The sequence below is a fragment of the Burkholderiales bacterium genome, from assembly GCA_035543335.1.
Classification (GTDB): Bacteria; Pseudomonadota; Gammaproteobacteria; order Burkholderiales; family JAHFRG01; genus JAHFRG01.
Genome location: DASZZH010000026.1, coordinates 1 through 54,291, shown reverse-complemented (window position 1 = coordinate 54,291; position 54,291 = coordinate 1). Strand labels below are relative to the sequence as shown.

Below are 54,291 nucleotides of genomic sequence, written 5' to 3'. Positions count from 1 at the left end.
CAGCAACTGGAAGGCCACCATGCTCATCGAATATCCGGATGTTGAGCAGCGCAAGAACATGCTGGCGCGCTTGAAAGGCATTGAGCGCAAAGTGTGGGTGAAAATCGCGGGACATGTCCCCGTCTATGCGATTGCCGATGAGGACCTGGAGCGCGATGACGGGGAAAAAACCGCGGCAGTACATTTTCTGCGCTTCGAACTTACGCCGCAAATGGCGCAGGCGCTTAAGAACGGGGCGGGGCTGGCCATGGGTATCGATCATGCTGCCTATCAAGTGGTCGTCGAAAGCGTTGATCCTGCAGTGCGCGGCTCGCTCCTCAAGGATTTGCGCCTGTCTTAGAGCTCATTTCAGAATTAAACACGCTATGCGACGGCAGGCACTGCTATGGCTGCGGCCTCGCGCCTTGCATCCATCCCGTTTTGACCAGCAACGCATACGCGGCTAATTTTGAAATGAGCTCTTAAGATGGTAAGCTTGGGTCATCCCCCCGTGCCCCATGCGTTGCCTCTATGCTGGAAAATCGAGTAAAACAATGGCTGGAACAGCGCATTGCCGCGCTTAACCTGCCATTAAGCATTTGCCTTCCTGACCAGCAGCTTATTACTCCTGCCGGTTCGCCCAAGGTCACAATAATGCTGCGCACGCCGCGCGCCTTGCTCACCCTGGCGAATCCCACCCTCGGCAAGCTCGCCAAGGCCTATGTGGAGCAGGAGCTCGATATCCGCGGCAACTTGCGCGATGTCATGGAAATCGTCGTCGGGCTTTGTGATGCTGGCGCCGAGATGGGCAGAAAAAAAATCAACCATGTTTGGAAATGGCGGCGCCATACCCTCAGCGCCGACCGCAGGGCAATCACTCATCACTACGATGTGTCGAACGATTTTTACGCCTTATGGCTGGATCGCTGGCGCGTCTATTCCTGCGCCTACTTCAAAACTCCCGGGGACAGCCTCGATCTGGCTCAGGAGCAAAAGCTCGATTTGATTTGCCGCAAGCTCGATTTGCAGCAAGACGAGTGCTTTCTCGATATCGGCTGCGGCTGGGGCGGCCTGATTCTGTGGGCGGCGCAGCGCTACCGTGCCAAGGCCACCGGTATTACCTTAAGCCGTAACCAGTTCGAATACGTCGGACAAAAAATCAAGGAACTGGGTTTGCAAGATTGCTGCCAAGTGATGCTGTGCGATTACCGCGAGCTCGACGAGCGCGAACCGTTCGACAAGATTGCCAGCGTGGGCATGTTCGAGCATGTCGGCAGGCGTAATCTTCCGCTTTATTTCGGCAAGATCTACCGCCTGCTCAAGCCCGGCGGGCTGGTGATGAATCACGGCATCACGCTCACCTCCCCCGAAAGCTCAGAGCTGGGCAGCGATATGGGAAAGTTCATCGAAGACTATGTGTTTCCCGGCGGGGAACTGGTGCATGTGTCGGTGGTGATGGAGACGATGGCGCAGCAGAAGCTGGAATGCCTCGATGCCGAGAATTTGCGCGCGCATTATGCGAAAACGCTGTGGCACTGGGTGGAGCGCCTGGACGCGAAGCAGGACCAGGCGCGGAGAATTGCCGGAGAAAAAATCTTCCGCACCTGGCAGGTTTACATGGCGGGATCGGCGGACGCCTTCGAGCGCGGCTGGATTTCCATTTACCAGCTGCTGGCGGGCAGGCCGCTGGCGGATGGCAGGCTGGTTTATCCTTTGACCCGCGAGTTTGTTTACAAGACGATCTAGAGCAGAACCAAGTTGTCCCTGTGAATGAGCTCGGGCTCGTCCACATAACCCAGCACCGATTCGATTTCCTGGCTGGGCAGCTGCAGGATGCGCCGTGTTTCTTGAGCGTTGTAATTGACCAGGCCGCGCGCGATTTCCCGGCCATGCGGGTCCACGCAAGTCACCACCTCGCCGCGCTCGAAGTCCCCGCTCAAATCGTATACGCCTATCGGCAGCAAGCTTTTACCGCTTGCGCATAAGGCTTGCACGGCGCCGGCATCGAGCATGAGTTTGCCGCGCACCTGCAGATGATCGGCAAGCCACTGTTTGCGCGCAGCCAAAGTCACCGTTTCGGCGAAAAGCAGGCTGCCCAGCGCTTCGCCTTGCGCGAGCCGCAGCAGCACATTGGCTTCGCGGCCGGGAGCAATCACGGTATGCGCGCCGCTGCGCGCCGCGCGTTTGGCGGCGAACACTTTGGTAAGCATGCCGCCGCTGCCGATGTGCGTACCGCTGCTTCCTGCCATTTTTTCGAGATTCTCGTCGCCGGCGCGTGCTTCGGTGACGAGGGTTGCTCGCGGGCTCTGGCGCGGATCGGCCGTGTAAAGACCCGCCTGATCGGTAAGGATGATAAGTGCATCAGCTTCGATGAGATTGGTCACCAGCGCGCCCAGCGTGTCGTTGTCGCCGAAGCGGATTTCGTCGGTCACCACCGTGTCGTTTTCATTGATGACGGGAATGACGTTGAGCGCCAGCAGCGAGCGCAGGGTGGAGCGGGCGTTGAGATAGCGCTTGCGGTCCGACAGGTCCTCATGGGTCAGAAGAATTTGCGCGGTATGCAGGCCGAATTTGCGGAAACAGCTCTCGTAGGCCTGAATCAACCCCATCTGCCCCACTGCGGCGGCGGCCTGCAGCTCATGCATGCTGTGCGGGCGCTTTTGCCAGCCGAGCCGTTGCATCCCTTCGGCAATCGCGCCGGAGGAAACCAGCAGTACTTCCTTGCCGAGTTTCTTCAATGCCGCGATCTGTTCCGCCCAGCGCGCCAGCGCGGCATGATCCAAACCTTGCCCCTCATTGGTGACCAGGCTGCTGCCGACTTTGATCACCAGTCGTTTGGCGTTTTTTAAGGCTTCACGCATGCTTTACTCTTCCGCTTCGTAGTTTTGTTCCAGATATTGCATGACGGCAAAAGTCAGTTCTTTGCAGCCTTCGCCGGTGAGCGCTGAAATAATAAAGCTTTTTCCTTTCCAGCCCAAATCGCGCAGGAACCGGCGGTATTTTTTTTTACGTTCGGAAACATCCAGCAAATCCAGCTTGTTCAACACCAGCCAGCGCGGCTTGCGGTAAAGCGCCTCATCGTATTTTTTGAGTTCCTTGATGATGGCGCGCGCTTCCCGCACCGCATCGGTTGTTTCGTCGAAAGACGCGATGTCCACGATGTGCAGAAGCAGGCGCGTGCGCGCGAGGTGCTTGAGGAATTGGTGGCCCAGCCCCGCGCCTTCGGCCGCACCTTCGATCAGCCCGGGAATGTCGGCGATCACGAAGCTGCGCAATTCGCCTACGCGCACCACCCCCAGATGCGGATGCAAAGTGGTGAAAGGATAATCCGCGACCTTGGGGCGTGCCGCCGACACGGCGCGAATGAAAGTCGACTTCCCGGCGTTGGGCATGCCAAGCAAACCGACGTCGGCAAGCACCCTGAGTTCGAGCTTGAGCTCAAGTGCTTCCCTCGGCTGGCCCGGAGTGCACTTGCGCGGCGCGCGGTTGGTGCTGGATTTGAAGTGCAGATTGCCCAAGCCGCCGCCGCCGCCTTTGGCCAGCAGGGTTTTTTGCCCGTGCTGATCGAGGTCGGCGATGAGTTCGCCGGTCTGGTTGTCGGTGATGACCGTGCCCACCGGCACGCGCAATATCACGTCCTCCGCACTTTTGCCGTAGCAATCCGAGCCTCGCCCGTTCTCGCCATTTTTGGCGCGGTGAATGCGTGCGTAGCGGTAATCAATCAGCGTATTGATGTTACGGTCGGCAATCGCGTAAACGCTGCCACCGCGCCCGCCGTCGCCGCCATCCGGTCCGCCGCGCGGTATGAATTTTTCACGCCTAAAGCTGGCCACGCCATCGCCGCCTTTACCGGCGCTGACCTGTATGATGGCTTCGTCAATAAATTTCATCGTGTCTGCTTTCGTGCCAGCTTCGCTGGAGGTTTACTTCCGCAAGGCTAGAAATAAAAAAGCCCTATCGTCCGATAGGGCTGTTGGAATGACACGACCCTTAGACCGGGATCACGCTTACGGTTTTGTGCTGCTCCGGGCCTTTGACCTTGAATTGAACTTTTCCCGTAACCTTGGCGAACAGGGTGTGGTCCTTGCCGATGCCGACGTTGTCGCCAGGATGAACCTGGGTGCCGCGCTGGCGCACGATGATGCTGCCCGCTGGCACCCGTTCGCCGCCGAAACATTTCACGCCGAGGCGCTTGGACTGCGAATCGCGGCCGTTGCGGGAACTGCCGCCCGCTTTTTTATGTGCCATGTTGGATTTTCCTTATGCCGAAATCGTATCGATACGGATTTCAGTGAAATTCTGGCGATGGCCCTGCGTCCGGCGGTACATCTTGCGACGGCGCATTTTGAAAATCCGCACCTTGTCGCCCCGCCCTTGGGCAACCACGGTTGCCTTGACTTTGGCGCCCGCCACCAGCGGGTTTCCGGCGGCTATTTTGTCGCCGTTAGCCACCAGCAGCACCTGGTCGAGCACGATTTCAGTGCCGACGGCCTGGGGTATTTGTTCAATCTTGAGTTTTTCGCCGGAAGCCACGCGATACTGCTTGCCTCCGGTTTTGATGACTGCGTACATTTTCGCTCCAGATGCCGTTTCTTTGCAAACGTGTAATTTTACATAAAGCCTGCTCACCAGTCAAAATAAAGTCTGACTCGTTGATCCGGGGTTTCTGTCCCGGTTGCGGCCGGGTTCGCTGCCCCCTAAAAATGCCGCGTTCTGCTATCCTAAGAGTTTATTCTTGCGACGCTACTTATCTTGGGCACCTCCTTGTCAATCGAAGCCATCCGTGACGCCATCGAGCCGGAAATGCGTGCCGTGGACCAGGTCATCCGCCAGCGCCTGTATTCCGATGTGGCGCTGATTCGCCAGGTGGCCGAGTACATCATCAACAGCGGGGGGAAACGCCTGCGCCCGGCGCTGGTGATTCTTTCCGCCGGTGCCTTCGGTTATCGCGGCAACCATCATTACGAGCTCGCGGCGGTAGTGGAGTTCATTCATACCGCCACGCTGCTGCACGATGATGTGGTGGATGGTTCCGCGCTCCGCCGGGGCAGTCCGACGGTGAACGCTCTGTTCGGCAACGCTGCCAGCGTATTAGTGGGCGATTTCGTCTACTCGCGCGCTTTCCAGATGATGGTGGAAGTGGACAACATGCGGGTGATGCGGGTGCTGGCGGACGCCACCAACGTGATTGCCGAGGGAGAAGTGCTGCAGTTGCTGAACTGCCATAACGCCAACATCGACGAGCAACGCTATCTGCAAGTAATACGCTGCAAGACCGCCAAGCTGTTCGAAGCAGCCACCCGTCTTGGCGCGATACTGGGCGATGCCGGCAGCGCCGAGGAGGAGGCGATGGCGAGTTACGGCATGCATTTGGGCATCGCGTTTCAGCTCATCGATGATGTGCTCGATTATTCCGGTGACCTAAGCCAGACCGGGAAGAATATCGGCGACGATCTGGCGGAAGGCAAACCCACCTTGCCCCTCATTTACGCCATGAAATACGGCAACCCCGAGCAGGCGGCTCTCATCCGCAAGGCCATTGAGCAGGGCGGCCGCGAGGAATTTGCTACGGTGCTTGACACGATTCACCAGACTCGTGCCCTGGAGTATGCACGGACGCAGGCCAAGACCGAAGCGCAAGCCGCATGTGCCGCCTGCGCTATGCTGCCGCGTTCAAATTACCGTGATTCTTTGCTACAATTAGCGGACTTTGCGGTCAGCAGAAGTTATTAGATTTAAAATCTAGAACCCATCTCAAACCGGGTTTGTTGGTATCCCGGATTGCTTCAATACTTCGGGGTGTAGCTCAGCCTGGTAGAGTACTGCGTTCGGGACGCAGGAGTCGCTGGTTCGAATCCAGTCACCCCGACCAACCTTATCTTTCTGGAGCGCTGTTAATTCTGCTGGAGAATGAGCTTGAGCAGGTTGCTGTTAGTGATAATTGGCGCGTTGCTGGTTTACTGGGTTCTCAGGAGTTATCGCAAAGGCCTGCTGAAGTCACAGCAGCATCGGGACGCCACGGGCGAAGACATGGTGCGCTGCGCGCATTGCGGTGTGAACTTGCCGAAAAGCGAAAGCTTTACCAGCCACGGTGATTATTTCTGCTCCCAAGAACATCAGCGCGCGCACCCGAATAAAAAATAATCCGACCCGCTGGTGATGATTTGATGCAAGTTCCAGATTCGCAGACACCTGGCTCGAGCAAGCCCGGGGACGCCACCCGGGCGGATCTTGGCGGTGGAGATATTGGAATTTTGGGCCGCTCTGGATCCTTCCTTAGGGGGCTTCAGCGTACGCTGTGGCAGGAGCTGACCGCGTTGTCGCAGGTGCTGAGCGCACAGCAATCCGAGCAACCCGCTTCCTTCTGGCGCTCCCTCTTCTATTTCAATCTTTATCGGCTGGCGGTTGCCTGCTCGTTTATTTTCACCGCCTTCTTCTTTGGCCAGTCTCTGTTTGGCACGATGGACCGGCCGCTTTTCTTGTGGGGCAGTTTTGTTTATGGGTTTTTTGCCGTGTTCTTTCACTTCACCATCACGGCGCAACGCCCTTACTTTACCCTGCAGCTGACCTGCCAGGTTCTCGCCGACATCGTGTTCCTCGTCATTCTGATGGACGCGAGTGGCGGCATCACCAGTGGGCTCGGCTTATTGCCCCTGGCCTCGCTTGCCGCAGCGGGGCTGATCAGCCGCGGACGGCTCACCTTGTTTTATGCCGCGCTGGCAAGCATCGCTGTGCTGATGGAACAAACCTTTCAGGTGCTGCGCAACCTGGCGGATACGGTCCAGTATATCCAGGCCGGGATGTTGAGCGTAGGCTACTTTGCTACCGCCTGGCTTGCGCACACCCTTGCAAAATACACCCAGGCCAGCGAACGGCTTGCATTGCAGCGCGGCATTGACCTTGCCAACTTGGCGCAAGTCAATCAACTGGTGATTCAGGATATGCAGGATGGCGTGCTGGTGGTGGATGAAAAAGGCACGATCCGGCAACATAATTCGCAGGCGGAAAGGCTGTTGGGAACGTTACCTCGTGAGCGCAAAGGCATGCTATTGCACGAGTACGCCCCGGCGCTGGCGCAGCAGCTCGAACGCTGGCGTAATCAGCCCAACGCCGCGATCGAGCCGCTGGCGGTTTCACGCGCACGCTTGATCGGAGCGCGCTTCCTGGCGGTGGGCGACAGCTATCCTCTCGGCACTGTTATTTTTCTTGAAGATTTGAGCCGGGTTCAGGCGCAAGCCCAGCAGCTCAAGCTCGCTGCTTTAGGCAGGCTTACCGCTAATATCGCGCACGAAATCCGAAATCCATTGAGTTCGATCAGCCATGCCGCCGAGCTGCTTCAAGAAGAATCCGAGCATACTGAAACACAAGCCCGCCTGCTGAAAATTATCAGCGACAACGCGCAACGGTTGGACCGCATGGTGCAGGATGTGCTCAAGCTCAACCGCCGCGACCGGGCGTTGCGCGAGAATATAAAGCTGGTGAATTTCCTGCGGACCTTTGTCGAAGAGTTCTGCCGGAACGAGAAGATTCCGGCCCATATTTTCAAGCTGGAGAGCCACACTCAACGTGGCGTGTTTTTTGACCGCAGTCATTTAAATCAAGTGATGTGGAATCTGTGCCGAAACGCTTTGCGCCATTGCCAGCGGCGGGAGGGCAGCATTCGGCTGGTGGCGGCGGGCGGCGGCACCAGCAAGGATGCGGTAAGATTGGATATTATCGACGACGGGCCGGGAGTCCCGCCTGCGCTACGCAGCCAGTTGTTTGAGCCGTTTTTTACCACGGCGACGGGCGGCACCGGCTTGGGGCTATACATCGCGCGCGAAATCTGTGATGCCAACGGTGCCACTTTGGATTACGTGGAAGCCACAAGCGGAGGCCATTTCACCGTAATTTGCAAGGCAAAAGCATGACCAAGCGCAAACAGTCGAAGCTTGAAGGTGCAGCAACGGGACTCAGCGTTCTCATCGTGGACGATGAGGCCGATATCCTGGAGCTGCTGGAACTTACTTTGTTGCGCATGGGACTGGAAGTGGAGCGCGCCGAAAATCTTGCTTCCGCACTCAAACTTTTACAAGCCCGGAATTATGATTTATGTCTCACCGACATGCGTCTGCCTGACGGCGATGGACTGGAACTAGTCAAGTACATCGATACGCACTGTGCCGATTTGCCGGTGGCGGTGATTACCGCCCATGGCAGCGCCGAGAACGCGGTTGCCGCTTTGAAGGCCGGCGCCTTCGATTACATTGCCAAACCGGTTTCCTTGGAACAGTTGCGCACCCTGGTGAAGTCTGCATTAAGCCTCGCCCGGCCTGCCGCCGATAAATCCGGCGAAGACCTGCTGCTGGGTGAGTCCGAAGCCATGAGCCAGGTGCGCCGCTTGATTGAAAAACTCTCGCGCAGCGAGGCGCCGGTTTATATCAGCGGCGAATCGGGGAGCGGCAAGGAGCTTGCGGCAAGGTTGATCCATCAAAAAAGCGCACGCCGCAACGGCCCGTTCGTGCCGGTAAACTGCGGCGCGATACCTGAAAACCTGATGGAAAGCGAGTTTTTCGGTTACAAAAAAGGTGCCTTTACCGGCGCCGAGCAGGACCGCGACGGTTTTTTCCAGGCGGCAAACGGCGGCACCCTGTTTCTCGATGAAGTAGCGGACCTGCCCTTGTTGATGCAGGTCAAACTGTTGCGCGCGATCCAGGAGAAAAAAGTGCGCAAGGTAGGCTCCACCCAGGAGGAAAACGCCGATGTGCGCATCATCAGCGCTACCCACCAGAACCTTGCGGATGGCGTGGAAAACGGTAAATTCCGCCAGGATCTTTATTACCGGCTTAACGTGATTGAGCTAAAGATGCCTTCGCTGCGCGACATGCGTGAGGATATTCCTTTGATTGCCAAGGCCGTTTTACCCCGCTTGGCCAAACAGCACGGGGCAACCGCAAGCGAGCTCGATGAAGACGCGTTGCAAGCGCTTGTCCAGTACGATTTCCCAGGCAATGTCCGCGAGCTTGAAAATATCCTGGAACGGGCGCTGGCGCTTTGCGCAGGAGCCAAAATCATACGTGAGGACTTGCAGCTCACTCCGCAGCAGCCGGTGGAACGCGCGAGCGTTGCCGACGATAAATGGCCGCTGCAGGAATACCTTGACCGGCTGGAAAAGGAAGCCATCCTCGAAGCCTTGGGAAAAACCCGCTTCAACCGCACTGCCGCAGCAAGGCTCTTGGGCATTACTTTCCGCTCCTTGCGCTACCGCATGGAACGCCTCGGCATCAATTGAGCCGGTCTCCTCCAACTGATGCAATTCGATCACAAGGGAATCCTGCAGGCGGTGCGCTATATTGCCTCTTCCAATTGCGACGAGCGCCCCGCGGATTGCGCGATCGAGCTTCTCGTCGTCCATAACATCAGCCTGCCGCCGCATGAATTCGGCGGCCAAGGCGTGATTGAGCTCTTTACCAACAGCCTGAACCCGGCCGCTCATCCCTATTTTCAGTCGGTTTGCGACCTTAAAGTGTCCGCCCATTTTTTCATTCGCCGTGACGGGGAAATCCTGCAGTTCGTTCCCTGCTTGAAGCGCGCCTGGCATGCCGGGGTGTCGCAGTGGTGTGGGCGGCTGTGCTGCAACGATTTTTCCATTGGCGTCGAGTTGGAAGGCAGCGATTTATTGCCGTTTCGCGATGCTCAGTATGCGGCACTCGTTTCCCTCACCCGGGCGCTAAAAAAGGCCTATCCCGTCAAAGACATAGCCGGTCACGCGGCGATTGCTCCCGGCCGCAAGACTGATCCAGGCCCGTTTTTCGATTGGGACCGGTATTTCGCCGCCCTCGGCGTTTAGTTCTGTTCCCTGCCACAACCGGTAGTATCTCGGACCGGGACTCGCCACAAAAAGTAGTTGCGCTCCCCCAATTAGGCTACTAGAATTAGTCGGTGTAAACGCGTTTGACACTATATATAGTGTTTGTAGGGCAGCCGCCAGGTTACCCTAAGTGCCTAGATTATAAAAACATTAGGAGACTTCAATATGCAGCAGGTTGTTGCGACTGGTAGCGCTTCTCCCGCTTCTGCGTCGAGCGTTAATTTTTCTGACATCGCACCGGTTCCCAATCAGGACCCCCGTTACGCGCAGTACAAGGTGATTCGCCGCAACGGCAGCGTAGTGGGATTTGAGCCTTCCAAGATTTCGCTGGCCATGACCAAGGCCTATATTGCGGTCAATGGCGGTCAGGGTGCGGCGTCCGCACGCATCCGTGAGATGGTGGTAAAGCTCACCGAAACCGTGGTGAACGCGCTGATGCGCCGCCAGCCCCACGGCGGCACCTTCCATATCGAGGACATACAGGATCAGGTGGAGCTTACCCTGATGCGTTCAGGCGAGCACGAAGTGGCGCGCTCCTACGTGCTCTACCGCGAGGAGCGGGCGCGCAACCGCGCCAAGCAAAAGACGGTCATGGAAGCAGCGGTGCCTTCCGTGACCATCCATGTTCTGGAAAACGGCCAGAAGATCGCGCTCGACATGGATCGGCTGGCCGCGCTCATCCAATCCGCCTGTGTGGGACTGGGCGAAGCCGTAGAGCCGGCGTTGATTCTCAAATCCACCCTGAAGGACTTATACGATGGCGTGCCGGCGGCGGAAGTGCGCAAGTCAGCCATTCTTTCGGCGCGCTCGCTGATTGAAAAAGACCCGGCCTACACCTTTGTTACCGCGCGCCTGCTTTTGCACTCCATCTGCTTCGAGGCGCTGGGCGAGGAAGTGACCCAGGAGCGGATGCAGACGACTTACGCTGAATATTTTCCGTGCTTTATTCAGAACGGCATCGACGCCGAGCTTCTGGATCCGCGCTTGGCGCGCTTTGATCTACGGCGTCTGGCGGAAGCGCTGGAAGCGAACCGCGACCTTAAGTTCGGCTATCTCGGCCTGCAAACCCTGTATGACCGCTATTTCCTGCACGTGCACGAGCGCCATATAGAGCTGCCGCAGGCGTTTTTCATGCGTGTGGCGATGGGGCTGGCGTTGAACGAGATCAACCGTGAAGAGCGGGCAATCGAGTTTTACAACGTGCTCTCCAACTTCGATTTCATGAGTTCGACGCCGACGCTGTTCAACTCCGGCACGGTGCGCCCGCAGCTTTCCTCCTGCTATCTCACCACGGTGAGCGACGATTTGGAGGGCATCTACGACGCCATCAAGGAAAACGCGCTCCTCGCCAAATACGCCGGGGGGCTGGGCAACGACTGGACGCCGGTGCGCGCGCTGGGTTCGCACATCAAGGGCACCAACGGCAAGTCACAGGGCGTGGTGCCGTTCCTAAAGGTGGTGAACGACACCGCCGTGGCGGTGAATCAGGGGGGGAAACGCAAGGGCGCGGTGTGCTCGTATCTGGAAACCTGGCACCTCGACATCGAGGAATTCCTCGAGCTGCGGAAAAACACCGGCGATGACCGCCGCCGTACCCATGACATGAACACCGCTAACTGGATTCCCGATTTGTTCATGAAGCGGGTGATGGAAGGGGGCGAGTGGACGCTGTTCTCGCCGGCCGACGTGCCGGACCTGCATGACAAGTACGGGAAAGCGTTCGGACAAGCCTATCTTGCCTACGAGGAAAAGGCGGCAAGGGGCGAATTGAAGCTCTTTAAGAAAATCCCGGCGCTTTCCCTGTGGCGCAAGATGCTTACCATGCTGTTTGAGACCGGCCATCCGTGGATTACCTTCAAGGATGTATGCAACATCCGCTCGCCGCAGCAGCATGCGGGCGTGGTGCACAGTTCCAACCTGTGCACCGAAATCACGCTCAACACCGGCAAGGACGAGATTGCGGTGTGCAATCTGGGCTCGATCAACCTGGTGGCGCACATGCAGGACGGCAGGCTCGATCACGGAAAACTCAAGCTCACCATCGCCACCGCCATGCGTATGCTGGATAACGTGATTGACATCAACTTCTACGCCGTCAACAAGGCGCGCAATTCCAACATGAAGCACCGGCCGGTGGGGTTGGGTATCATGGGCTTCCAGGATTGCCTGCATGAATTGCGCGTGCCTTACGCTTCCGAGGCTGCGATTGAGTTCGCCGATCGTTCGATGGAGGCGGTTGCCTATTGCGCCTATTGGGCGTCCACCGAGCTTGCTGCCGAGCGCGGGCGCTACCCTTCGTACCGCGGCTCGCTGTGGGATCGCGGTATCCTGCCGCAGGACACCCTGAGATTGCTTGCCGATGAGCGTGGCGGCCATGTCGAGGTGGATCAATCCTCGACCCTGGACTGGAACGTGCTGCGCGCACGCATCAGGGAATTCGGCATGCGCAATTCCAACTGTCTGGCGATCGCGCCCACCGCCACCATTGCCAACATCATCGGCGTGTCGGCTTCTATCGAGCCCACCTACCAGAACCTGTATGTGAAGTCGAATCTTTCCGGCGAGTTCACGGTGGTCAACCAGTACCTGGTGCAGGACCTGAAAAAACTCGGCATGTGGGACGAGGTGATGATTTCCGACCTCAAGTATTTCGACGGCGGCCTCGCCAAAATCGACCGCATTCCCGCTGATATCCGCAGTCTTTACGCCACGGCATTTGAAGTCGATCCGTTGTATCTGGTCGAGGCCGCCTCGCGCCGCCAGAAATGGATAGACCAGGCGCAGTCGCTCAACATTTACATGGCGGGAGCGAGCGGCAAGAAGCTCGACGAAGTTTACAAGCTGGCGTGGAAACGGGGTCTCAAGACTACCTACTATCTGCGAACCCTGGGGGCGACCTCAGCGGAGAAATCCACCGCCCGCGGCGGACAGTTGAACGCCGTGCCGGTGGGGGAAGCCGCCGACGAGAAAATGTGTTCGATCGACAATTCCGAGTGCGAATCTTGTCAGTGATAAGTATCCACCTATAACGACATAAAGGAGGCAAGCATGCTGCAATTTGAAGATGATTTGGGAACGGTGCCGGGGCTTAAGCTCCAACCGATGACCGGTTTTGTGCCGGCGGCGCCGGCGCTCGCGCGCCAGGCTGCGGAAGAACCCAGCGCAGAGGCCGGGGCCTTTCGACGCATCCGTGTCGAGGACAAGCGCATCATCAATGGCCAGACCGACGTGAACCAGCTGGTGCCGTTCAAATACAAATGGGCCTGGGAGAAATATCTCTCGGGCTGCGCCAACCACTGGATGCCGCAGGAAATCAACATGAGCCGCGACATCGCGTTGTGGAAGGACCCGAATGGTTTGACCGAAGACGAGCGACGCATTGTCAAGCGCAATCTCGGTTTCTTCGTCACCGCCGATTCGTTGGCGGCGAACAACATCGTGCTCGGCACCTACCGCCATATCTCGGCGCCGGAGTGCCGGCAGTATCTGCTGCGCCAGGCCTTCGAGGAGGCGATTCACACTCATGCCTACCAATACATCGTGGAAAGCCTGGGCCTGGACGAAGGCGAGATCTTCAACGCCTACCACGAGGTTTCCAGCATCCGCGACAAGAACGAGTTCCTGATCCCGTTTATCGATACGTTGACCAATCCCTCGTTCAAGACCGGCACGCGGGAGAACGACCAGGGGCTCCTGAAGAGCCTGATTGTCTTTTCCTGCATCATGGAAGGGCTGTTCTTCTATGTGGGTTTTGTACAAATCCTGGCGCTGGGACGGCAGAACAAGATGACCGGCTCGGCCGAGCAGTACCAATACATCCTGCGCGACGAGTCCATGCACTGCAATTTCGGCATCGACCTTGTCAACCAGATCAAGCTGGAAAACCCGCATTTGTGGACGCCGGAATTCCGCGAGGATATCCAGGGACTGATGAAGAAGGCGGTGGATCTCGAGTACCGCTACGCCGAGGACACCATGCCGCGCGGCGTGCTGGGGCTGAACGCGCCGATGTTCAAGGAATATCTGCGCTTCATTGCCAACCGCCGCTGCCAGCAGATCGGCCTGGATGCGCTGTTCCTGGGAGCGAACAATCCCTTCCCGTGGATGAGCGAATTGATTGACCTCAAGAAAGAGAAAAACTTTTTTGAAACCCGCGTCATTGAGTACCAGACCGGCGGGGCGTTGAACTGGGATTAAGAGGTCAAGGACACCCAGGCATGGCGGCAGGAGCGCGCAAAAACAAAACGCACCGGCTTACGGTGTGTCGCGCAGACAGCGATTACACGTTGTGGCTGCGTTTTGACGATGGCCTGGAAGGCCGGGTTTATCTGGGCAATCTGGTCGGCGTGGGCCTGTTTAAGGCGTGGGAAGACGTGGAGAAGTTCAAGCAAGTCAGCATAGAAGCGGGCGCGTTATGCTGGGAAGGAGGAATTGATCTGGATCCTGAGATGTTGTACCGGGATCTGGTGAGCAAGGCCAGACGACATGTTGTGCATTAAGGAACTGCTGCAAGGCCGTGAAATGCGCCGGTGCGCGTGGCTCGGACCGCGGCGAGTGTGGTAGTGGTAGGAAGCAGTACCCTGTTAATTTTCATATAGGAGGTTGCAATGGCAGCGAAACGTAAAGCCCAGAAGAAACCAGCTAAGAAGAAAAAAGCATCGAGGAAGAAAAAGAAAGCGACGAAGAAAAAAACGGCAAAAAGAAAGGCCGCGGCAAGGATATCTGCCAAAAGAAAAGCGGCCAAAAAGAAGTCAGCAAAAAAGTCGGCAAAGAAGAAGGCGGCCAAGAAAAGACCCGCCCGGAAAAAAGCGGCGGCCAGGAAACCGGTGGCACGGATGGCAGCGCCGGTAACCACGACAGCTCCCGCCCCAGCGCCGGCACCAAGGCCGACGACGTCAATACCTGCGCCTTCGGCTTGGCCTTTTGCCCCGACAGGCTCAAGGCCGGTGTAGCACATTCAGCCGCGACTGCGGACCGCATGCGCCGGGTTAGGCGCAAGCCGACCTGCAGTCGCGTAGCTGGATTGATTCACCGAGTCCGATTCTTTAATCGGAGGCGGGAAAGGTATGTTACCACTAATTCTCAGCTCAGGCGACGTGGAAAACGGTTTTTTACCCCGCCTCGTCCCCAATAAGCGGAGTGAGAGGGTTTTTTTGCTTCGGTCAAATCACCGGGACTTGCAAAATAGGTTTTGAGGATATCATATTGATGTAAAACATGAAAACCTCAGCGATGAAGAGAAAGTGAAAGCCCATGGAAGCGGGCGATGTAAAAATCTTCCGTATTTTTTGTGGCTGTGGCTAAATATAACCGCCCCTGAAGTCTCTAGCATTAAATTGAAACCATGGAACTATTGTTGCGATGCAGCATCAAACTTCGATTATAAGCAATTAAAAATTTATTTTAATTATAATAAACAATATAATAGTGTTACTTTTGCGGCGCAATATTAACTTGTATGGGCTGTTTTTTTAAGGCAGTTTGCCGTGAGCAGACGATGAGGGGGTTAATCATGGAAAACACTCAGTTTGAAATAAGCAATGGTAGGACGCTTGCTGACAAGAGCCGAAGTACCTTGCTGCTGTCTGCGTTTGTCATGAGCCTGATTTCGCTCATGGTAAGCCTGTATTCGCAAATCACACTGCAAAGCGAGTCGGCGGTGCTTCCCGCTGCGACCCAGCCACCGCAGGTTGTGGAAAGAGAAGAGACTGAAAAAGTCCTGGAGCCAAACGTACTCGAGCAGAAAGCTCCGTTGGATGGCAGGATCATGATGCTAGCGGAATACGTATCGAAGCGCTACCGCGTGTCCATGGATGCAACCGTGGAACTGGTAAGTGCTGCCTATGCCGCCGGCGAGCAGACCGGCCTCGATCCGCTTTTGATTCTCGCTGTAATGGCGGTGGAATCGCGCTTCAATCCCATTGCGGAAAGCGTGGCGGGCGCCAAGGGCCTGATGCAGGTGATTCCGAAATACCACATGGAAAAAATCATGGCTTCCGGCGGCGAAAAAGCCGTGCTGGAACCTGAGACGAACATCCTGGTGGGCGCGAAAATCCTGCGCGAATACATTGCGCGTAGCGGGGACCTGACTATCGGCTTGCAAATGTACAATGGCGCGACGGACGGCACCAGCAGTCAGTACGCGGGCAAGGTCATCAACGAAAAACTGCGCCTGCAGCAGATGCTGAAAGATCCCCACCGGGTCTGATCCCCGGCGTCAAGGTACTTCCCTAGAGCGCCAAGCCTAAGCACGGGATCAACGATACAAAGCCGAGTCTGATGGCGGGCGTGCCTCTCACCAGTAATGACGGTGATGATAGAACGAAGGATCGTAGTACTGGGGCGGGTAGCAAAACGGGTCATATCGGGGCAACAAGTATTGGTGTGACAGCAGTTCCAGAAAGGCGCCGGCAATCACCGGATAAGCGTAGACCTGGCCACCGATCCGGCGCGGGACAGCTGCCCCGAGATTTCCTGTTACATTTAGCTCGCGCCCCGGAGCGTAAGTACCCACTTCGAAAATGCCGGGATTACAGGCGATAAAACACTTATGTAAAGCAAAGAATTTCTCCCGCCCATTCCACCCGTGGTCCGTGCAAGTCTTGATCCAGCGTTTCATCTCGGGTATAAACCGGCCCGGCCGCTGCAGCACCTGCCCAGACAAGAAGCCCGAACAATAAAAATCGTTTCATATCTAAGTTATAGACTTGGTTTGTCCTACAGGGTTGCGCGTCCGAAGTGCTGGTATGGACGCTTCTGGCATCGCCCAGGCTCTGGGTGTATCGTGAGAACAGCAAGTATTATCCCGAATCAACTCCCGCAAAACTCATCATTCTGGCCAGATTATGAAATAATTTAAGTTTTACTGAGTCTTAATTGAATCGTTAATCCGCCCACGTTGAGCGGCGGCCATTACTGTAGAGGATAATATCGTGAGCATAGTTTTTTACTACGGCTCGGGCTCGCCTTATGCTTGGCGGGTCTGGCTCGCCCTTGAATACAAGCGGCTTGCTTACGAGATGAAAGCCATATCATTCTCGGCGGGCGATATGCACAAGCCGGAGTTCCTCAAACTTAATCCCCGCCATAAGGTACCGGTACTGGTGGATGACGGCTTCGCACTCTATGAATCTTCCGCGATTGTGGAGTACATCGAAGACAAATACCCCAAGTCGGGCAATGGCGCGCTATTTCCGCAAGCCCCGGCCGAGCGCGCTAGCGCGCGGCGCTTGATTCTGGAAGTGGACAATTATCTGCGTACGGCCGTGGATCCAATGCTGCGGCAGATTTTTTTTAAGCCGGAAGCGGAGTGGGACGCACAGGTTATTACCGGGAGCCGGGAGGAATTTTTAGCCGAGCTCCAGCATTTCGAGGGCCAAGTGCGTGGCGAATATCTGCTGGACAAGCTCAGCGCGGCGGATTTCGGACTTTATCCGATGCTGGCGCTGGCACTGCGGCTGGAAAAGAAAAAAACTGATTTGGGCCTGCGTGCCGCCGTCGGGCCCAAGCTTTCCGCGTGGATGAAGCGCATCGAGGCGCTGCCCTATTTCCAGAAAACCTGGCCGCCGCACTGGAAATGAAACTGTGCATCAGCTTTTGCGCAGGAAAGCCTCAAGACGGCGCACACCCTCTCGCAGATTTTCCAGTGAAGTAGTGTAGGCAAAGCGCACATGGCGCGACGCTTGGTGGCTGCCGAAATCGATTCCCGGCGTAACCGCCACGCCCGCGTGTACCAGCAGCTTGCGCGCGAAGGTTTCGCTGTCCGCGCTGAAGCGGCTGCAGTCCGCGTAGAGATAAAAAGCGCCTTGCGCTGTAGCTGGAATCACGAAACCCAGATTGCGCAAGGCGGGCAGCAAATAATCGCGGCGGCGCCGGAATTCGGCGCGGCGCTCCTCCAGGATACGTAGGGTTTCGGGCGCAAACGCAGCCAGCGCCGCATATTGCGCCGGAGTGGACGCGGCGAGAAAAACGTTCTGTGCCAGCTTGTCCGCTTCACGCACATAGGCTTCCGGCGCCACCAGCCAGCCCAGGCGCCACCCGGTCATGCCGAAATATTTGGAAAAGCTGTTGATGACAAACACTTCATCGGATAGTGACAAGGCGGTGGTTGTTTCACTCTCATAAACCAATCCGTGATAAATCTCATCCACAATCAACCGGCCACGGAGCGCATGCGTTTTTTCCATGATGGCATGCAATTGTTCGCGGCTTACCAGCGTGCCGGTGGGATTGGCAGGCGAGGCAATCATGACTGCGGTTGTTGCACGGTCCCAATATTGGGCAATCAGTTCATGGGTGAGCTGATAACCGGTTGTGGCATCAGTGCCTATGCCTGCGGGAACTCCTTCCAGCAGTCGCACGATATGCCGGTTGCAGGGGTAACCCGGATCGCTCATCAACACCTTGTCGCCGGGATTGATCAGGATGCCGAGTGTGAGCAACAGCGCCCCGGATGCGCCGGGGGTGACGACGATGCGCGAGGGTGAAACCCGCAGGCTATGGCGTTGCATATAAAAACCGGCAATGGCTTCGCGCAATTGCGGCAGTCCCAGCGCCGGAGAGTAATGGATGTTGCCGCGCTTCAACGCTTCCATTCCCGCGGCGATGACCGGCTGCGGAGAAGGAAAATCCGGCTCGCCGATTTCCATGTGGACGATGGAACGGCCCTGAGCTTCCAGTGCGCGTGCCCGCGCCAGCAATTCCATCACATGAAAGGGTTGGATGTCCGACATCCGGAGCGCGATGCGGACGTTTTCCCGCAGCCTCTCCTGCTTCACAGCTTGTGTTCTCCTATCATCAGCCGCTTGAATACCTGGTAGTGTTCGTCAAATCCTTCGCCGTCGGTCTTGGACGTGCGCTTTACCGTAATCCATACCTCGGTATTGAAGCTTTCACACAGATCCGCGGTGTAGGCTACTTCTTCTTCCGCGACTTTCCGCGCCGCTTCTTCCGAAGGCGCGTTCAAGTCTTCGAGAAAATGCCGGATCAGGGTTTCGATGTGTTCCCGGTAAGTTGCCTCGTCGATTTCCACCACTTCGGCGAGGGTGCAGCGACCATGTGTTTTAACACCGACGAAAGAGGTATCGCAATGGCAGTTGGGGCGCAAGTGCGTACCGCTCGCCAGATCGCACACGGCGTAGCCGCCGGAAACCAGCCATTCGCCGTCTTCCGCTGCGCCCTCCTGCGCATAGACACGGCTGTCGGAAGCATCGAGGCGCACGGCTTTTAGGAATTTCATCGCCAATCTCGGATAAAGGAGGAAAAGCTTACCGTAAACCCGGCGGCTTCCCAAGCGCAAAAAAACGGTTTTTTGCGGCAACATCCCGGCTTAAATCCAAATAAGGAGCCCCATGAAAGAAACTTTACAGCCCGGCCTCACGTTTGAATTCAAATTCAAGATACCCGAAACCAAGACCGTACCGCATCTTTATTCGGAATCGCAGATGTTCCGCGAGATGCCGTCGGTGCTCGCCACCGGCTTCATGGTGGGCTTGATGGAATGGGCCTGCATCGAGGCCCTCCGTCCCCATCTGGATTGGCCGCGCGAGCAGACGCTGGGGGCGCATGTGAATTTCAGCCACACTGCGCCTACGCCGCCGGGATTTACGGTCACGGTGAGCATCAGGCTGAAGAAGATCGAGGGCAGGAAACTCACATTTTCGGTGAATGCGCATGACGGTGTAGATGCCATTTCTGTCGGTACCCACGAACGCTTCGTCATCGATGCGGCCAAGTTTAAGGAAAATATTGCTGAAAAATCAAAGTATTATAATAAATAACGCCCGCTTGCGAAAAATGCATTCCCAGGATTGTTATTTGCATCAAACCTTGCTTAAGAATAAATTACTAGTAGTGGCAATTGTGCCGCAAGATGGAAGGAGGTCAAATGTCTGATACCACTCGCAAAGTCGAGTACTTTACCGCCAGCGTGCCCAACAAGTCGGGCGAAGGAGTGCGGGCGCTCAAGGCGCTGCGCGATGCCAACGTCAACCTGCTGGCTTTTTCGGGTTTTCCGCGCGCCGGCCGGGCGCAAATCGATTTCATTCCCGAGGATTCCGCGGCGCTCAAAGCCGCGGCGAAAAAGGCCAAGCTTAAATTAAGCAGCAAGAAAACCGGTTTCCTGACTCAAGGCAGCGACCGGGTGGGCGCGCTTTTGGATATGCTCGACCGGCTGGCGGCAGCCAAAATCAACGTCACGGCGCTGGACGCGGTTACCGTGGGCGAAGGGCGCTATGGCGCGATTTTCTGGGTGAAGCCAAAGGATGTGGCGAAAACCGCGAAGCTCTTGGGTGTAAGCTCAGGAAAGCAGGCGAGTTCAGCCGCCTATCCGGTTTTGTAAGCGCCCGATTCCCTCAATTTCGGTTTCCAGCAGGTCGCCTGGTTTTAAAAACTCGGGCGGCTTGCGGGCAAACCCCACTCCGGGCGGCGTGCCGGTGGAAATAATGTCGCCGGCTTCCAGCGTCATGCCGAGTGAAAGCTCTGAAATTAGCCGCGGGATTTTGAAATACAAATAGCGGGTATTCGAGTCCTGCTTGGTTATGCCGTTGACGCGGGTGAGGACGCGCAGATTGTCGGGGTTGATTTCATCCGCAGTCACAATCCACGGCCCCATCGGGCAGGCGCCGTCCAGGCTTTTGCCCTTGAGCCATTGTCCGCCGTGGCGCCGCTGCAAGTCGCGCGCCGAAATATCATTCACCACCGTGTAGCCGAAGATGTATTCATACGCCTGGCTTTCAGGAATGTTTTTTCCATTTTTGCCGACGATGACGCCCAGCTCTACCTCCCAATCGATTTCCGCCGACACTTGTGCATCGTATGGAATCGTCTCGTAAGGGCCAGTCACTGCAGTCGGGGTTTTGCTGAAAAACACCGGGTGCGCCGGTAATTCCTGCCCGCTCTGGCGGATGGCTTCGCCTTCGGCGTAATGCTCGAGATAATTCCAGCCCACGCAAAACACGTTCTTGCGCGGGCGCGGAATCGGCGCGAGCAACTTGAGTTCGGCCAGCGGCAAATCTTCTGCCGGCGTTTGCAGCAATTTGCGCACTGCGTTAAGGCCGGCTTGGCCCGATGCAATCAGCGAAACCAGGTCGCAAGCGTCCACAGGCAGTTGTTCGCCCAACCACTTGGCCTGAGTGGTGATATCCAACACGCGCTCGCCGCGCAATACGCCGACCCGCGCCTCGCCGTCACGGAAGAAAGTCAGGAAGCGCACTGCGCTTCCTGACGACGATGATACGCCACGATCACTTCTTGTTGGGTTGCGGCGTCATTCTCAGATAGGGGCGAAGCTCCTTCCAGCCTCTGGGAAATTTCGCCTTGAGCACCGCCGGGTCGGTGAGCGAAGGCACAATCACGCAATCCTCGCCGTTCTTCCAGTTGACCGGCGTGGCCATGCTGTAGTTGTCGGTCAGCTGCAGCGAGTCGATCACCCGCAGGATTTCGTCGAAATTGCGGCCGGTGCTCGCCGGGTAGGTGATGGTGGCGCGGATCTTCTTGTTTGGATCGATGATGAACACCGAGCGCACCGTAAGCGTGTCGTTGGCATTCGGATGAATCATGTCGTAAAGGTCCGACACCTTGCGGTCGGCGTCGCCGAGAATCGGGAAGTTGACCCTGGTGTGCTGGGTTTCGTTGATGTCGTTGATCCATTTGAGGTGCGAATCCACCGGATCGACACTCACTGCAATCACTTTCGCGTTGCGTTTTTCAAACTCGGCCTTGATTTTGGCCGTGGCGCCGAGCTCGGTGGTGCATACCGGAGTAAAATCCCTGGGGTGGGAGAACAGCACCGCCCATTTGCCTTCAATTCATTGGTGAAAATGTACCGTGCCCTCGGTGGATTCCTGCGTGAAATCCGGGGCGATATCGCCTAGTCTGAGTGCAATGATGAGCTCCTCCTGGAAAACTTAATCTAAGGTTCCGAAGGCTTTGCAGCCTTTCTATAAGAGGAAATATAGCAGGCGGCACGCTGCTATCAAAGTAACGCTTTGCGCTATGATTAGAAGTGATGGTTCTATGCGGCCTTGAACGCATTCCCGGCGCGGGGCGCGGAGGAGAATGATGGACAGGAAGATTGCGGTGGTGACCGGCGCCAACCGCGGCATCGGCTTCGAAATTTGCCGCCAGCTGGCGCGGAAAGAAATCACGGTGGTGCTTACTAGCCGCGATGAAGTAAAGGGCCGGATGGCGGTTGCGCAACTGCGCAGCGAGGGGCTGGAAGCCGAGTTCCATCAGCTTGAGGTGACCGATGGCCCGGGCATTCGGCGCCTGACTCATTATCTCGAGCGCAAATACGGCGCCGCCGATATCCTAGTGAACAACGCCGGCATCATGATTGACCCCAAAGGCTCAAACCTCTTGGACGCGGAATTGAAAGTCGTCCGGCAAACCCTGGAAATCAATGTCTACGGGCCGCTGTTGCTCTGCCAAGCACTGATTCCACTGATGAGGCGGAAGAATTATGGACGCATCGTCAATCTCTCGAGCGGGCTCGGGCAATTGAGCGAGATGGGCGCCGGCACGCCGGCTTACCGCTTGTCGAAAGTCGCTTTGAATGCGGTCACCCGCATGCTGGCCGCCGAGCTTAAAGGCACCAATATTCTCGTCAACTCGATGTGCCCGGGCTGGGTCAGAACCGAAATGGGCGGGTCGAAAGCGCCACGCGAGGCGGAACAAGGGGCGGACACGGCGGTCTGGCTCGCCACGCTTCCCCACGGCAGCGCGTCCGGCGGTTTTTATCGCGACAGAAAAACCATTCCCTGGTGACGACCTCATCCACCAGCAAGCCGATGCTTGATCGTGATTGGCTGGTCTCGCGGCTGGCCAAGGCGCTTGATCTGCCTCAAGAGCAGGGAAGGCCGGAGCAGGCTGTTATCGAACCCGAACAGGCGATTGCGGCCGCGGTGCTGGTGCCGCTGATCAGGCGCGATGTGGGACTCAACGTGCTGTTTACCCGGCGCACGACGCATCTTGCCGACCATGCCGGGCAAATCAGTTTTCCCGGCGGCCGCGTAGAATCCGCCGATGTGAGCAGAAAAGAGACGGCGCTTCGCGAGGCGGAGGAGGAAATTGGCCTGCCGCGGGACAAAGTGGATGTTTTGGGCGTATTGCCGGATTACTTTGTGGTCACCGGTTTCCGCATCACGCCGGTGGTGGGCTGGATTGAAGCGCCATTTCCGGTGCGGCTTGACAGTTTTGAAGTGGCGGACGTTTTCGAAGTGCCACTCGAATTTTTTCTTGATCCCGCCAATCATCAAATTCACAGCACGATTTACAAAGGCGAACCCAGGCAATACTACTCCATGCCCTATGCAGGGCACTACATCTGGGGCGCCACCGCCGGAATACTGTTGAATCTTTGCCAGGCGCTGCGTGATTGAGTGGCTGCTCAGAATCTTTAACGCCTTGGTCAGTGTGGCCATCGATCCCTGGTGCGTGTCGGCCTGGTGCAGCACTTCGCCTTCAACGCGCAGCTTTTTCATTTTCACCAATTGTTGCGCGGTGGGGTATTCGAGAAATCTTTCAACAACTGGCGATGCGCTCGCAAGCTGTGGCAATATAGAAGCCGAAACTTAAGCAGCGGGACAACAATGCCTATTAAACGCAAAGACCAGGAAATCTCGATGCTGCGCCAGGAAATCGAGATGCTGATGGGTGAGCGGCAGAATCTGCTTCGGGTGACCGGCGCCGCCGCGGTGTTCGTGGCCAACATGGACAGCAAGAGCCTGCCGGAGGAAACCTACGAGGCGGCAGAGCAGTTGGCGGAAGGATTGAACGCGCTTCGCGAGGATACGCTGCGCGACGCGCTGGAATTAGTAAAAGCGCGAGCGGGGCCGGCCGCAGTCAAGAAGTAGACGGGTAACGGGAGATAAGGTGGACGCCCAGATTGCAAAGCCCAAAGTGGGCCTAATTCTGACCGGAGGCGGCGCCCGCGCCGCTTACCAGGTGGGCGTGCTGAGGGCGATTTCCAACCTGCTGCCAAAAAACGCAGCCAATCCTTTTCCCATCATTTGCGGCTCCTCCGCCGGCGCCATCAACGCCGCGGCGCTGGCGATCAATGCCGGTAATTTCCGCGCCGGCATCGGACGCCTGGTGGCGGTCTGGCGCAATTTTCACGCGCACCAAGTCTATCGTTCTGACCCGGTTGGAGTAATGAATTCCGGCGCGCGCTGGCTGGCGGCGCTGATGGTAGGCGGCTTGGGCAAACACAACCCGACCTCGCTGCTCGACAACAGCCCGCTCGCAGAACTGCTAAGACACAAACTCGAATTCAAAGGCATCCAGGAGAGCATTGACCGCGGCGCACTGTACGCTTTGAGCATCACCGCTTCAGGCTATGCATCCGGCGAGTCGGTGACGTTTTACCAGGCGGTGCCGACCATGTCGCCGTGGCGGCGCGCGCGTCGCTTGGGCATTCCCACGCAAATCGGCCTCGAGCATCTGCTGGCATCCTCGGCGATTCCCTTCATGTTTTCCGCGGTGAAAATCAACCGTGAATACTTCGGCGACGGCTCGATGCGGCAGGTCGCACCCATCAGCCCCGCCTTGCATCTCGGCGCCGAACGAGTGCTGGTGGTGGGAGTAACGCAGGCCGAGCAGCCGAATCGGGTCAAGGGCGGGGATTATCCTTCGCTCGCCGAAATTGCTGGCCATGCGCTGAACAGCATTTTTCTCGATGGCCTGGAAGTGGATTTGGAGCGGCTGCAGCGCATCAACAAGACCATCCAGCTGGTTCCCTCCCATGCGCTCGAGAAAAGCGGACTTTCTTTGCGTCACGTAGACGTGCTGGTGATTTCGCCGAGCGAATCGATCGAAAGCATCGCGCAGAAGCATGTGCGTGCGTTGCCGCGCAGCATCCGCTTCCTGCTGCATGGAGTCGGCGCGACCCGCCGCAGTGGCGCGAACCTGTTGAGTTATCTGCTGTTCGAAAAGCCGTTTTGCCGCGAGCTGATTGATCTGGGCTACAAGGACGCAATGGGCCGCAAGCAGGAAATCCTGGAGTTTCTGAGGGAGGCTGCGACGGCGGTCAATGTCTGAGAAGTTATTTAACTGGCTTAAGACCTGCAGCACCGACTGGCGGGTGGCGGTGATGGCTTGGGTCACCCGCTCACGCTTTTCTCGTCGCTCTCTATTTTTTCAAATTTCGCTCCCCAAACCCGGTAGAGCTCTTCAGTGGTCTTGGTCGCGGGATCGGGAATCACCCGGGCCAGATCCTTGATGAGCAGCACTCTGCCCCAGCCCGTGATAGTGTTGCCGAGCTGCTTGTTTTTCTGGTAATGCGCGTAATCCACCATCAGCTGCAGCTCGCCCAGGTTTTTTAGCAACTCGAATGAAGCGATGCGAACGCTGCGATTTTCTTCAATCACTTGTCCGCGCCAGGTGTGGTAGAGGAAGCCGCTGAGCGCCACTACCAGGCTGATGATGGCTACCAGATTGGAGTGGAACTGTTGCGAAACGGTTTGCGGTTTTTCGCCCATTATGGCTTCGCGGGTTGGTTTGCGGTATATTCAGGTACAGGTTTTATTGTTCTAAACTATAGTGGAAACAGGTAGCGCGTCAAGACAGCGCAAACGCAGATGAACAAACCGCCACTAGGCGCCTCAACCGATGCCGCCGCGAACACCGGCGCGGCCGCCTGCGCCTAATTTTTCCCAATTTTCAACATTTACGCGAAGTCTTGCCATGAGCCGAGCATTCGTCAAGGAACAGGATGACAAACCGGCAATCGACGAGTTGCCGGAACGGCCGCAAAGCCCGCATCCGAATTACGTGACGCCCAAAGGCCGCGCCTTGTTGCAGGCGCGCTGCCAGGAATTGCTGCAACAGCGCGCGATGCTCGCCGCGGATAGCGAGGACTCGCTGGCGGCGCAGCAGCTTATGCAAGTCGAGCGCGATTTGCGCTATTTCCAGGCGCGGCTCGAGCGCGCCATCGTGGTGGACCCGGCGGCGCAGCCCGCGGACGAGGTGCATTTCGGCGCCGTGGTGAGCTTGCTGGACCAGCACGGGAAAAAGCACGAGTTTGCCATCCTCGGCGAGGACGAGGCGGACGCCGCCAAGGGCCGGATAAGCTGGGTGTCACCGCTGGCCCACGCGATGATAGGCTTACGGGTCGGAGATAACGTGGTGTGGAAGCGCCCTGTGGGCGACCTAGAGCTGGAAATCACCGCCATCCGTTACCCGCACGGCTGAAATGAGTCTGATTGCTCTGATTGCCGCGCTTTTAATCGAGCAATTCCGTCCGCTGGGTCCGCGCAACCGCTTTTACGCTTGGTTTGCCCGCTACGCCAATTTTCTGGAGCGTCATTTCAATGCCGGCGCCAGCCAACATGGCATGATTGCCTGGCTGCTGGCGCTGCTGCCACCCCTATTGGCGGCTGGCGTGGTCTATTATTTTCTGCAACGGATTCATCCCGTTCTGGGTTGGCTGTGGAATATCGGGGTGCTGTATCTCACCATGGGCTTCCGCCAGTTCAGCCATACCTTTACCCTGATTCACCAGGCGCTGCGCGCCGGCGATTTGGAAAAGGCGCGCGAGCTGCTCGGCCAATGGCGCGGCAGCAGCGCCGCCGAGTTTCCCATCAACGAAATCGTACGGGTGGTGATCGAGGAGGGGCTCGTCTGCTCGCATCGTTACGTGTTCGGCGTGATTTTCTGGTTTGCGCTGTTGCCAGGCCCCTTGGGAGCGGTCTTGTACCGCTTCGCCGCCAGCCTCAGCCAGAAATGGGAGAGTCGTGAAGACCGGGAGTTCGCCACGTTCGGCCGCTTTGCCGAGCGCGCTTTTGAGTTCATTGACTGGCTGCCGCTGCGGCTCACCGCGGTGAGCTTTGCCATCGTCGGCGATTTTGAAGACGCGGTGTACTGCTGGCGCGCGCAGGCATTCACCTGGCTCAAGCCGCAACTCGGCATCCTCCTTGCCAGCGGCGCCGGCGCCATCGGCGTGCGGCTTGGCGAGGCGCTGCACCAGTATGGCGATCTGTACCATCGTCCGGAACTGGGCGTCGGCGATGAAGCCGACGTGGAGCACTTGGAGAGCACCATCAGCCTGGTGTGGCGCGCGCTGCTGCTATGGCTGCTAGTGCTCTTGATGCTCAATTTTGCCAGCTGGGTCGGCGGCTAAGGAACTTTTGCCGCTACCGATTGGTGGTCTTCCTTCAGACGGGAAACGGGGGAGCTACTTGAACTTGTAATATTGCTGATTAAGATACGCCGCGATGTGCTCTTCCTCTTCCGGAAACAGCCCGGCGTTGGTGTTGGCGTTGCAGACACTTACGCGCGCGAGCAACTGCTGCGGCGTTTTGACGATGCGGTTGGAACGGTTGTAAAGCTTGGCGTCGCCGCCGAACATCGCGGCATGGCAGGCGCTGCAGGATTTTTCATGGAGACTTTTGCCGATTTTCGGATCGGCATTCGGGAAAAGGTCGGCGGCGGCCGGAAAAACCGCAAGCAGTGCCAGCAGGATGAGCCCGTGTTTCATGACGAGATTCGCTTAGCCGGAGCTGCTAGCCGCCTGCAGTCTTGCAATACGGGTCGCGGCAGGCGGGTGCGAATCGTAAAATGCCGAATGCAGCGGATCAGGCGTGAGCGTGGAGGCGTTGTCCTTGTAGAGCTTCACCAGCGCCCGCACCAGAACGGGAGCGGAAGAATACCGCACTGCATATTGGTCGGCCTCGAATTCGTGCAGGCGCGAATACCGGGCTAGCAGCGGCTGCAGCAGGAAGGTGAAAATCGGCGTAATCATAAAAAACAGCAGGAGCGCCATGGCAGTGGAAGGCGTGGCAACGTTGAGCCCCGCGTAAAACCATGTTTTGTCCATCAGCACGCCCAGGAGCCACAGGAAGGCGAGGCTTACCGCGAACGTCCATAACATGCGCTTGATGACATGATGGCGCCTGTAATGGCCGAGCTCGTGCGCCAACACCGCTTCGATTTCCGGGGGCTCGAGGCGCGCGAGCAGGGTGTCGAAAAACACGATGCGCTTGGCTGTGCCGAAACCGGTGAAGTAGGCGTTGCCGTGGTTGCTGCGCTTGGAGCCGTCCATCACGAACAGGCCCTGCGACTTGAAGCCGCACTTTTCCAGCAGGCGCTCGACCCGTCTTTTCAATTCCGGGTCTTCCATCGGCGAGAATTTGTTGAAGAGCGGGGCAATGTAGTTGGGATAAATTGCCAGCACCAGAATGTTGAAGGCGACCCAGGTGAGCCATACGTAGAGCCACCAGTACTCGCCCATTTTCGCCATCAGCCACAGCACGCAGAACAAGAGCGGAATGCCGAACGCGGCGGCGAGCAGCGCTTGTTTTAGCAAATCCATTACAAACAGTGCGGGCGTCATCTGGTTGAAGCCGAAGCGCGCCTCGATTACAAAAGTGCGATAAATGTTGAGTGGAGTTTCCACCACGCCGACGATGATGGCGACGCTCACGATGAGCGCCATACCGAAAACGAGTCCGTCGCCGAACAGGCTGGCCCAAAGCCCGCTCAATACCTGCAGTCCGCCGCCCAGGGTGAGGACCAGCAGCAACACCGCGTCGAGAACCGCGTGTGCCATGTGCAGCCGCGCTTTGGCGCTGCTGTAATCCGCCGCTTTCTGGTGCGCCGGCAGGTTGATTTGCGCGGCGAATTCCGCCGGCACGCGCTCGCGGTTGGCCTGGATATGACGAATATGCCGCGACGCCAGCCACAGCCGGGTGGCGGTGGTGGCAAGCAGTGCAGCCAGGAACACGACGGTAAAAGTGTGCATGCCTTTTCGGCTCAGGTGATGGAAGTCAAGAGCCTCTAACTTGATGAAACGTGTGACGCATCTTTATGGCCGGCAACGCAAACTCGTTAGTGTTAGAAGCTCTCAGGATATGACACAATAAGCACTCTCGAGTTGCGAAACATATTATGCCACAAGACGACAATCACCTCATCTGGATTGACCTGGAAATGAGCGGGCTCAATCCGGACATCGACAGAGTCCTCGAGGTCGCGCTGGTGGTCACCGATTCCAATCTCAACACCGTGGCGGAGGCGCCGGTGCTGGTGGTGCGCCAGCCGGATGCAGTGCTGGACTCGATGGACGACTGGAACAAATCCACCCATGCCAAATCCGGTCTGATTGACAAGGTCAAGGCGTCGAATCTTTCGGAAGCCGATGTCGAAGCGCAGATGATTGCGTTTTTGAGCCAGTATGTGCCTGCCAAGGGTTCGCCCATGTGCGGCAATTCGATATGTCAGGACCGGCGCTTTCTGGCGCGGTACATGCCGCAACTGGAAGCGTATTTTCACTATCGCAACCTCGACGTCAGCACACTCAAGGAGCTGATGAAGCGCTGGAAGCCGGAGCTTGCAGTAGGCTTGACCAAGCACGGCAAGCACGAAGCGCTGGCGGACATTTGCGAATCCATCGAGGAAATGAAATATTACCGCGAGCATTTCATAAAGCTTTAAACTCTATTGAACCGCGGAGACGCTGAGTCACAGAGGAAAAAAGTCTTGCCGGACTGGATTCTTTAGCTTTTTCCTTACTTTTGCGCTAAAACATCTCTGCGCCTCTGCGGTAAGAATAAATGGAACAAGATCAAAATCCGCACCGCCGCAGCGGCATCACATTCCTGATTATCGCCTGGACGCTGGTTTTCGGACTGGTATTTTGGTATTTCAACGGCTGGGAACGGCGCCAGTACAATCCCAATCCACAAGTTCTGCTGCAGAAGCAAAGCGACGAGCTGGTGTTGAAGCGCAATCGCGAAGGACACTATGTGGCGGAGGGAGAAATCAACGGTGCCCGGGTTACTTTTCTGCTCGACACCGGGGCAACTCAGGTCGCACTTCCGGCGCAGTTCGCGCGTCGGCTTGATTTAAAGCGCGGCCAGGACATTGTACTCAACACCGCCAACGGCAGGGTGATCGGCTACGAAACGCGGCTGCAAAGTGTGCGTGTCGGGCCGATTGAAATGCGTGACGTCAGCGCCGTGGCGACAGAAGGCATGGAGGGCGAAACTGTGCTGCTTGGCATGAATTTTCTCAAGCGTCTGGAATTCACTCAGCGTGAGGACCGCCTGATTCTGAGGCAGCCCAAAACTACGCCGGGGAGTTAAATCGCAGGAGGACGGGGTGCCGGAAAACGCAGTGATTGGCCTGGGCGGAGAAGCGCAAGGCATGGTGAGCCGCCTGCGCTCGGCCAGCCTTGCCGTGGCGGCCTGGGATGCGGGCGCCCATTTTGAACCCGGCATTAAAACCTTTGCGACTTTGCCTGAGCTCATGCAAGCGGTCGCAATGCCGCGAACGATTTGGCTCGCGCCAGTCGTGGATTCCCGGCTTACCCTTGCGCTGCTTCAGCCTCTGCTTGGCTCGGGCGATATCATAGTAGACTGTGGACCCGCGCATTACCGGGCGGCTCAAGACCGGGCTCGGATGCTTGCCGGGAAGGGGATATTTCTCGTCGATGCGGGAATGGCAGGCGGCAATGAAGAGCACGGTTATGCGCTGACGCTGGGCGGCGAAGCGCAAGCAATAGAACAAATCAAGCCTGAACTTGAAGCAATTGCCCGCGGGCGCTGGCTGCACTGCGGTCCCAGTGGTTCGGGTTATTTCGTGAGGCAGATGCAAAACCTGATGCAGGTGGGAATGGCGCAAACTTGGACCAGCGGCCTTGCGACGCTGAAAAAAAACGAAGCAATCAGCGTTGATTTACAGGCGATGGCGCAAATCTGGCAGGGTAGCGGTTCGCTTTACGGCGGCGCGCAGGGGCTCGCCTTGGAATTTTTGAACGATGCGAACGTGCCGGCGCGGATTGCAACAGGCAATCCTCAAGAACTCGCGGTGTTGCGACAGGAATTGACCCCGGCGCTCAATCTCGCGCTTGCGGTGCACTACGCCGGGCAAGGCATGAGCTTGTTCCAGCGTCAAATCGCGGCCATGCTGAGTGGAATCCCGCCGCGCGGCTAGGGCGGTTTTCCACCAACTACTTGAGATTGATTTCGCCGTCGAACCTGACGTCAAGCTTGAGCTCGCCAATCCGCAAGTTCATGCTGGCCGGAAAGCTTTCCTTGCCGGAGATTTTTCCCTGCGTGATCGCCTTGGTGACCGCCTGCTCGATTTCGTGCTGCGAGCGGACGCCGACCGTTTTCAGGAATTTGCGGATGCTTAGGTTAAAAACTTCTTCGTTCATGATGTCCTCCTTTGAATCAATCTCCTATTGCTTATTTCCCCTCACCCTGACCTTCCCGCCGCGTTCACGGGGAGAGGGCGGGGGTGAGGACTTAGTGGCCTCTTTAAAGTAGTTGATAAGCCCGTTGGTCGAAGAGTCGTGCGAATCGGTTTTGCCGCTCATAAAAAGCTCGCGGAGGATTTTTTTCGCCAGCGTCTTCCCCAGCTCCACCCCCCACTGGTCGAAGGGGTTCACGTTCCAGATTACGCTTTCGACAAATACCTTGTGCTCGTAGAGCGCAATCAGCGCGCCCAGGGTTTTCGGATCGAGTTTCCTGAACAGAATCGAGTTACTGGGCTGATTGCCGGGGAACGCTTTATGCCGTGCGGGTTCGCCATCCACTTCGCTTTCCGTTTGTCCTTGCATCAACCCTTCGCTCTGCGCAAAAAAGTTCGCGAGTAACAGCGCATGATGTTCGGCAAACGTGTGCTGCGCCTCGCACGCGGCGAGAAAGTCCATCGGCACGAAGCGCGTGCCCTGAGCGATAAGCTGGTAGAAGGAGTGCTGGCCATTGGTGCCGGCCTCTCCCCAGATGATCGGCGCGGTGGCATAGTTTACGGCCTCGCCGTCGCGGGTCACGCGCTTGCCGTTGCTTTCCATTTCCAGTTGCTGCAAATAAGCCGGCAGGTAGCGCAAAAGCTGGTCGTAAGGCAGCACCGCATGGGTTTCGGCACCGAAGAAATTAGTGTACCAGATGGAAAGCAGGCCGAGTATTACCGGCATGTTTTTCTCCAACGGCGCATCGATGAAATGCTCATCCATCTGATACGCGCCACCGAGGAGTTCGCTGAAATTGTCCATGCCGATGCTGATGGCGATGGAAAGCCCGACCGCGGACCACAGCGAATAGCGGCCGCCCACCCAGTCCCAGAATTCGAAAACGTGATTTGCCAGAATGCCGAATTCTTTCGCTGCATCCGGGTTGGCGGAAACAGCGGCGAAATGCTTGGTGACGGCTTCTTCAGGGAGCTTGTCAAGCAGCCACTTGCGCGCGGAGCGCGCATTGGCGAGCGTCTCTGCAGTGGTGAAGGTTTTGGAGACAACCAGGAACAGCGTGGTTTCCGGGTTAAGCCCGCGCAGTGCATCGGCAAGATCGCTGCCATCCACGTTCGAGACGAAGTGCAGGCGCAAATGCGGGCTGGCATAGGGCTTGAGCGCTTTCGTCACCATCAGCGGACCGAGGTGCGAGCCGCCGATGCCGAGATTTACTACGTCGGTAAAAGCTTTGTGGGTGTGTCCCCTAGTGGTGCCGCTGCGCACCGCGTCGGAAAAGCGGCGCATGTGTTCGAGGCTCTTTTCCACTTGCGGCATGAGGTCACGGCCGTCCACCTGGATGTCGCGCCCTGATCGATTGCGCAGCGCCATGTGCAGCGCGGCGCGGTTTTCGGTGTTGTTGATTTTTTCCCCGCTTAGTATTTTTTTGATCCAGCGCTTGAGTTCAGCCTGCTTGGCTAGCGCGATGAGCAGGCGCAGCGTTTCTTTGTTGATGCGGTTTTTCGAATAGTCGAGCAGAATGTCATTAAATTGCAGCGAAAATTGGTCGAAACGGCGCGGGTCTGCGGCAAACAATTCACGCAGGTGCCGTTTGGCGAGGGTCTTATGATGCGCTTTCAGGGCTTTCCAGGCGGGAGATCGGGTGAGCGCGGGCATGTTATTGGCGCCGGTAAGAAAATGAGTGCTCCGGATGAAACCGGTTACCGCGTCATTTTACGTGCTTTGGATGTTTTACCCAACAGGCTGATGCGCAAAAATAAAAAACCCCCGGTATTGCCGGGGGTTTGAAGGCTTAAGGAAGTATTGTCTAAAAGGACCGGAAATTAAGCCGCTTTCTTTTTGCTGGCATTCACTGCTTGCGTCGTGGCAGCAGCAACGCTGGCTTCGGTCAGTTCCGCAACTTGCTTGGCAGCCTTGGAAATAGTGTCATAAGCGGAGTTGGCGGCGGCCATCGCGGATTTCACCGCGGCAACCGCGACATCGGAACCGGCGGGGGCGGTTTTCACAGCCTTGTCCAGAGCAGCAACGACGATCTTGTTGAAATCGGCGACGCGTGCTTCCACCAGCTTGGTGATTTCAGCCTGGGTTTGGCTCGCTACTTCATAGACGCTGCGCGAGTAGGCCAGCGCTTTTTCAAAGCCGGGTTCAACAACCGTGGACTGCAGGGCAATTACTTCCTGCGCATCTTTGGCGTCCAGCAGCGCCTTGGCGTACTTGGTGCCTTCGGCCAGCGCGGCTTTGGCGGTGGTAAGCTGCAGGTCGATCAGGTGCCCGGCGCCTTCCAGCGCAACGGTGGTCAAACCAACTGCGGTTTCCAGGTTGGCCTTCTTGGCCGCAACGAATTGCTCAGGTACGTTAAACATGAATTTCTCCTAAAGTATAAAGTTTCAAAGCTTTTGCAATGGCACCTCCGTATGGCTAATGCTGCACTGCAATAATTAACCATTGTACTGATTTAATTGAATGTGTCAACACTTTATTTAAAAAAATTTTGCTGTGCATCATAAATAATGGTGGTTTTAATGTATATATCAATATTTATCAATGAGTTATAACTTTGAAAATGTGTTCAGAGCGCTGGCAAATGCTCTGGCCAGCCTGTTACACCCCAAGATGCTGGCGCTGGTGTTATGGCCGGTACTTTTGGCCTTGGTCATCTGGGGCGGGCTCGTCTTCTGGTTCTGGCACGACTGGGTCAACAGCGCGAGCGCATTTCTCGCCTCAACTTCAGTGGATAGTTTCCTGCTGCGTTTCGAAATCCACGGACTCGCTGCCTATCTGGCGGTGATTTTGGCTTTGCTGCTGCTCTTTCCTTGCATTCTGATTACCGCGCTGCTGGTGGCCTTCAGTCATCGCCATGCCCATCATGGTGAAGCATGTGACGGCACACGACTTTCCCGAGCTGGAAAGGAAGGCAGGCGGGACGGCGATGGGCAGTATTATGGAATGCGCTGGTGGCGGTGGTGGTGTTTGTAGTGCTGTGGCTGGTGACCTTGCCGCTGTGGGTTTTCGGTTTACCGGCAGTGGTGCTGCCGATCCTGCTCGCAGCGTATTTAAACCAGCGGCTGTTCCGCTACGATGCGCTTGCCGAACACGCAAGCCGCGATGAATTCGAGCAGATTCTGGAACGCTCCAGTGGCCGGCTTTATGTTCTAGGGGCGATATTGGGACTAACCCAGTTTGTGCCGGTGGTAAATCTGCTTTCGCCGATTTACATTGGCCTTTGCTTTACCCATTTCTGTCTGGAAGAGCTAAAGCAGCTTAGGGCCGGTCAGGTAGTTTAGTGAGCAATCACTTCGTTTGTTTGCTTCAAGAATTCTTCCGCCAGACGGCTATCAAGTTTAACCAGAGATTGATGGGCTTCCTCCAAGCCTTTTTTATTTGCGCGGCGGCGTAGGCAAGGCCGAACGGGTGCCCGGCGTTGACATCATCAGAACGCTTGCGCGCCCCATGGTTTTTCGCAAACTCTTTTTTTATATTCGCTCGTATACCGCGGCGATGCCCTGGCCGCCGCCGATGCACATGGTCACCAGGCCGTAACGCCCGCTGGTGCGGTGCAGCTCGTACATGGCCTTGATGGTGAGAATGCAGCCGGTCGCGCCAATCGGATGTCCGAGGGCAATCGCGCCGCCATTGGGGTTTACTTTCTGCGGGTGCATGCCGAGTTCCTTGGAAACTCCCATCGCCTGCGCGGCAAACGCTTCATTGGATTCGATCACGTCCATCTGCTCGAGCTTGAGCCCGGATTTTTCCAGCACTTTCTTTACCGCTGGCACCGGGCCGATGCCCATGATTTTCGGGTCCACGCCGGAATGCGCGTAAGCTAGGAGCCGCAGCATCGGCTTCAGGCCTTTTTTCTCCGCGGCCTTTCTTTCCATCAACACCACCGCTGCGGCGGCGTCGTTGATGCCGGAGGCGTTGCCCGCGGTCACCGTGCCGTCTTTCTGGAACGCTGCTCTGAGTTTGGCCATACCTTCAACGCTCGCATCTTCACGGATATGCTCGTCGCTGACGAAAAAGATCGGACCTTTTTTGGATTTGATTTCGATGGGCAGGATTTGGTCCTTGAAATAGCCTTTGGCGCGCGCGGCTGCTGCACGCTTGTGGCTTTCCACTGCGAACGCATCCTGTTCTTCACGCGAAAGTTTGCAGCGCGCCGCGACGTTTTCGGCGGTGATGCCCATGTGAATGGTGTCGAACGGGTCGGTGAGCGCGCCCACCATCATGTCCACCACGCCGCCGTCGTTCATGCGCTGGCCCCAGCGCATGTTGGGCAGCAGATAGCCGCCGCGGCTCATGCTTTCGACGCCGCCCGCAACCGCCGTGTCGATGTCGCCGAGCAGAATATGCTGTGAAGCGCTGACAATCGCCTGCAGGCCGCTGCCGCACAGGCGGTTTAAGGTGAGAGCCGGGGTTTCCTGCGGCAGCCCGCCCTTGATGCAGGCAACGCGCGCGAGATACATATCTTTTGCTTCGCTGTGAATTACATTGCCGAATACGCAATGGCCGACTTCCTTGGGGTCAACCTTGGCGCGGCTTACCGCTTCCTTCACCACTCGCGCTGCCAGTTCGCTGGGCGCAAAATCCTTGAGACTGCCGCCATAATCACCGATTGCCGTACGCACGCCGCTCAACACCACCACTTCACGCGAATTGCTCATCCCATCACCCATTAAAATTTATTTAAAAACAATATCTCACATTAATTAAAAAAAATGATGCGCCGCACAATGCCAGTTTACCCTGACAACTTGCACCTGTCGAGGCGCTTTGCCATCAGCCTTAGGGCAGGTTAATGCGCTCCTGCCTCTGGTAGAGGCGGTAACGCTCGTTGTGGTCACCAGGACGGCTGCCTTCCCAGATTTTTTCCCAACCCGGACTGACCGAGGGAGTCTCTTGCGATCTGCTTTGAATCAACAGCAAGTCGCAGTCGGCGGTACCGGAAAGTTCCATGCGCTGGGTAAGGATGCCGGTGTAATACTCAAGCATGGAACGCTGCGGCTCACCCAATCCGCGGCTGGATATGCACAGGAATTTCGCCGGCAGCGACTGCTGCAGCGAAGCCATCATCCAGCGGTAGTTCTTGCTTACATCCAGCCAGGGTAGCCACAAGGTCATCGCCAGCATCCACACCATGGTGATGCCGCCGGCCCAGTTGATGACAGCGCGGCGGTTGGAGCGCCCGATGCGGCTGATCAACGCCAGCCATCCAAGGGTAAACGCAACCGCGATTAAAAAATGGAAAAGATTAAACGGCAGGTTGTATCCCGGCAGATACTCGTTAAGCCGGATGGCGATGCCGGCGGGGGAACCTGTCATCAACGCCAGCCAGCCCAGCCATAAACCGAGCGTGAGCAAGCCGAAAGTCATGATGCCGAACCAGTCGAGCGCGTTGGCCGCGCTGCGCTGCAGAGTTCCCAGTGCGGGCGTGGCGAGCAGCACAATCGGCAAAAGCAGTGGCAGCGCATCCAGATCGTGAGTGTCGGTATCGAGGCTTAGCGCGGCATACAGCACGACCAACAGCACCAGCGGCAATTGAATTTCCGCATGGTTAAAAATTTTGCGCCGCCTGTGCCACAAGGCCCACAGTGCGAGCGGCAGCGCTGGCCAGGCAAACCACGGCAGGGTTTTCAGAAAATACCAAGCCGAAGCTTCCTTACCGGTCGGAGCCAGACCAATTAGGCGTCCCAAGTCCTGAACCCACAGCCACTGGTGGTAAAGCTCCGGAGAGCGCTGGTAGAGGGCATAAGGCCAGATAATCAGCCACGGCGCGCTTGCAATTGCCGTGATGAAAATGGTCAAGGCATAACGGCGGTCGCGCCATTCACGAAACAGCAGCGGCAACAGCAGGCAAGTGAGCGCCATCACCATCGGCGCAAGCGTTCCGCGGCACATGAAGCCGAGACCCACGCCGGTTCCGGTAATCAACCCCGCCCGCAGCGGGCGTTCGCGATTTAAGGCCAGGCCGTAGAGGCAGAGCGCAAAACCGGCGAGCAGGCCAATATCGGAAACGAGCTGGTGCGCACGCACCAGCAGACCCAGACAGCCCAGCAAAAGCAACGCGCTCATCGTGCCTTGGCCGCGCCCATAGAGCGCGCGCGCGGCGAGACCGATGCAAACGAGCGTCGCCGCCATGTAAAAACCGCTGGCGAGCCGCACTGCATCGTGCAGCGGCAAAAACGGGGAGAAAAGCCGGCCGAAGAAAGCGGCGCTCAAATAAAAAAACGGTGGTTTTTCCATGTAAGGCTCGCCAGCCAATGTGGGCACCACCCAATCGCCGTGATTAAGGATGTGAAACACCAGCCCAAAGCTGTGCGCCTCGTCGGGCTTCCACGGCTCATGGCCGATCAATCCGGGAAGAATCCAGGCCAGGCAAAGCAGGCAGGTGGCGGTGATATGCGAGAGCTTTATCGCGGGAGCGCGTTCCGTTTGAAAAAGATTGTCGGAAAAATACATCATCAGGCCAATTCCCGGTGGTAGAGGCGCTCGAGGATATGCAGCGGCGAGCGGCCGTCATCCTGCATCGCGGCGACCGGCAGATAAAAAGTTTGCTCCAGCAAATACTGGCCGGAAAGCGCCGCGTGCAGCACCCGGTCGCTGAACATCACCCAGCTCGAGCCCGGCGGGAAGCTGAACGTGAGCTTGTCCGCGTTTTGCTGGTAGCACTCGTCGAGTTTCGCCCGGTCGTGCAGTTGCAGCATGACGTGATCGTAGGGGCTGCGCCGGCCCTTGGTGAGGTGAAGATGCTCCAGGAGCCAGGCGGAGCCGGGCAGGGGCAGTGAAATCTGCGGCACATACTTTGGCGCGAAACGCTCGAACGGTTCGCCGATGTTCCATACCCGCGGTTCGCCGTCGGGGTTGATGTTGGTGAACACCCGTAGAATTCTTTTGCCCCGGTTGGGACGCGAAGCAAAGGCGTCCACATGCAGCCGCGAATCGTCCTTGCGCCGGGAAAGCGTGCGGCTCTCCACCTGCATCGGCCGGTAGCTGGCGAGCGCTTGCTCGAGACGCGCCGAATAACCCGGCAGCAGGGATTCGATGAGCATGCGCGCTTGCTTGGCAAAGCGCCCAATCATCGCGGCGAGCTCTGCGCGGTCATTGCCCGCCAGGCCCGTGCCTTGCATTGTGTGGTTGCGGCAATCGTAGCTGATGTTCTTGGCTTTGCCGTCCGAGCAAGCGGGCGAAAGAAAGCGCCGTTCGTTTTGTTCAAGAGTAAAAGCCAGCCTGGGGGAAAACAGCACTTTGCCTGCTTCAACCGCCCGGGCAGTTTGCATCGCGGCATCGCCCGCGAGCGTAAAGCGCCATTCGCGGTTATTCAGCACTTCAATAATCTCGCTTTGCGCCAGCATGTCGTTCCTTAGTGTGAGCGCGTTACGCCGTCATTCTACGATTTTCAGAGCCTGGCCGCGCAGCGGTTCCCCGGAAGGGTATTGTGCATTAAGCAGGCGCAGATGGTTTTCGGCGTTTTTTCCCAGCGGCGAATTTTTTGCAAGCCCCGCATAAGTGAGCCCGTCTCCGGCGCTGATGATTTTGATTTTGAGCGGCTTGGCGAGCCTGCGCTCGGCATCGGTGATGGCGTGAAAGCTTGAGGCGGTGGCGTTGAAGTTTTCCTGATAACGCTCGAAGGCGGATTTGGAAGCCGCGCCGCCGACAATCAGGAAGGCGTGGTTATTGAAATAAATGACCGTGACCCTGACCGGCTTGTCCTGGCTGGAAAGCGTCGCCGCGGCGGCGGGGAAGCCGTTGAGGGTGAGTGACTGGATTTCCACTCCGAAGGTAAGCCGCAGAAGTTTACGCAGGTAATCGGCGGGCGTGCCTTCCGGTTTGTTTTCGCCCAGACGCAAATCGACGCTTGCATCATTGCTCGGACTTTGCGCCTGCACCCGGTCGGGCAGGTTATGAATGCGCCAGCCCTCCGGAAATTTCAACGCCAGTCCCAATTCGCCGTGGTAAAAATTGCCGTTGCGGACGATGCCTTGTTGCGGACTGTCGCCGAAAATCATGCCGTCAATGTGCTTGAGAAACGCGTCGCGGTTTTCCACGGCATCAGGCCTGGTTACGCTTTGGGCCTCGGCCACCACCTGCTGCAAGCGCGTGTCGCTGTCCGGATGCGTGGCAAACAGCCCGTGGTAAGCGCGCGGCTCGCGGTCTTCCTGCTTGGCGACCTCGGCGTCGAATAATTCCTGGTTTTTCAGCACGCCGATCACTTTCACCATCGCTTGCGGATCGTAACCGGCGCGGCCCAGGTATTCGGCGCCCAGGCGGTCCGCCTCCAATTCATGCTCGCGCCCGTAGCCGGAGAGCAGGGCGTTGCCGAGCAAATTGGTGAGGTTGCTGCCCACCGCGCTGCGCATCCCCGGCAGGAACACCGAGACGATTTGCACGCCGACATTGGCGGCGGTCGCCGCGCTGATTTGCTGCACGCTGTGACGCGCCGTGACGTGGCCGGTTTCGTGGCCGAGCACGGCGCCCAGTTCCGCTTCGGAATTAAGATAGGCCACAATGCCGCGGGTAATATAAATGTAGCCGCCGGGCAGGGCGAAGGCGTTGACTTCGGTGGAATCAAGAACGGTGAAATGGTAGCTCAGATTAGGCCGATGGCTGTTGTGCGCGAGCTTCTGGCCGACTTGATTGACGTAGTCCTGCAGCGCCGGCACGTCATAAACGCGGTACTGCTTCCTGACATCGGCATCGGCGCTGCGGCCGGTGCTGATTTCCTGCGCTTCCGTCATCACTACGAAATTCGGGTTGCCGGTAACTGGGTTGGTCGCGCAGCTGGCGAGGCCAAGTATCAGGGGGATAAGGCTAAAACTGAACACGGATAATTGCTTCATGCGAGTATTCTAGCCGCTGACTGAAACGGAATAAAGTCTGGTCGCGCGTGGCGGGAGCAAACCGTTTTGTATAAACAAAAGGCAGCCGCAGCTACCTTCAATTTAACACGCGTGACAATTAAGACACGGTTTTTTTGCGGCTGTATTTTTGGCGGAATTTTTCGATGCGACCTGCGGTGTCCACGATTTTCTGCTTGCCGGTGTAGAACGGATGGCACACCGAGCATACCTCGATATGCAGCGCCCGGCCCAGCGTGGAGCGGGTCTTGAACTTGTTGCCGCAACTGCAGGTTACGGCGATTTCGTCGTATTTCGGATGGATGTCCGGTTTCATGGTGATGTCTCTGGAGGAACCTCCGCGGTTCCCGGTTTTGCGAAAGGCGGCAATTATGCGTCAAATCACATGCTGTTGCAAGCCGGATCAGGCAACCGTGGGACAGGCTACCGGAAAGCGGGAGCGAATTAAATTAAACTCAACCCCGTTTCATGGAGTCGAAGAAGTCCGCGTTATTCTTGGTCCCTCGCAGCTTCTCCAACAGGAATTCGGTTGCTTCCAGATCGTCCATCGGGTAGAGGAGCTTGCGCAGTACCCAGATTTTCTGCAGCACCTCGGGCTTGATGAGCAACTCCTCCTTGCGGGTGCCGGAGCGGTTGACGTTGATCGCCGGATAGGTGCGCTTCTCGTGCATGCGCCGGTCGAGGTGGATTTCCATGTTGCCGGTGCCCTTGAATTCTTCGTAAATCACGTCGTCCATTCGCGAGCCGGTATCGATCAGCGCGGTGGCGATAATGGTAAGCGAGCCGCCTTCCTCGATATTGCGCGCCGCGCCGAAGAAGCGTTTGGGCCGCTGCAGGGCGTTGGCGTCCACGCCGCCGGTCAGCACCTTGCCGGAAGCCGGCACCACGGTGTTGTAGGCGCGCGCGAGGCGCGTTATCGAATCCAGCAGGATCACCACGTCCTTTTTGTGCTCGATCAGGCGCTTCGCCTTTTCCAGTACCATCTCCGCCACCTGCACGTGGCGGGTGGCCGGCTCATCGAAAGTGGATGACACCACTTCGCCCTTGACCGATCTTTGCATTTCCGTCACTTCCTCCGGCCGCTCGTCAATCAACAACACGATCAGCACGACCTCGGGAAAATTCGCCGCGATCGAGTGCGCAATGTGCTGGAGCATCACGGTCTTGCCGGCCTTGGGCGGCGATACGATCAGCCCGCGCTGGCCCTTGCCGATCGGCGCAATCATGTCGATGACCCGCCCCGTGATATTTTCCTCGGCCTTGATGTCGCGCTCCAAGACGAAGTGTTCGGTGGGGAAGAGCGGCGTCAGGTTTTCAAACAGGATTTTGTGCTTGGAATTTTCCGGCGGCTCAAGATTGACTTTGTCCACCTTGACCAGCGCGAAATAGCGCTCGCCGTCCTTGGGCGTGCGGATTTCCCCTTCGATCGAATCCCCGGTGTGCAGGTTGAAGCGCCGGATCTGTGAGGGGCTCACATAAATGTCGTCAGGCCCGGCGAGATAAGACGTATCGGGCGAGCGCAGGAAGCCGAAGCCGTCGGGCAGCACTTCCAGCGTGCCTTCGCCAAAGATGCTTTCGCCCTTGCGCGCCTGGTTCTTGAGCAGGGCGAAAATCAGCTCCTGCTTGCGCAGGCGGTTGGCGCCGTCGATTTCATTGGTGATGGCCATGTCGACGAGTTCGGTGACATGGCGGGTTTTCAGGTCGGATAAATGCATAGTGGAGAATGCTCGATGAGAGTGAAAACGAGAGAACCGGGAAATTAAAGGGGTGCGGAACGGGACCTGTGCCCGCAACTGCTTGATGTGTTGCCAGTACTTATTATAGCGGGCTTCAACAGGTTATTGTCAATAAGAGTAACGACTTTAAATATTGCTGTCAATAAAAGCCGTCAACTGCGATTTCGACAGCGCGCCTACTTTGGTGGCTTCGATGTTGCCGTTCTTGAACAACATCAGGGTAGGAATGCCGCGGATGCCGTATTTCGGGGGCGTGGCTTGGTTGTCGTCAATGTTGAGCTTGGCAATCTTGAGGCGTCCGGCATATTCCTGCGCCACTTCGTCGAGTACCGGCGCAATTATCTTGCACGGACCGCACCATTCCGCCCAGTAATCCACCAGTACCGGCACGGGGGCCTGCAGCACCTCGGCTTCAAAGGTCTCGTCGGTGACGTGACATATATGACTGCTCATGAAATCCTCACGTTAGGGGAATTCGGCTGCGGAAGAGGGTGGTGAAACGTTGCTTGCGGTATTATATGCTAGCGAAAATCCACCGATTTGGGAAGCTGCATTGTTCATCGTCAAAATCCTGTTCAGCGTCGCGCTGTTGCTGGCGGCCTCCGAACTGGCCAAGCGCTCGACTTTCCTCGGCGCGATTGTGATCGCCCTGCCGCTCACTTCCATGCTGGCCATGACGTGGCTGTATCTTGACACTCGCGATGCGGACAAGGTGGCGGCGTTCGCCAGGGACATATTCTTCCTGGTGCCGCCTTCGCTGTTGTTTTTCCTGCCTTTCCTGCTCCAGCCGAAGAGCCACTGGCCGTTCTGGCTCAATTTCGGCGCGGGCTTTGCGCTGATGGCTGCGGCAATGCTGGGCTACCGATTTCTGGTAAAATAATTACATTAGTTTAGCCGTTTACCGCAAAAGGACGGTGGGAATGACTTACGTTGTAACCGAGAGCTGCATCAAATGCAAGTACACCGACTGCGTCGACGTCTGCCCGGTGGACTGCTTCCACGAAGGACCGAATTTCCTAGTGATCGATCCCGCTGAATGTATTGACTGCACCCTGTGCGTCGCGGAATGCCCGGTGGAGGCGATTTTCGCCGAGGATGACGTGCCGGAGAACCAGAAACATTTTACCCCGCTCAATGCCGAGCTTTCCAAGATTTGGAAAGTCATCATAGAGAAGAAACCCGCCCCTCCCGACGCCGACGAGTGGACCAAGGTCAAGGACAAGTTGAAGCTCCTGGAGCGTTAAGCCGACCGTTTAAGAAGTTTCATCCCGGACCGCCCGCAGTTGACCGACACGGGCTGCACGTGCCGAAATGTCGCGGCGCTTCCGGAACAATATGTGCCGCGACAGCCAATGAGCACAGCCTTGGAATTTCCCTTCCTGCCCCGCGCCTCACTCATCCAGACCGCTGAGCGGGGCGCCACCTTAATCACACCCAACCGCAGGCTGGCTCGGGCAATCAAGCGCGAATTCGACGCCGGGCAGATCAAGCGCGGCCGTTCGGTCTGGCCCGCGGCCGATATCCTCCCTTACAGCGCATTCCTAGAACGGTCATGGTCGGAGCTTGCGCGCATTGAGCGCGGCGCAACGCTGCTTTCCGCGGAACAGGAAACTGCGCTGTGGGAGCGGGTGATCGCCGACTCGCCGCAGGGAGAGATCCTGCTCAATCCCGCCGCCACTGCGAGCCAGGCGCGCGAGGCTTGGTCCATCCGGCACGCTTTCCGCATTGAATTCGCGCGCTACGCCGCCGCCCTCGATGAGGACAGCGCGGTTTTCCGCCGCTGGGCGGAGCGCTATGGAAAAATCTGCGCCGAAAAAAACTGGCTTGATAGCGCGCGGCTGGCCGATGCAATCGCCGCTTCCGGTACGGTTCTCAAGCCGCGCAAAATCGTGCTCTACGGCTTTGACCAGCTTTCACCCCAGCAGCGGACGTTTTTCGAAGCGCTGGCTGCGGCGGGCGGCAGCGTAAGCGAAGCGGGACCGGAAGCGAACGCTGCGCCCGCTGTGCGCACAGGCTTCCCAGATGCCGAGGCCGAGCTGTATGCCGTCGCGTCGCAGATAAAACAGACGCTTGCGGAGCGACTGAATACGCGCATCGGCGTCGTCGTTCCCGATCTCTCGGCGCGCCGCGCGGACCTCGTGCGCATCTTCGACGACGTGCTGCAGCCGGCACGCGTGGTGTCCGCATCGCGCGAGCGCGCACGGCCGTACAATGTTTCATTGGGATTGGCGCTCACCGATTATCCGTTGGTGGCGAGCGCGCTGCGCATCCTTGAGCTGGCGCGCGGCGAGCTGGCGCTGGATGACATGGGTTCGTTGCTGAGAAGTCCCTTCCTCGCGGCGGCGGAGCAGGAGTTCACCCTCCGCGCGCTGCTTGATGCGAGCCTGCGCCGGAGCGGGCGGCTTACCGTCACGCTCAAAATGCTCGCGCGCGAAGCGCACGGCGCCAACACGCCGCAACTCGCCGCGCGGCTCGCCGCATGGATAGAGCGGGCCGGCGGCGCGAGGAAGACGAAACAGCCGCCCTCCGCGTGGAGCGCCGTCTTCCAGCAACTGCTCGCGGGTCTGGGCTGGCCAGGCGAGCGCACGCTGGATTCCGAAGAGTATCAAACCTTTGGCAAGTGGCGCGAAATCGTGTCGAAGCTCTCCGCGCTCGATCTCATCGCGCCGCGCCTCGGTTATGACGAAGCGCTTAAGAATCTGAAGCGGCTGGCCGGCGACGCGCCGTTCCAGCCCGAATCTCCGGAAGTGCCGGTGCAGGTGCTGGGCGTGCTGGAAGCAAACGCTTTGGAGTTTGATCTCTTGTTCGTCACCGGCTTGACCGACGAAACATGGCCGGAACCGCCTCACCCCAATCCCTTCCTGCCGCTCGCAGTGCAGCGCAAGCTTAACGTGCCGCACGCCGGCGCTGACTGGCAGCTTGAGTTCGCGCGCCGCGCGACCGGTGCGTGGCGCGCTTGCGCGAAAGACGTCCGCTTCAGCTATCCGCTGCGCGACGGCGACCGCGAACTCAGGCCGAGTCCCCTGTTGCGCGAAGTGCCGGAAGCGCAACCGACGCCGGCGGATGCCGCGCTCTACCGCCGCGCCATCTTCGCCGCGCGCGCGGTCGAGATGCTCGCTGATTTCAAAGCGCCGCGGCTGCCCGCCGGCATTGAGGTTCGCGGCGGCGCGGAATTCTTCAAGAACCAGGCGGCGTGCCCGTTCCGTGCATTCGCGCTGCACCGCCTCGGCGCAACGGGTGTGGAAGCGGGACACGCCGGGTTGGATGCCCGCGACCGCGGCCTGCTGATGCACCGCGCCGCGGAAAATCTTTGGAAGGAACTGAAAAACAGCAAGCAGTTGGCCGGCGCCAGCGAGGAAGAATTGAAAGCGGCGGTCGGGCGCGCGGCGGCGGATGCGCTGGACAGCATGCGCAAGAAGCGCCCCGATGTCATGACTCAGGCTTTCACCGCGCTTGAGCAGGAACGCGTTGCGGTGCTGCTGCTGCGCTTGCTTGAGCTGGAAAAGAATCGTGCGCCGTTCGAGCTGCTCGCGCGCGAGAAACCGCAACGGGTGACGGTCGCCGGTGTCGAAGTGTCCACCCGGCCCGACCGCATGGACCGGCTCGCCGACGGCAGCCGCGTCATTCTCGACTACAAAACGGGCAGGAAAGCTGGGGTCGGCAACTGGCTCGGCGAGCGGCCCGACGAGCCGCAATTACCGCTCTACGCGGTGAGCGCCGGGCGCGACGACGTCGCGGCGGTGGCTTTCGTGCAGCTGCACGCGCAGGACGTGCTGTTCAAGGGGCTGTCGCGCGAGGAAGAACTGCTGCCGGGCGTTCACACCATCGCCGCAACCAAAACCGCCGCAAAGGAATGCGCTGGCTGGGCGGAACTGTTCGAAGATTGGCGCGTCATGCTGGAAAATCTCGCCCGCGAATATCTCGACGGCCGTGCAGACGTTTCGCCCAAGGATTATCCAAAAACCTGCCGGGACTGCGACTTGGGTACCTTTTGCCGGGTAAAAGAAATCAAGGATCGCGGCCCGGTGACAGAGCCTGTCCTGAGCTCAGTCGAAGGAGAGGAGGAAGACGATGACTGAAACCCGCGCCGCAGCTGACGCCCGCGCTCGTGAGCGCGCGCTCGACGTCGCGCGCTCCTTCATCGTGCAGGCGCCGGCGGGCTCGGGCAAGACCGAGCTGCTGATTCAGCGCTATCTCGCGCTGCTCGCGCGCGTGGACGCGCCCGAAGAAATCGTCGCCATCACTTTCACGCGCAAGGCCGCAAGCGAAATGCGCAACCGCGTGCTCGCTGCTCTGGCCTCCGCTGATAGCGCCGCGCCGCCCGATAAGCCCCACGAGCAAATCACGCGCGAACTCGCCAAGGCGGTCGCTGCGCGCGATGCTAAGGCGCGCTGGGCGCTTGCGCATAATCCTGGGCGGCTGCGCATCCAGACCATAGATGCGCTGTGTGCGTGGCTCACGCGCCACCTGCCGGTGCTATCCGGTTTCGGCGCGCAGCCCGCAATCCTGGAAAAAGCCGACGAACTCCACCTTGAAGCCGCGCAGCGCACGCTCGCCGGGCTCGACGCGAGGGAGGAGTGGTCGGATTTGGTGGCACGCGTCCTGCGTCATCTCGACAACGACGTGGATAAGGCGCGGGAATTGATCGCCACCATGCTCGCGCGCCGCGACCAATGGCTGCGCCATGTTGCGGACAAAACTTCGCCGCGCCTCACGTGCTCGACATTGGAAACCGCGCTTGCCGACGTGACTCGTGATGCGCTCGCAAGCCTCACGGCGCTCATGCCACAGGACGCGCGCGCAGAACTCGTCTCGCTCGCGGCTTACGCCGCGGAAAATCTCGCCGTCGCCGGCAAGACATCGTCGGTCACCGCATGCCGCGGCATGCAAGCGATTCCCGGAGCAGCGCTCGAAGATCTTCCCGCCTGGCGCGGATTGGCCGGGCTTTTGCTCACAGATAGCGGCGGGCTGCGCCAGCGCCTCACCGAGAACGAAGGCTTTCCCGCGCCCACCGCAGCCAAGGGCGCGGAGAAACAGCGGCGTGAGGACGCCAAGAAACGCTTTGAGACAATCATTGCAACGCTTTCCAATCACCGCACTTTCATCGAACGGCTCGATGAAACCCGCATCCTGCCGCCCGCCGCCTACACCGACGCTCAATGGGAAGTCGTGGACGCGCTGGCTGCTCTGCTGCCGGTGGCGGTGGCGCAGCTCGAAGTGCTGTTCAAGGAACGCAGCGAAGTGGACTTCACGCAAGTGTCGCAGGCCGCGGTGCGCGCACTGGGCGAGCCTGATAATCCCACTGATCTTGCGCTGGCGCTCGACTGCCGCATCCGCCATATCCTGGTGGATGAATTTCAGGACACGTCTTTCAGCCAGTTCGAATTGCTCGAGCGCCTGACCGCGGGCTGGCAGACTGATGACGGCAGGACGCTTTTTGTCGTGGGCGATCCGATGCAATCCATCTACCGCTTTCGCGAGGCGGAGGTGGGGCTGTATCTGCGCGCGCGGCGCGAAGGCATCGGCGGCATCGCGCTCGAGCCGCTCACGCTCGCGCTCAACTTCCGCTCGCAGCAGGGCATTGTGGATTGGGTAAACAAGACTTTCAGCGCCGTGCTCCCCGACGAGGAAGACCTCGCGAGCGGCGCGGTGCCGTTCGCCGCTTCCGACGCCGTGCATCCTGCGGCGGGAGATGCGGTGACGCTGCATCCCCTGCTTGCAATGGAGCGCGAGGCGGAAGCGAAGCTCGTCACCAGTCTGGTGCAAGCCGCTCGCGCTGAAAATCCAGACCAGACCATTGCGATCCTGGTGAGAAGCCGCGCGCATCTCGTCAAAATCGCTCCGCGCTTGAAAGCAGCGGGGCTCAGGTTCCAGGCCATTGAAATCGAGCAGCTTGGCCACCGGCCGGTGGTGCAGGATTTGCTCGCGCTCACTCGCGCGCTTATTCATCCGGCGGATAGCATTGCCTGGCTTGCAGTGCTGCGCGCGCCGTGGTGCGGAATGACGCTCGCCGATTTGGATGCGCTCGCCGGCCACGATCATAACAAGACCATCTGGGATCTCATGAACGACGGTGTCGCCCAGTCGCGGCTATCCCAAGACGGCAGCAAGCGCATGGCGCGAGTGCGCGAAATACTCGGTGCGGCGCTTGCGCTGCGCAGGCGCGAGCCGCTTAGGCGCTGGATCGAAGGTGCTTGGCTCGCGCTGGGCGGTCCCGCTTGCGCTGAAGACGAAACGGATATTGAAGACGCGCAGGTGTTCCTCAAGCTCCTCGACGAGCTGGAAGAAGGTGGCGATTTGGCCGCGCTGGAAACGCTCGCCGAGCGTGTTGCTGCGCTCTACGCACTGCCTGATACGAAAGCGGATGCGCGGCTGCAGGTGATGACCATGCACAAGGCGAAAGGACTGGAGTTCGACACCGTGATCGTGCCGGGTCTGGGTTATGCTCCGCCGCGCAAGGAGCCGCGGCTGTTGATTTGGCTTGAGCGCCCGCGCACGCAATCGGCATCCGACCTGCTGCTCGCGCCGATCAAGGAAGCGAGCGAGCAAACCGACGAGATTTACCGTTACCTCGACCGGCTGGACGACGTGAAGGAAGCGCACGAAGACGCGCGGCTCATCTACGTCGCAGCGACGCGCGCCAAATCGCGGCTGCATCTCATCGGGCAGGTGGATGGCAATGGAAAAAGTCTCAAACCCAAATCGAGATCGCTGCTCGAACGCCTGTGGCCCGTGGTTAGTAGCGAGTTTGAGAAAGCGGCGCAGTCACACGATGACTCCCTCTCCCTCGATATTAATTCCCTCCCCCTCAGGGGGCATGATAAAAATAGCTCCCTCTCCCTCGGGGACAATAAAAATAACTCCCTCTCCCTCAGCGGGGACAATAAAAATGACCCCCTCCCCCTCAGGGGGAGGGTTGGGGTGGGGGTGGTTCAAGAACTGAATCCAGAGATTGATCAGCCTGCAATTCGCCGCCTCGTCTCCGGCTGGCAGCCGCCCGCGCCGCCGGAAGGTCTTGCCTGGAAGCCGCGCGCGGAAATTCCCTACGAAGCGAAGAGCCCGCATGACGAAGTCGAGTTCTCATGGGCTTCCGAGACGGCGAAGCACGCGGGAACGATCGTGCACCGCTGGCTGCAGGCCATCGGCGAAGAGCAAAAGCAGAACTGGGACCGCAGCCGCATCGAGGCTTTGCGCCCCTCGTTCAAGGCAGAGCTTTTAAGCGTGGGTGTTCCGCAAGAGGAAATCAACGCGGCAGTGGACCGGGTCGCCGCGGCGCTGGTGCAAACCCTCGAAGACAAGCGCGGGCGCTGGCTGCTTGGCAGCAAGCGCGAAGCCCACTGCGAGTGGCGGCTCACCGGATTGCTTGACGGCGAGTTGGTGGATGTCGCGATTGACCGGACTTTTGTTGACGAAAGCGGCGTGCGCTGGATTGTGGACTACAAGACCGGCACGCATGAAGGCGGCGACCTGGAAGAATTCCTTAACCGCGAGCAGGAGCGCTACCGGAAACAACTTGAGCAGTACGCCGCGCTCATGCGCATGCTCGATAGCCGCGAAATCAGACTGGGACTTTATTTCCCGCTGCTCAAAGGATGGCGGGAGTGGAAGCCAATAGGGATTGACTAATGTTCGCTTTTAAGCGAAAATAGTGTATGGAAGTCCGCCATTACCTGACGGAGTCGGGCCGAGATCTTTACCAGACATGGCTCGATGGTCTCAAGGATATGCGGGCACGGGTTGCCATTCAACGTCGGGTCGACCGATTAACTGTTGGTAATTATGGTGATCACAAGTTTTGCCGCGATGGGGTTTGGGAATTGCGGATTGATGTCGGTGCGGGTTATCGAGTGTATTACACTCAAGCAAGGCGGACCATCGCGCTTCTCTTGTGTGGTAGCGGCAAGCGCACAAGCCGATATCGACCGTGCCGTGAACTACTGGAGTGACTATCAACGGAGATTGCCATGAAGCGCAAGTCAAAAGTATTACCGTTTCGCAACCACGAGGAAGCGACAGTCGCGAGCTTTCGTGACGATCCGAAATTCGCCGCGGAGTATCTCAATGCCGTGCTTGAAGAAGGCGACCAAGACGAACTGTTGCTCGCCCTTCGTTACATGGCTAAAGCTTTCGGTGGCGTGTCTAAGCTGGCGGAGGAGGCGGAGCTTAATGCCACGTCGCTTTACCGAACACTTTCACCCCATGGTAATCCTGAACTTAAAAGTTTGACAGCGCTGTTGAAGGCAATGGGAATGCGGCTTGCGGTTGAGCCTGTGCGTGAACGCGGCGCGCGCCGGCCGTGAGCGTGCATTGCATTCCTTGGCCGTAAGTATTACCACAATGAACCGAGGTAATACTCAGGATCTTTTATGGCACATCAAGTCACAACCAAAGGTCAGGTCACCATCCCCAAGCGGGTGCGGGAATATCTCGGCATTCGTCCGGGCACCAGGGTCGAGTTCGATGTCAATGCCAAAGGGGACGTGCTGCTGCGCAAGGCGGGGCGGCAGTCGAAGCGCGTCCGCCCCCGCAGCCGCTTCGCCGCGATTCGCGGCGCCGCCACCGTGCGGCTGAGCACCGAGGAGATCCTCGCGCTCACGCGCGGCGAGGACTAGCGCTTGGTCCTCGTCGACACCAACGTTCTCCTGGACGTGGTGAGCCGCCATTCGCAGCGGGCGTCGCGCTTGCTGCCGAGCAACCAGCGCCTCGCGCGGGAATTCCTCGACCGGGAGCAGGAGCGCTACCGCGTCCAGCTTGGCCGCTATGCCGCGCTCATGCGAATGCTCGACGGCCGGCATTTTAGTTCCCTCCCCTTCAAGGGGAGGACAAGGGAGGGGATGGGATTCTATTCTCCGCTGCTCAAGGGGTGGCGGGAGTGGTCTCCAGATATGGCTTGATGCACTGGATGTTTGTTATATGGTATAGTATGCCATATGGCGAGCAAAGCCAGAAAAGCTACCCTGCTGTTACACGAGAAAGTTGTGCTGGCCAATGGCGCAGTCGTAGAGTTGGTGATCTGGCAACTACCGCGCGCGACACCCGACCGCCCGCACGGGCTGAAGTACCGACTATATTTCGGCCGAGGCGGCAAGTGTCTGGTGCGTTACGACAACGAGTCAGGAAAGGGCGACCACCGGCACGTTAAAGGCCGCGAGGAACCATATCGGTTTATCTCGATAGCCAAATTGCGGCGGGTTTTTGAAGCGGATATTCGGAAATATGGAGGCGAAGATGAAAAGGAAAATTGAAGTAACCGTAGGCAATCTTTCTGGTGCGCTGAATCGATTCGAGCGCACCTGGCGGCGCGCAGAGCAGGGGCGGAAGCAGCGCCCGGAGATTCGGTTGAGTTTCGAAGATTTGCCGACGCTCCTCAAAAATCTGACACCTGCGCGTTGGACGCTGCTCGAAGTGCTCAAGCGTAAAGGGCCGCTGTCCATCAATGAGCTTGCGCGGCGATTGGAGCGCAACTACAAGAACGTTCATACCGATGTGTCGCGCCTGATCGAGCTCGGTCTGATTGAACGCCGCGCTGATCGGCGGGTCGCGGTTGCATGGGATATCGTAACGGCGGAGATGAGATTGGCAGCGTGAACGCAGGGGAATTGGCGCTCGACATTCGGCTCTGACACCATCTTACGCAATTCTGGCGATTGAACGGACTTTTGTGGATGAAAACGGCGTGCGCTGGATCGTTGATTACAAAACCGGCCGAAGGCGGCGATCTGGAAGAATTCCTTAACCGCGAGCAGGAGCGTTACCGGAAACAACTTGAGCAGTACGCCAAGCTCATGCGCATGCTCGACAGCTGGCATTTTAGTTCCCTCCCCTTCAAGGGGAGGACAAGGTAGGGGATGGGGTTCTATTCTCCGCTGCTCAAAGGGTGGCGGGAGTGGTCGTTTTAGGTTGGTCATAGTCTTGACGCATGCGCCAAAAGTAGTTACAGTAATTACGTTAATTTCGTCACCCGATTACCATGCAAAAACTGTCTCGCAACGTCGAACTCAAAATTGTGCCAATCGGCAACTCGCGCGGCGTGCGACTGCCAAAAACAATTATCGATAAATACGCCATCAAAGATTCGGTTGTGCTCGAAGAGCGTCAGGAAGGGCTGCTTCTGCGCAGCAAAACGGACAAGCGGCTGTCATGGGAAGAAACCTTCAAGGAAATGGCGCACGAACACGAAGACTGGAGCGATCTTGACGTTACGCTCACCGATGGGCTCAATCAAGGAGACAAATGGTAAGCCGGAGCGTTGAACGCTACGGCATCTACCTCGCGGATCTTGATCCCGCACGCGGCGGCGAAATCGCAAAGACAAGGCCGGTAGTCGTCGTCAGCCTGAATGAAATGAACCAGCATCTCGAAACCGTCGTTGTCTGCCCTCTGACTACCAAACTTCATCCGCGCTGGCGAAGCCGCATTCAATGCATTTGCGCTGGCCGCAAGGCCGAGATTGCGGTTGATCAGATTCGCACGATTAGCAAGGAACGGCTTGGCAGGAGGCGCGACGCGCTTGAACCGGGCGCTGCCGCGCAACTGCGCCGATTGATAAGAGAAATGTATGGCGAATAACCGCACCGTCATGGAACTGCGACTGATTAAGACTAAACGTGAATATCAGGCTGCGCTGAAGGAAGTCGAAGCGCTTTGGGATGCACCCGAAGGCTCGAAGGATGCTGATCGCCTCGAAGTGCTCGTGCTTTTAATCGAAGCCTACGAAGCAAAGCACTATCCGATTCCTGCTCCCGAGCCGATAGACTTTCTACATCATGTAATGGAATCGCGGGGGCTCACGCGCAAAGACCTTGAAACCTACATCGGGTCACGTGCACGTGTGGCGGAAGTGCTGAATCGGGTACGACCGCTTTCGTTGGATATGGTCAGGCGGCTTTCGGCAGGATTGAAAATCCCAAGCGATGTGCTGATTCGGCGATACCCACTGGAGCGTGCTGCTTAGTCTCAAGTAAGGCTGCAATCGTAAGCAAAAGCGTCCGGCGTGCGCTGGGATAGTGGATTACAAAACCGGCCGAAGGCGGCGACCTGGAAGAATTCCTCGACCGCGAGCAGGAGCACTACCGGAAACAGCTTGAGCAATACGCCGCGCTCATGCGCGCGCTCGACAACCGGCATTTTAGTTCCCTCCCCTTCAAGGGGAGGACAAGGGAGGGGATGGGGTTCTATTCTCCACTGCTTAAAGGGTGGCGGGAGTGGGACAAGAAAAATCGACTCTAACCCCTTATGTTGATGAGGACCAGCCGTAACGCATGAAGCATGCGTAGGGTGTAGAGGCACAAAACCGATGGGAGGGCCTTGTTTTTTTGATCGCCCCCTTAATTCAATTCAGGCAATTCGGACGACCCCTTGGCCAGAAACGGTGGTCAAATCGTAACGGAACCCCCGCCATCCAGCTTTCCTTGCCGTACGACTCAGGGGCTTTCTCGGTAAGAACATATCCGGAAACTGCAAGTCGGCAGCAAGATAATAGATCGCAGACAATCGTTGTCGGATAAGGACAATGAACAGCGAGAAATAGATTCCAGCTTTCATCCGCGCATGCTGCGGGGCCCATGCCGCCCCTAATAGTTGTTTTGGTAGTTTCTCAATATTTTTGACTCGCGCTGCTTTAACTTGGGCAAGATAACCACAAAAATCACAGATTACATCGGCACATTTAAAATTATTTGGTAGACACTTCAGTGTTCCCTTGCGCTTACAGTGCGGACAGGCGCAGCGCTTCACAACAATCTCCTCTCCGAAGTCGCCTAGTTGCTGTTTTTTTGTCCGCATACACCCACCTTAGACAGCGTTACTGTTGCGAATTCAAATATTGAGAACGCTTTCAAAGCATCTACTTTTATATGTGCTTCGAAAGTATCTGGAGTGCACTGATAATTACCCACATATGGTGCCCCACGTTCTTCCGTAAGCGCTTCTCCGTTGCTGCCTTGTTTTTCTTGTGAGTAACTCCGATACGATCTGCATTTATTCTCGCCAGAGCGTCACCAGTTTGTTGGTCGTCTCCTGTTGGGCTGACGATCTTTTCAAATTTTTGCTTCAGTTGACCCATCGTAAGTTTTTCGATGGCCTGTCTCAGCAGAGTGGTCGGGCCAGTCTTTGTCATTACTTTGATTCGACCTGATTGTGAGAATACTCTGAAATAGAGTCGCGCTTTTTCTTCAAGCAACTTGCACGCTTCTTCAAATCCTCCAAACCAGTCTCCTTTTTCAAATTTCTCGTATGTTGGCGCAAGCCAATGTCTAACCTTACCGTGGAAATCCGCAAGATTTGGTAGCCCGATATTTATCGCCAAATCGTGTGGTGGTAAAAGTTCGACGACTCGGTTGACGGAATATAAATACAAACCTATTCGATTGTCCTGAAGAAACTGTATGACCAAGGGAGTAGGTTGTCTATCAGTGGCGAATACGATCCGTGTATCTTTGGTGCAAGATTTGCCATATTTGGTCCACGCAACGAGGAATTTTAATCGTGGATTACGACCAACTTGGACAAACATTGTTGTCTGCGCTCGTTTTGCAGAAAACGTCGGAATGGGCTGCACCCGGTTCGGTGGACACCCACCTAAGCTAATTGCATCTGGTTTTCGAACTCCATCGGGCTCACATATCCGAGCGTCGAATGCCGGCGCCGCGGGTTATAGAAGCGCTCAATATAATCAAATACGTCGGCCTT

The 54,291-nt window shown here is 57.7% G+C and carries 64 protein-coding genes, 1 tRNA gene and 3 pseudogenes (1 of these 68 only partly in view); 39 read left to right on the top strand and 29 right to left on the bottom strand.

Annotated features, from left to right (window positions below; all coding sequences use genetic code 11):
- Together VHE58_06990 and VHE58_06985 are read left to right on the top strand one after the other, a co-directional pair.
- Positions 1-340 carry the 3' portion of a DUF3501 family protein gene (locus VHE58_06990; protein ID HVS27026.1) on the top strand. Its footprint begins 248 nt before the window's first position, so 340 of the gene's 588 nt are visible here — the last part of the coding sequence; its start codon lies off the left edge, out of view; the stop codon is at positions 338-340.
- Positions 341-510: 170 nt separating this feature from the next.
- Entirely contained in the window at positions 511-1,725 is a 1,215-nt protein-coding gene (locus tag VHE58_06985) for a class I SAM-dependent methyltransferase (protein HVS27025.1), read from the top strand.
- Here the strand turns inward: VHE58_06985 and proB are convergent.
- The 4 genes and pseudogenes from proB to rplU all read right to left on the bottom strand — a co-directional run bounded on the left by proB (position 1,722) and on the right by rplU (position 4,551).
- Entirely contained in the window at positions 1,722-2,840 is a 1,119-nt protein-coding gene (gene proB, locus VHE58_06980) for a glutamate 5-kinase (protein HVS27024.1), read from the bottom strand. The two genes, VHE58_06985 and proB, sit on opposite strands and share 4 nt — an antisense overlap.
- A 12-nt stretch (positions 2,841-2,852) precedes the next feature.
- Positions 2,853-3,869: pseudogene (gene obgE, locus VHE58_06975) on the bottom strand (GTPase ObgE).
- 100 nt (positions 3,870-3,969) lie between these two features.
- Entirely contained in the window at positions 3,970-4,227 is a 258-nt protein-coding gene (rpmA, locus tag VHE58_06970; GenBank protein HVS27023.1) for a 50S ribosomal protein L27, read from the bottom strand.
- Between the two features lie 12 nt (positions 4,228-4,239).
- Positions 4,240-4,551, bottom strand: a complete 312-nt coding sequence (gene rplU, locus VHE58_06965; GenBank protein HVS27022.1) for a 50S ribosomal protein L21 — start codon at positions 4,549-4,551, stop codon at positions 4,240-4,242.
- Between the two features lie 231 nt (positions 4,552-4,782).
- Between rplU and VHE58_06960 the strand changes: the two genes are divergently transcribed.
- From VHE58_06960 to VHE58_06920, 9 genes are all read left to right on the top strand, one after another.
- Positions 4,783-5,712: a polyprenyl synthetase family protein gene (locus VHE58_06960; protein HVS27021.1), complete on the top strand. Its 930-nt coding sequence runs from the start codon at positions 4,783-4,785 to the stop codon at positions 5,710-5,712.
- 62 nt (positions 5,713-5,774) lie between these two features.
- Positions 5,775-5,851 (top strand) — tRNA-Pro (locus VHE58_06955).
- A gap of 44 nt (positions 5,852-5,895) precedes the next feature.
- Entirely contained in the window at positions 5,896-6,123 is a 228-nt protein-coding gene (locus VHE58_06950) for a PP0621 family protein (GenBank protein ID HVS27020.1), read from the top strand.
- Between the two features lie 23 nt (positions 6,124-6,146).
- Positions 6,147-7,889 (top strand): ATP-binding protein, encoded by a 1,743-nt coding sequence (locus VHE58_06945; protein HVS27019.1) that lies wholly within the window; start codon positions 6,147-6,149, stop codon positions 7,887-7,889.
- A complete protein-coding gene (locus tag VHE58_06940; GenBank protein HVS27018.1) occupies positions 7,886-9,250 on the top strand; it encodes a sigma-54 dependent transcriptional regulator in 1,365 nt (454 codons plus the stop codon). Before VHE58_06945 ends, VHE58_06940 begins: the two co-directional genes overlap by 4 nt.
- A gap of 18 nt (positions 9,251-9,268) precedes the next feature.
- Positions 9,269-9,808: a 1,6-anhydro-N-acetylmuramyl-L-alanine amidase AmpD gene (gene ampD / locus VHE58_06935; GenBank protein HVS27017.1), complete on the top strand. Its 540-nt coding sequence runs from the start codon at positions 9,269-9,271 to the stop codon at positions 9,806-9,808.
- A 186-nt stretch (positions 9,809-9,994) separates the two neighbouring features.
- Positions 9,995-12,841, top strand: coding sequence for a ribonucleoside-diphosphate reductase subunit alpha (locus VHE58_06930; GenBank protein HVS27016.1), 2,847 nt, complete (start codon positions 9,995-9,997; stop codon positions 12,839-12,841).
- 90 nt (positions 12,842-12,931) lie between these two features.
- A complete protein-coding gene (locus tag VHE58_06925) occupies positions 12,932-14,026 on the top strand; it encodes a ribonucleotide-diphosphate reductase subunit beta (GenBank protein HVS27015.1) in 1,095 nt (364 codons plus the stop codon).
- A gap of 20 nt (positions 14,027-14,046) precedes the next feature.
- Positions 14,047-14,328 (top strand): DUF2442 domain-containing protein, encoded by a 282-nt coding sequence (locus VHE58_06920; protein HVS27014.1) that lies wholly within the window; start codon positions 14,047-14,049, stop codon positions 14,326-14,328.
- Here VHE58_06920 and VHE58_06915 read toward each other — a convergent pair.
- The gene (locus tag VHE58_06915) at positions 14,325-14,786 is read right to left on the bottom strand and encodes a hypothetical protein (GenBank protein HVS27013.1); all 462 of its coding nucleotides are present in this window, start codon (positions 14,784-14,786) and stop codon (positions 14,325-14,327) included. The genes VHE58_06920 and VHE58_06915 overlap by 4 nt on opposite strands.
- Positions 14,787-15,341: 555 nt before the next feature.
- Here VHE58_06915 and VHE58_06910 point away from each other — a divergent pair.
- Positions 15,342-16,037 (top strand): lytic transglycosylase domain-containing protein, encoded by a 696-nt coding sequence (locus VHE58_06910; GenBank protein ID HVS27012.1) that lies wholly within the window; start codon positions 15,342-15,344, stop codon positions 16,035-16,037.
- Positions 16,038-16,124: 87 nt separating this feature from the next.
- Here the strand turns inward: VHE58_06910 and VHE58_06905 are convergent, their stop codons facing one another.
- Complete coding sequence (locus tag VHE58_06905; protein ID HVS27011.1) at positions 16,125-16,370, bottom strand: Slp family lipoprotein; 246 nt, start codon at positions 16,368-16,370, stop codon at positions 16,125-16,127.
- A gap of 7 nt (positions 16,371-16,377) precedes the next feature.
- Positions 16,378-16,521: a hypothetical protein gene (locus tag VHE58_06900; GenBank protein ID HVS27010.1), complete on the bottom strand. Its 144-nt coding sequence runs from the start codon at positions 16,519-16,521 to the stop codon at positions 16,378-16,380.
- A 240-nt stretch (positions 16,522-16,761) separates the two neighbouring features.
- On the opposite strand from VHE58_06900, the gene VHE58_06895 reads away from it, so the two are divergent.
- A complete protein-coding gene (locus VHE58_06895) occupies positions 16,762-17,409 on the top strand; it encodes a glutathione S-transferase family protein (GenBank protein HVS27009.1) in 648 nt (215 codons plus the stop codon).
- Between the two features lie 9 nt (positions 17,410-17,418).
- On the opposite strand, the gene VHE58_06890 is transcribed toward VHE58_06895, so the two are convergent.
- Together VHE58_06890 and VHE58_06885 are read right to left on the bottom strand one after the other, a co-directional pair.
- Positions 17,419-18,606 (bottom strand): pyridoxal phosphate-dependent aminotransferase, encoded by a 1,188-nt coding sequence (locus VHE58_06890; protein ID HVS27008.1) that lies wholly within the window; start codon positions 18,604-18,606, stop codon positions 17,419-17,421.
- Positions 18,603-19,067 (bottom strand): DUF6505 family protein, encoded by a 465-nt coding sequence (locus VHE58_06885; GenBank protein ID HVS27007.1) that lies wholly within the window; start codon positions 19,065-19,067, stop codon positions 18,603-18,605. Before VHE58_06885 ends, VHE58_06890 begins: the two co-directional genes overlap by 4 nt.
- Positions 19,068-19,179: 112 nt before the next feature.
- On the opposite strand from VHE58_06885, the gene VHE58_06880 reads away from it, so the two are divergent.
- Positions 19,180-19,608, top strand: a complete 429-nt coding sequence (locus tag VHE58_06880) for a thioesterase family protein (protein ID HVS27006.1) — start codon at positions 19,180-19,182, stop codon at positions 19,606-19,608.
- A 107-nt stretch (positions 19,609-19,715) separates the two neighbouring features.
- Positions 19,716-20,168, top strand: a complete 453-nt coding sequence (locus tag VHE58_06875; protein HVS27005.1) for a hypothetical protein — start codon at positions 19,716-19,718, stop codon at positions 20,166-20,168.
- Here VHE58_06875 and VHE58_06870 read toward each other — a convergent pair.
- Both VHE58_06870 and VHE58_06865 read right to left on the bottom strand, forming a co-directional pair.
- Complete coding sequence (locus VHE58_06870) at positions 20,145-21,041, bottom strand: fumarylacetoacetate hydrolase family protein (protein ID HVS27004.1); 897 nt, start codon at positions 21,039-21,041, stop codon at positions 20,145-20,147. The genes VHE58_06875 and VHE58_06870 overlap by 24 nt on opposite strands.
- Positions 21,042-21,072: 31 nt before the next feature.
- Positions 21,073-21,714, bottom strand: a pseudogene (locus VHE58_06865) (peroxiredoxin).
- A 172-nt stretch (positions 21,715-21,886) separates the two neighbouring features.
- Between VHE58_06865 and VHE58_06860 the strand changes: the two are divergent.
- From VHE58_06860 to VHE58_06845, 4 genes are all read left to right on the top strand, one after another.
- Positions 21,887-22,594: an SDR family oxidoreductase gene (locus VHE58_06860; GenBank protein HVS27003.1), complete on the top strand. Its 708-nt coding sequence runs from the start codon at positions 21,887-21,889 to the stop codon at positions 22,592-22,594.
- Entirely contained in the window at positions 22,591-23,208 is a 618-nt protein-coding gene (locus VHE58_06855; GenBank protein ID HVS27002.1) for a CoA pyrophosphatase, read from the top strand. The genes VHE58_06860 and VHE58_06855 overlap by 4 nt, the downstream gene beginning before the upstream one ends.
- A gap of 210 nt (positions 23,209-23,418) precedes the next feature.
- Positions 23,419-23,682, top strand: a complete 264-nt coding sequence (locus tag VHE58_06850) for a hypothetical protein (protein HVS27001.1) — start codon at positions 23,419-23,421, stop codon at positions 23,680-23,682.
- A gap of 19 nt (positions 23,683-23,701) precedes the next feature.
- Positions 23,702-24,865, top strand: coding sequence for a patatin-like phospholipase family protein (locus VHE58_06845; protein HVS27000.1), 1,164 nt, complete (start codon positions 23,702-23,704; stop codon positions 24,863-24,865).
- A gap of 62 nt (positions 24,866-24,927) precedes the next feature.
- Here VHE58_06845 and VHE58_06840 read toward each other — a convergent pair whose 3' ends face one another.
- Positions 24,928-25,305: a hypothetical protein gene (locus tag VHE58_06840; protein HVS26999.1), complete on the bottom strand. Its 378-nt coding sequence runs from the start codon at positions 25,303-25,305 to the stop codon at positions 24,928-24,930.
- Positions 25,306-25,510: 205 nt separating this feature from the next.
- Between VHE58_06840 and VHE58_06835 the strand changes: the two genes are divergently transcribed.
- Both VHE58_06835 and VHE58_06830 read left to right on the top strand, forming a co-directional pair.
- Positions 25,511-26,017 (top strand): GreA/GreB family elongation factor, encoded by a 507-nt coding sequence (locus tag VHE58_06835; protein HVS26998.1) that lies wholly within the window; start codon positions 25,511-25,513, stop codon positions 26,015-26,017.
- 1 nt (position 26,018) lies between these two features.
- Positions 26,019-26,945 (top strand): CobD/CbiB family protein, encoded by a 927-nt coding sequence (locus VHE58_06830; GenBank protein HVS26997.1) that lies wholly within the window; start codon positions 26,019-26,021, stop codon positions 26,943-26,945.
- Positions 26,946-26,999: 54 nt separating this feature from the next.
- On the opposite strand, the gene VHE58_06825 is transcribed toward VHE58_06830, so the two are convergent.
- Both VHE58_06825 and VHE58_06820 read right to left on the bottom strand, forming a co-directional pair.
- Positions 27,000-27,302, bottom strand: a complete 303-nt coding sequence (locus VHE58_06825) for a hypothetical protein (GenBank protein HVS26996.1) — start codon at positions 27,300-27,302, stop codon at positions 27,000-27,002.
- Between the two features lie 12 nt (positions 27,303-27,314).
- The gene (locus VHE58_06820; protein ID HVS26995.1) at positions 27,315-28,565 is read right to left on the bottom strand and encodes a M48 family metallopeptidase; all 1,251 of its coding nucleotides are present in this window, start codon (positions 28,563-28,565) and stop codon (positions 27,315-27,317) included.
- Positions 28,566-28,711: 146 nt separating this feature from the next.
- On the opposite strand from VHE58_06820, the gene orn reads away from it, so the two are divergent.
- The 3 genes from orn to VHE58_06805 all read left to right on the top strand — a co-directional run bounded on the left by orn (position 28,712) and on the right by VHE58_06805 (position 30,757).
- Complete coding sequence (gene orn / locus VHE58_06815) at positions 28,712-29,257, top strand: oligoribonuclease (GenBank protein ID HVS26994.1); 546 nt, start codon at positions 28,712-28,714, stop codon at positions 29,255-29,257.
- 119 nt (positions 29,258-29,376) lie between these two features.
- Complete coding sequence (locus tag VHE58_06810; protein HVS26993.1) at positions 29,377-29,907, top strand: TIGR02281 family clan AA aspartic protease; 531 nt, start codon at positions 29,377-29,379, stop codon at positions 29,905-29,907.
- Between the two features lie 16 nt (positions 29,908-29,923).
- Positions 29,924-30,757 carry an NAD(P)-binding domain-containing protein gene (locus VHE58_06805; GenBank protein HVS26992.1) on the top strand — a complete coding sequence of 278 codons (834 nt, stop codon included), beginning with the start codon at positions 29,924-29,926 and terminating at the stop codon, positions 30,755-30,757.
- A 16-nt stretch (positions 30,758-30,773) separates the two neighbouring features.
- Here VHE58_06805 and VHE58_06800 read toward each other — a convergent pair whose 3' ends face one another.
- From VHE58_06800 to VHE58_06790, 3 genes are all read right to left on the bottom strand, one after another.
- On the bottom strand, positions 30,774-30,980 hold the full coding sequence (locus tag VHE58_06800) for a DUF6494 family protein (protein ID HVS26991.1): 207 nt from the start codon (positions 30,978-30,980) through the stop codon (positions 30,774-30,776).
- A 24-nt stretch (positions 30,981-31,004) separates the two neighbouring features.
- Positions 31,005-32,669 (bottom strand): glucose-6-phosphate isomerase, encoded by a 1,665-nt coding sequence (pgi, locus tag VHE58_06795; GenBank protein HVS26990.1) that lies wholly within the window; start codon positions 32,667-32,669, stop codon positions 31,005-31,007.
- Between the two features lie 167 nt (positions 32,670-32,836).
- Positions 32,837-33,376, bottom strand: a complete 540-nt coding sequence (locus tag VHE58_06790; GenBank protein ID HVS26989.1) for a phasin family protein — start codon at positions 33,374-33,376, stop codon at positions 32,837-32,839.
- Between the two features lie 181 nt (positions 33,377-33,557).
- On the opposite strand from VHE58_06790, the gene VHE58_06785 reads away from it, so the two are divergent.
- Together VHE58_06785 and VHE58_06780 are read left to right on the top strand one after the other, a co-directional pair.
- Positions 33,558-33,989, top strand: a complete 432-nt coding sequence (locus VHE58_06785; protein ID HVS26988.1) for an EI24 domain-containing protein — start codon at positions 33,558-33,560, stop codon at positions 33,987-33,989.
- On the top strand, positions 33,968-34,297 hold the full coding sequence (locus VHE58_06780; GenBank protein ID HVS26987.1) for an EI24 domain-containing protein: 330 nt from the start codon (positions 33,968-33,970) through the stop codon (positions 34,295-34,297). Before VHE58_06785 ends, VHE58_06780 begins: the two co-directional genes overlap by 22 nt.
- Positions 34,298-34,486: 189 nt before the next feature.
- On the opposite strand, the gene VHE58_06775 is transcribed toward VHE58_06780, so the two are convergent.
- From VHE58_06775 to trxA, 7 genes are all read right to left on the bottom strand, one after another.
- Positions 34,487-35,674 carry an acetyl-CoA C-acyltransferase family protein gene (locus tag VHE58_06775; GenBank protein ID HVS26986.1) on the bottom strand — a complete coding sequence of 396 codons (1,188 nt, stop codon included), beginning with the start codon at positions 35,672-35,674 and terminating at the stop codon, positions 34,487-34,489.
- A 121-nt stretch (positions 35,675-35,795) separates the two neighbouring features.
- The gene (locus VHE58_06770) at positions 35,796-37,472 is read right to left on the bottom strand and encodes a glycosyltransferase family 39 protein (GenBank protein ID HVS26985.1); all 1,677 of its coding nucleotides are present in this window, start codon (positions 37,470-37,472) and stop codon (positions 35,796-35,798) included.
- Positions 37,472-38,362: a Kdo hydroxylase family protein gene (locus VHE58_06765; GenBank protein ID HVS26984.1), complete on the bottom strand. Its 891-nt coding sequence runs from the start codon at positions 38,360-38,362 to the stop codon at positions 37,472-37,474. The genes VHE58_06770 and VHE58_06765 overlap by 1 nt, the downstream gene beginning before the upstream one ends.
- A 30-nt stretch (positions 38,363-38,392) precedes the next feature.
- Positions 38,393-39,847, bottom strand: coding sequence for a M48 family metalloprotease (locus VHE58_06760; protein HVS26983.1), 1,455 nt, complete (start codon positions 39,845-39,847; stop codon positions 38,393-38,395).
- A gap of 118 nt (positions 39,848-39,965) precedes the next feature.
- Positions 39,966-40,181, bottom strand: coding sequence for a 50S ribosomal protein L31 (rpmE, locus tag VHE58_06755; GenBank protein ID HVS26982.1), 216 nt, complete (start codon positions 40,179-40,181; stop codon positions 39,966-39,968).
- A gap of 139 nt (positions 40,182-40,320) precedes the next feature.
- Positions 40,321-41,580, bottom strand: coding sequence for a transcription termination factor Rho (gene rho, locus VHE58_06750; protein ID HVS26981.1), 1,260 nt, complete (start codon positions 41,578-41,580; stop codon positions 40,321-40,323).
- 147 nt (positions 41,581-41,727) lie between these two features.
- Positions 41,728-42,054, bottom strand: coding sequence for a thioredoxin TrxA (gene trxA / locus VHE58_06745; protein HVS26980.1), 327 nt, complete (start codon positions 42,052-42,054; stop codon positions 41,728-41,730).
- 100 nt (positions 42,055-42,154) lie between these two features.
- Between trxA and VHE58_06740 the strand changes: the two genes are divergently transcribed.
- The 12 genes and pseudogenes from VHE58_06740 (at position 42,155) to VHE58_06685 (ending at position 51,841) form a co-directional block, all read left to right on the top strand.
- Positions 42,155-42,481: a hypothetical protein gene (locus VHE58_06740; GenBank protein ID HVS26979.1), complete on the top strand. Its 327-nt coding sequence runs from the start codon at positions 42,155-42,157 to the stop codon at positions 42,479-42,481.
- A 40-nt stretch (positions 42,482-42,521) separates the two neighbouring features.
- Positions 42,522-42,845, top strand: coding sequence for a ferredoxin FdxA (gene fdxA, locus VHE58_06735; GenBank protein ID HVS26978.1), 324 nt, complete (start codon positions 42,522-42,524; stop codon positions 42,843-42,845).
- A gap of 108 nt (positions 42,846-42,953) precedes the next feature.
- Positions 42,954-45,680 carry a PD-(D/E)XK nuclease family protein gene (locus VHE58_06730; GenBank protein ID HVS26977.1) on the top strand — a complete coding sequence of 909 codons (2,727 nt, stop codon included), beginning with the start codon at positions 42,954-42,956 and terminating at the stop codon, positions 45,678-45,680.
- Positions 45,673-49,227, top strand: a complete 3,555-nt coding sequence (locus tag VHE58_06725) for a UvrD-helicase domain-containing protein (GenBank protein ID HVS26976.1) — start codon at positions 45,673-45,675, stop codon at positions 49,225-49,227. Before VHE58_06730 ends, VHE58_06725 begins: the two co-directional genes overlap by 8 nt.
- Positions 49,228-49,253: 26 nt before the next feature.
- Positions 49,254-49,569 (top strand): annotated as a pseudogene (locus VHE58_06720) (type II toxin-antitoxin system RelE/ParE family toxin).
- Positions 49,566-49,901: an addiction module antidote protein gene (locus VHE58_06715; GenBank protein ID HVS26975.1), complete on the top strand. Its 336-nt coding sequence runs from the start codon at positions 49,566-49,568 to the stop codon at positions 49,899-49,901. The pseudogene VHE58_06720 and the gene VHE58_06715 overlap by 4 nt, the downstream one beginning before the upstream one ends.
- Positions 49,902-49,967: 66 nt before the next feature.
- Positions 49,968-50,213, top strand: a complete 246-nt coding sequence (locus VHE58_06710) for an AbrB/MazE/SpoVT family DNA-binding domain-containing protein (protein HVS26974.1) — start codon at positions 49,968-49,970, stop codon at positions 50,211-50,213.
- Between the two features lie 3 nt (positions 50,214-50,216).
- Complete coding sequence (locus tag VHE58_06705; GenBank protein HVS26973.1) at positions 50,217-50,495, top strand: hypothetical protein; 279 nt, start codon at positions 50,217-50,219, stop codon at positions 50,493-50,495.
- A gap of 36 nt (positions 50,496-50,531) precedes the next feature.
- Complete coding sequence (locus VHE58_06700; protein ID HVS26972.1) at positions 50,532-50,846, top strand: DUF6516 family protein; 315 nt, start codon at positions 50,532-50,534, stop codon at positions 50,844-50,846.
- Positions 50,830-51,189 (top strand): MarR family transcriptional regulator, encoded by a 360-nt coding sequence (locus VHE58_06695; protein ID HVS26971.1) that lies wholly within the window; start codon positions 50,830-50,832, stop codon positions 51,187-51,189. Before VHE58_06700 ends, VHE58_06695 begins: the two co-directional genes overlap by 17 nt.
- A 77-nt stretch (positions 51,190-51,266) precedes the next feature.
- A complete protein-coding gene (locus tag VHE58_06690; GenBank protein ID HVS26970.1) occupies positions 51,267-51,446 on the top strand; it encodes a hypothetical protein in 180 nt (59 codons plus the stop codon).
- Between the two features lie 125 nt (positions 51,447-51,571).
- Positions 51,572-51,841 (top strand): AbrB/MazE/SpoVT family DNA-binding domain-containing protein, encoded by a 270-nt coding sequence (locus VHE58_06685; protein ID HVS26969.1) that lies wholly within the window; start codon positions 51,572-51,574, stop codon positions 51,839-51,841.
- On the opposite strand, the gene VHE58_06680 is transcribed toward VHE58_06685, so the two are convergent.
- On the bottom strand, positions 51,823-52,182 hold the full coding sequence (locus VHE58_06680; protein HVS26968.1) for a hypothetical protein: 360 nt from the start codon (positions 52,180-52,182) through the stop codon (positions 51,823-51,825). The two genes, VHE58_06685 and VHE58_06680, sit on opposite strands and share 19 nt — an antisense overlap.
- Between VHE58_06680 and VHE58_06675 the strand changes: the two genes are divergently transcribed.
- Positions 52,181-52,555: a helix-turn-helix domain-containing protein gene (locus tag VHE58_06675; protein HVS26967.1), complete on the top strand. Its 375-nt coding sequence runs from the start codon at positions 52,181-52,183 to the stop codon at positions 52,553-52,555. The two genes, VHE58_06680 and VHE58_06675, sit on opposite strands and share 2 nt — an antisense overlap.
- Before the next feature lie 2 nt (positions 52,556-52,557).
- On the opposite strand, the gene VHE58_06670 is transcribed toward VHE58_06675, so the two are convergent.
- The 4 genes from VHE58_06670 to VHE58_06655 all read right to left on the bottom strand — a co-directional run.
- Positions 52,558-52,728 carry a hypothetical protein gene (locus VHE58_06670; protein ID HVS26966.1) on the bottom strand — a complete coding sequence of 57 codons (171 nt, stop codon included), beginning with the start codon at positions 52,726-52,728 and terminating at the stop codon, positions 52,558-52,560.
- Between the two features lie 210 nt (positions 52,729-52,938).
- Positions 52,939-53,385, bottom strand: coding sequence for a DpnI domain-containing protein (locus VHE58_06665; GenBank protein ID HVS26965.1), 447 nt, complete (start codon positions 53,383-53,385; stop codon positions 52,939-52,941).
- A 67-nt stretch (positions 53,386-53,452) separates the two neighbouring features.
- A complete protein-coding gene (locus tag VHE58_06660; GenBank protein HVS26964.1) occupies positions 53,453-54,115 on the bottom strand; it encodes a hypothetical protein in 663 nt (220 codons plus the stop codon).
- Between the two features lie 65 nt (positions 54,116-54,180).
- On the bottom strand, positions 54,181-54,291 hold a 111-nt coding region (locus VHE58_06655), incomplete at its 5' end, for an IS3 family transposase (GenBank protein ID HVS26963.1).

What these genes read in the sequence shown, in the direction of transcription:
- VHE58_06985 (HVS27025.1), top strand. Translation starts at nt 511, where the DNA reads ATGCTGGAAAATCGAGTAAAACAATGGCTGGAACAGCGCATTGCCGCG.
- proB (HVS27024.1), bottom strand. Translation starts at nt 2,840, where the DNA reads ATGCGTGAAGCCTTAAAAAACGCCAAACGACTGGTGATCAAAGTCGGC.
- rpmA (HVS27023.1), bottom strand. Translation starts at nt 4,227, where the DNA reads ATGGCACATAAAAAAGCGGGCGGCAGTTCCCGCAACGGCCGCGATTCG.
- rplU (HVS27022.1), bottom strand. Translation starts at nt 4,551, where the DNA reads ATGTACGCAGTCATCAAAACCGGAGGCAAGCAGTATCGCGTGGCTTCC.
- VHE58_06960 (HVS27021.1), top strand. Translation starts at nt 4,783, where the DNA reads ATGCGTGCCGTGGACCAGGTCATCCGCCAGCGCCTGTATTCCGATGTG.
- VHE58_06945 (HVS27019.1), top strand. Translation starts at nt 6,147, where the DNA reads ATGCAAGTTCCAGATTCGCAGACACCTGGCTCGAGCAAGCCCGGGGAC.
- VHE58_06940 (HVS27018.1), top strand. Translation starts at nt 7,886, where the DNA reads ATGACCAAGCGCAAACAGTCGAAGCTTGAAGGTGCAGCAACGGGACTC.
- ampD (HVS27017.1), top strand. Translation starts at nt 9,269, where the DNA reads ATGCAATTCGATCACAAGGGAATCCTGCAGGCGGTGCGCTATATTGCC.
- VHE58_06930 (HVS27016.1), top strand. Translation starts at nt 9,995, where the DNA reads ATGCAGCAGGTTGTTGCGACTGGTAGCGCTTCTCCCGCTTCTGCGTCG.
- VHE58_06925 (HVS27015.1), top strand. Translation starts at nt 12,932, where the DNA reads ATGACCGGTTTTGTGCCGGCGGCGCCGGCGCTCGCGCGCCAGGCTGCG.
- VHE58_06920 (HVS27014.1), top strand. Translation starts at nt 14,047, where the DNA reads ATGGCGGCAGGAGCGCGCAAAAACAAAACGCACCGGCTTACGGTGTGT.
- VHE58_06915 (HVS27013.1), bottom strand. Translation starts at nt 14,786, where the DNA reads ATGTGCTACACCGGCCTTGAGCCTGTCGGGGCAAAAGGCCAAGCCGAA.
- VHE58_06910 (HVS27012.1), top strand. Translation starts at nt 15,342, where the DNA reads ATGGAAAACACTCAGTTTGAAATAAGCAATGGTAGGACGCTTGCTGAC.
- VHE58_06900 (HVS27010.1), bottom strand. Translation starts at nt 16,521, where the DNA reads ATGAAACGATTTTTATTGTTCGGGCTTCTTGTCTGGGCAGGTGCTGCA.
- VHE58_06885 (HVS27007.1), bottom strand. Translation starts at nt 19,067, where the DNA reads ATGAAATTCCTAAAAGCCGTGCGCCTCGATGCTTCCGACAGCCGTGTC.
- VHE58_06880 (HVS27006.1), top strand. Translation starts at nt 19,180, where the DNA reads ATGAAAGAAACTTTACAGCCCGGCCTCACGTTTGAATTCAAATTCAAG.
- VHE58_06875 (HVS27005.1), top strand. Translation starts at nt 19,716, where the DNA reads ATGTCTGATACCACTCGCAAAGTCGAGTACTTTACCGCCAGCGTGCCC.
- VHE58_06860 (HVS27003.1), top strand. Translation starts at nt 21,887, where the DNA reads ATGATGGACAGGAAGATTGCGGTGGTGACCGGCGCCAACCGCGGCATC.
- VHE58_06850 (HVS27001.1), top strand. Translation starts at nt 23,419, where the DNA reads ATGCCTATTAAACGCAAAGACCAGGAAATCTCGATGCTGCGCCAGGAA.
- VHE58_06840 (HVS26999.1), bottom strand. Translation starts at nt 25,305, where the DNA reads ATGGGCGAAAAACCGCAAACCGTTTCGCAACAGTTCCACTCCAATCTG.
- VHE58_06835 (HVS26998.1), top strand. Translation starts at nt 25,511, where the DNA reads ATGAGCCGAGCATTCGTCAAGGAACAGGATGACAAACCGGCAATCGAC.
- VHE58_06830 (HVS26997.1), top strand. Translation starts at nt 26,019, where the DNA reads ATGAGTCTGATTGCTCTGATTGCCGCGCTTTTAATCGAGCAATTCCGT.
- VHE58_06825 (HVS26996.1), bottom strand. Translation starts at nt 27,302, where the DNA reads ATGAAACACGGGCTCATCCTGCTGGCACTGCTTGCGGTTTTTCCGGCC.
- VHE58_06820 (HVS26995.1), bottom strand. Translation starts at nt 28,565, where the DNA reads ATGCACACTTTTACCGTCGTGTTCCTGGCTGCACTGCTTGCCACCACC.
- orn (HVS26994.1), top strand. Translation starts at nt 28,712, where the DNA reads ATGCCACAAGACGACAATCACCTCATCTGGATTGACCTGGAAATGAGC.
- VHE58_06810 (HVS26993.1), top strand. Translation starts at nt 29,377, where the DNA reads ATGGAACAAGATCAAAATCCGCACCGCCGCAGCGGCATCACATTCCTG.
- VHE58_06800 (HVS26991.1), bottom strand. Translation starts at nt 30,980, where the DNA reads ATGAACGAAGAAGTTTTTAACCTAAGCATCCGCAAATTCCTGAAAACG.
- pgi (HVS26990.1), bottom strand. Translation starts at nt 32,669, where the DNA reads ATGCCCGCGCTCACCCGATCTCCCGCCTGGAAAGCCCTGAAAGCGCAT.
- VHE58_06790 (HVS26989.1), bottom strand. Translation starts at nt 33,376, where the DNA reads ATGTTTAACGTACCTGAGCAATTCGTTGCGGCCAAGAAGGCCAACCTG.
- VHE58_06785 (HVS26988.1), top strand. Translation starts at nt 33,558, where the DNA reads ATGAGTTATAACTTTGAAAATGTGTTCAGAGCGCTGGCAAATGCTCTG.
- VHE58_06775 (HVS26986.1), bottom strand. Translation starts at nt 35,674, where the DNA reads ATGAGCAATTCGCGTGAAGTGGTGGTGTTGAGCGGCGTGCGTACGGCA.
- VHE58_06770 (HVS26985.1), bottom strand. Translation starts at nt 37,472, where the DNA reads ATGATGTATTTTTCCGACAATCTTTTTCAAACGGAACGCGCTCCCGCG.
- VHE58_06765 (HVS26984.1), bottom strand. Translation starts at nt 38,362, where the DNA reads ATGCTGGCGCAAAGCGAGATTATTGAAGTGCTGAATAACCGCGAATGG.
- VHE58_06760 (HVS26983.1), bottom strand. Translation starts at nt 39,847, where the DNA reads ATGAAGCAATTATCCGTGTTCAGTTTTAGCCTTATCCCCCTGATACTT.
- rpmE (HVS26982.1), bottom strand. Translation starts at nt 40,181, where the DNA reads ATGAAACCGGACATCCATCCGAAATACGACGAAATCGCCGTAACCTGC.
- rho (HVS26981.1), bottom strand. Translation starts at nt 41,580, where the DNA reads ATGCATTTATCCGACCTGAAAACCCGCCATGTCACCGAACTCGTCGAC.
- trxA (HVS26980.1), bottom strand. Translation starts at nt 42,054, where the DNA reads ATGAGCAGTCATATATGTCACGTCACCGACGAGACCTTTGAAGCCGAG.
- fdxA (HVS26978.1), top strand. Translation starts at nt 42,522, where the DNA reads ATGACTTACGTTGTAACCGAGAGCTGCATCAAATGCAAGTACACCGAC.
- VHE58_06730 (HVS26977.1), top strand. Translation starts at nt 42,954, where the DNA reads ATGAGCACAGCCTTGGAATTTCCCTTCCTGCCCCGCGCCTCACTCATC.
- VHE58_06725 (HVS26976.1), top strand. Translation starts at nt 45,673, where the DNA reads ATGACTGAAACCCGCGCCGCAGCTGACGCCCGCGCTCGTGAGCGCGCG.
- VHE58_06715 (HVS26975.1), top strand. Translation starts at nt 49,566, where the DNA reads ATGAAGCGCAAGTCAAAAGTATTACCGTTTCGCAACCACGAGGAAGCG.
- VHE58_06710 (HVS26974.1), top strand. Translation starts at nt 49,968, where the DNA reads ATGGCACATCAAGTCACAACCAAAGGTCAGGTCACCATCCCCAAGCGG.
- VHE58_06700 (HVS26972.1), top strand. Translation starts at nt 50,532, where the DNA reads ATGGCGAGCAAAGCCAGAAAAGCTACCCTGCTGTTACACGAGAAAGTT.
- VHE58_06695 (HVS26971.1), top strand. Translation starts at nt 50,830, where the DNA reads ATGAAAAGGAAAATTGAAGTAACCGTAGGCAATCTTTCTGGTGCGCTG.
- VHE58_06690 (HVS26970.1), top strand. Translation starts at nt 51,267, where the DNA reads ATGAAAACGGCGTGCGCTGGATCGTTGATTACAAAACCGGCCGAAGGC.
- VHE58_06685 (HVS26969.1), top strand. Translation starts at nt 51,572, where the DNA reads ATGCAAAAACTGTCTCGCAACGTCGAACTCAAAATTGTGCCAATCGGC.
- VHE58_06675 (HVS26967.1), top strand. Translation starts at nt 52,181, where the DNA reads ATGGAACTGCGACTGATTAAGACTAAACGTGAATATCAGGCTGCGCTG.
- VHE58_06680 (HVS26968.1), bottom strand. Translation starts at nt 52,182, where the DNA reads ATGACGGTGCGGTTATTCGCCATACATTTCTCTTATCAATCGGCGCAG.
- VHE58_06670 (HVS26966.1), bottom strand. Translation starts at nt 52,728, where the DNA reads ATGCCGGTTGTCGAGCGCGCGCATGAGCGCGGCGTATTGCTCAAGCTG.
- VHE58_06665 (HVS26965.1), bottom strand. Translation starts at nt 53,385, where the DNA reads ATGCGGACAAAAAAACAGCAACTAGGCGACTTCGGAGAGGAGATTGTT.
- VHE58_06660 (HVS26964.1), bottom strand. Translation starts at nt 54,115, where the DNA reads ATGTTTGTCCAAGTTGGTCGTAATCCACGATTAAAATTCCTCGTTGCG.